Raw genomic sequence first — 56,754 nt, forward strand, 5'->3', positions numbered from 1 at the left:
GTCCGCGGTGAGGTCGCCCACGAGCGGCTTCGCCCGATCACCCCACGGTGCGTCGCCCCGCGACGCCAGTTTCTCGAACCTCGTCAGGGACTCTCTGCGGACCAGCACCCATACCTCGGAATCGGGTGCACGATCCAGAATTCGCGACACGGCACGGCGGCCAATAAACCCGGTACCGCCGGTAACGACATAGCGCATCCGGTCATGCTCGTCCGCAGCCCGGCAAACGTCAACGCATTGTGACGCGTCGGTCAGTCCAGGCCGGTCGGCGCGGACTCGTATGACCGGTCGCGATCGCCGGCGGAAGCGCGGACCCGCGCGATGGCGGCGGTCAAGGAACGGGCCTGTGAGGCGGGCAGTCCGGGAAGTCCGAAATCGACACGGGCGAGGGCCTCGGTGGCCCTGTCGGCCACCTTCCGACCCTCCTCGGTGACCGTCACCACCCTGGCCCGCCGGTCCCTGGGGTGAGAGACCCGCTTGACCAGTTGCTTGGCCTCCAACCGCTCGACACTCAGCGTGACCGTGGTCGGGTGCACCATCAGATGCCACGCCAGCCTGCTCAGCAGCCGTGTGCCGGTCTCGCTGAGCTGCAGCGCTTTAAGAATCTGGTAGTCGGTGACGCTGAGGTTGACCTCGCTGCGAAGACAACCGTCGATCGAAGTGGTCATCAGATGGTGCAGCCGCAGCACCGACGTCATCGCCAGGAAACCCGTGGGATCCTCCTCGCTCTGTTGCTCCCAGTAATAACGCATCCATTGCAGAGGATCGTGTTGTTGCGTTGCCGTCAGCGCCTGAATCACCATGTACCGATAGCCAAAAAAAGGCCGCTCAATCCTTGCGCGACCCGGACGGATATCGTCCGAGTCGACCCGAAGGGAGTGTCAATGCCGATCGACCCCAACGCGATAGGCGCGAAAACGGAGCCGCACATCTTCGAGTGGACCGATCGGGACACGATGCTGTACGCGCTCGGCGTCGGCGCCGGCCTCGATGATCTTGCGTTCACCACGGAGAACAGCCACGACATCCCGCAGCAGGTGCTGCCTACGTATGCCGTGATCGCATGCACCGGCTTCGCGGCGGCAGGCAAAATCGGCTCGTTCAACTTCGCGATGCTGCTGCACGGATCCCAGCAGATCCGGCTGTTCGAACCGCTGCCCGCCGCCGGGAAGCTGAGCGTTGTCGGCGAGGTCGCCGACATCCAGGACAAGGGTGAGGGCAAGAACGCCGTCGTCATGCTGAAGGCGACCGGCACCGACCCGGACACCGGGAAGGTCGTCGCGGAGACGATGTCGACCGCGGTCATCCGTGGCGAGGGCGGCTTCGGCGGACAACCGGGCCAGCGCCCCGTGGCACCCGAGATTCCCGACCGCGAACCCGATGCGAAGATCGCGCTGCCGACCCGCGAAGACCAGGCGCTGATCTACCGGCTGTCCGGCGACCGCAACCCGCTCCACAGCGACCCGTGGTTCGCACGCGAACTCGCTGGGTTCCCGAAGCCCATCCTGCACGGGCTGTGCACCTACGGGGTCGCCGGACGGGCGCTCGTCGGTGAGCTCGGCGGCGGTGACGCGACGAAGGTCACCGCGATCGCATCGCGCTTCACGTCACCGGTGTTTCCCGGGGAGACGCTGACGACCTCGATCTGGCGTACCGAGGGGGGCCGTGCGGTGTTCCGCACCGAGGCGGCGGGCCGGGACGGATCGGATGCGCGGTTGGTGCTCGAGGACGGCGTCGCCGAATACACCGACTGAGCAGGCGCCGGTGGTAGAGGATGTCCATCATGAAGCTGGTCGTGGGATACCTGGCCACACCCGGTGGGGCGGACGCGGTGGCTCTCGGCGTTCGGTTGGCCCGGACGCTGGGCGCCGAGTTGGAGTTGTGCATCGTTCTGCCTGCCGACCGCGGCGGCGTCGCCCGCCTTTCGGTCGGCGACTTCGACGCCCTACTCAGCGAGCAGGCGCAGAAGTGGCTCGACGAGGCTGCCGTGCCAAGCGACGTCGTCGCGCGCAGCCACGTGAGTTTCGCCGAGTCGTTCGCCGACGGCCTGATCAATGAGATCGCCCGGCTCGAGGCCGACGCCATCGTGGCGGGCGGCGCGGGAGGCGGGCTGGCGGGGCCGTTGTCGCTGGGATCGGTCGTCAACGAGCTCCTGCACTCGTCTCCGGTTCCTGTCGCGGTCGCGCCGCGAGGCACCCGCCACTCCGACGTCGAACGGGTTCGCGAGGTGACGTGCGCGATCGGCGAGCGTGAGGGTGCAGACCTGTTGCTGCGCACCGCGGTTCGTTTCAGCAAGGCGGCGGGCACACCGTTACGACTGGCCTCGCTCGTCGCCCTCGATCCGACGTTCGGTCAGCTGCGCGGTGACCCCGATGCCGTGCGCGAGCGGGCGCTGGCGCATGCGCAGCAGACGTTGGAAGCCGCCAAAGAAGCGCTGTCCGAGGCGATTCCGGTGACGTCGACGATCGTCGACGGGCCGACGGTCGAGGATGCGGTCAGCAAGCTCGACTGGCGCGACGGCGACCTGATCATGGTCGGGTCGAGCCGGCTCAGCGCGCCCAAGCGGCTGTTTCTCGGCTCGACGGCGGCCAAGATGCTGCGCGTCCTCGACGTGCCGATGATGGTCGTGCCGCGAGACCAACTCGAGGGCTGACTCGATATCGAACACCTGTTCGAGTACGCTGGTGGGATGGGTTGGCATACCGGGCCGCCGAGCTGGACCGAGATGGAGCGGGTGCTCCACAGTAAGCCGCGCCGCGCCGGCTGGCCCATCGACGATCAGATCGGCAACGGCGGCGACAGCCCCGCCTGGTCCCGCAAGCGGGGGAGCTACCAACCGCTGGACATGCAGCGGCCGTCCTCCGCGGTTCCGTATGCGGAGCTGCACGCGCATTCGGCGTACAGCTTCCTCGACGGTGCAAGCACGCCGGAGGAACTCGTCGAGGAGGCCGCCCGGCTCGATCTGCGCGCCGTCGCGCTGACCGATCACGACGGGCTCTACGGCGTGGTCCGCTTCGCAGAAGCCGCCAAGGAACTCGGCATCCGGACGGTGTTCGGTGCCGAACTGTCCCTCGGCGGCGGCGACCGCACCGAGGAGCCCAATCCCCGCGGACCGCATCTGCTGGTGCTCGCCCGCGGTCCCGAAGGGTATCGACGGCTGTCGCGCCAACTGGCGACCGCCCATCTGGCCGGCGGCGAGAAGGGCATCCTGCGCTATGACTACGACGCGCTCACCGAGGCAGCCGGCGGACACTGGCACATCCTCACCGGGTGCCGCAAAGGCCATGTCCGTCAAGCGCTTACCGACGGCGGTCCGGATGCCGCGGAGAAGGCACTTGCCGATCTGGTGGACCGGTTCGGACGCGACCGGGTCAGCATCGAACTCACCCATCACGGGCATCCGCTCGACGACGAGCGCAATGCCGCGCTCGCACAGCTGGCAGCGCGGTTCGTTGTCGGCGTCGTCGCCACCACCGCCGCCCACTTCGCCGAGCCGTCGCGCGGCAGGCTGGCGATGGCCATGGGGGCGATCCGGGCCCGCAACTCGATCGACGAGGCGGCGGGCCACCTCGCGCCGCTCGGTGGTTCGCATCTGCGGTCGGGGGAGGAGATGGCACGGCTATTCGCGCACTCGCCCGAGGTGGTGACCGCGGCGGCAGATCTCGGCGAGCAGTGCGCCTTCGAGTTGGCGCTGATCGCCCCGCAGCTGCCGCCGTTCGACGTACCCGAGGGGCACACCGAGAACAGCTGGCTTCGGCATCTGGTCATGACGGGCGCCAGGAACCGGTACGGGCCGCCGGAGCGGGCGCACCGGGCATACGCCCAGATCGAGCATGAGCTGAGAATCATTGAACAGCTGAGCTTTCCGGGCTACTTCCTGGTGGTGCACGACATCACCCGGTTCTGCAAAAACAACGGCATCCTGGCCCAGGGCAGGGGATCGGCAGCCAACTCGGCGGTCTGCTACGCACTCGGCGTCACCAACGTCGACCCGGTCGCCAACGAATTGCTGTTCGAACGGTTCCTGTCTCCGGCGAGGGACGGGCCGCCCGATATCGACATCGACATCGAGTCGGATCTGCGGGAGAAGGCCATCCAGTACGTCTACGACCGCTACGGTCGCGACTACGCCGCCCAGGTCGCCAACGTCATCACCTACCGCGGTCGCAGCGCGGTGCGCGATATGGCTCGTGCGCTCGGGTTCTCGCAAGGCCAGCAGGACGCGTGGAGCAAGCAGATCGGCCAGTGGGGCAATCTCACCGAAGCGACCCACGTCGAGGGTGTTCCCGAACCGGTGATCGACCTGGCCACCCAGATTTCCAACCTGCCGCGGCACATGGGAATCCACTCCGGCGGCATGGTGATCTGCGACCGGCCGATCGCCGACGTCTGCCCGGTGGAATGGGCGCGGATGGAGAACCGCAGCGTGCTGCAGTGGGACAAAGACGACTGCGCGGCAATCGGTTTGGTGAAGTTCGACATGCTCGGCCTCGGCATGCTGTCCGCCCTGCACTACTGCATCGACCTGGTGGCCGAGCACAAGGGCATCGACGTCGACCTGGCCAAGCTCGACCTCTCTGAGCCAGCGGTGTACGAGATGCTGCAGCGCGCCGATTCCGTCGGCGTGTTCCAGGTGGAGTCGCGTGCGCAGATGGCCACGCTGCCGCGACTGAAGCCGCGGGTGTTCTACGATCTGGTCGTCGAGGTGGCGTTGATCCGTCCCGGACCGATCCAAGGCAACTCGGTGCACCCCTACATCGGCAGGCGAAACGGCACCGAACCGGTGGTCTACGACCATCCCTCGATGGAGCCGGCGCTTCGGAAAACCCTCGGTGTTCCGCTTTTTCAGGAGCAGCTCATGCAGCTGGCCGTCGACTGCGCAGGCTTCACCGCCGCGGAGGCCGACCAGTTGCGCCGCGCGATGGGGTCCAAACGGTCAACAGAGCGGATGCGCAGGCTGCGCGGCCGGTTCTACGACGGGATGCGCAACCGGCACGGCATCACCGGCGACGTGGCCGACCGGATCTACGAGAAGCTGGAGGCGTTCGCGAACTTCGGTTTCCCGGAGAGCCATTCGCTGTCGTTCGCCTCGTTGGTCTTCTATTCGTCGTGGTTCAAGCTGCACCATCCCGCCGCGTTCTGCGCGGCGCTGCTGCGGGCGCAGCCGATGGGGTTCTACTCGCCGCAGACGCTGGTCGCCGATGCCCGTCGGCACGGGGTCAGCGTGCACGGACCGGATGTCAACGCCAGCCTCGCGCACGCGACGCTGGAGAACGTGGGCTCCGAGGTGCGGCTCGGCATCGGCAGCGTCCGCCATATCGGTGACGAACTCGCCGAGCAGATCGTCGACGAACGAAATGCCGACGGGCCGTTCGGTTCTCTGCTTGATCTCACCGGCCGGGTGCAGCTGTCGGTCCCGCAGACCGAAGCGCTTGCGACGGCTGGGGCGCTGGGTTGTTTCGGGATCACCCGGAGAGAAGGGCTGTGGGCTGCGGGCGCGGCCGCCACCCAGAGATCGGACCGGCTGCCAGGCGTCGGCGCGTCGTCGCACGTTCCGGCGCTGCCGGGGATGTCGGAGGTGGAACTGGCGGCCTCGGATGTGTGGGCGACCGGAGTGTCGCCCGACAGTTATCCCACCCAGTTCCTTCGGGCAGATCTCGACGCGCTTGGTGTCATCACCGCGGATCGGCTGCTTTCGGTTCCCGACGGCACCAGGGTGCTTGTCGCCGGGGCGGTGACCCATCGGCAGCGGCCCGCGACGGCGCAGGGCGTGACGTTCCTCAACATCGAGGACGAGACCGGCATGGTGAACGTGGTGTGTTCGCGCGGGGTGTGGGCACGTCATCGCAAGCTGGCGCAGACGGCGTCGGCGATGGTGGTCCGCGGACAGGTCCAAAACGCCACCGGCGCAGTGACGGTCGTCGCCGACCGACTCAGCAAGCTCGACATGCGGATCGCATCCCGCAGCCGCGATTTCCGGTAGAAGCTACGGTTCGTCGACCACGACGACGGGCGTGTCCTTGCGCAAGGTCTCACCCCTGAAGAACTCGGGTTGCCTGGCGCGCATCAGCAGCATGAAGACCACGCCGACCACGATCAGCCCGAGCCCGAGGATCAACACCAGGCCAACGCCGCCGATGCTCGCGCCGCTGCCGTAGTCGGGCGACGCACTGTCGCGGAGCGTGACGATGAAGACGCCGAGCAGGCCGAGACCGCCCAGCAACGGGAACAGCAGTTTGAACACGAAATTTGCTGCACTCGAGAACAATTCGCGGCGGAAAAACCAGATGCAGGCGAACGCGGTCAGGCCGTAGTAGAAGCAAATCATGATGCCGAGCGAGTAGATCGTGTCGGTGAGCACGCTCTCGCTGAGGAAGGTGAGTATCGAGTAGAACAGCGCCGCACCGACACCCGCGGCGACCGTCGCATACGACGGCGTCAGATGCCGGGGATGGATGGTCGCGAACTTCTTCGGGAAGGCCTTGTAGACCCCCATTGCCAACATGGTCCGCGACGTCGGCAGGAACGTCGTGATCAGGCTCGCGGCACTGGATGCGACCACGGCGAGGAACAGGAACGTGTCGAGCGGACTACCCAGCACAGGCTCCGCGAGCGCGCCGAAGACGTTGTCGGAGATCTCTTCGTTGGCCAAGCCGAGTCCTTCGGCCCCGACGCCTGCATACATCTGGGTTGCCACGGCCACGAGCAGATAGGTGCACAGGATCGACACCACGCACAGCAGCGCGGCGCGGCCGGGAGTCTTGTCCGCGTCGCGGGACTCCTCGTTGACGGTCAGCGCGGTATCCCAGCCCCAGAACGCGAATATCGATCCCGAGAGGCCTGCGATGAACGCCGACATCGTCAGGCCCGCTGGGCTGAACCAGTCGAGGCTGAACGCCATGCCGGTCTCCGAAGACCCCGATTTCGTCAGCGCGACCACGGCGAACAGCAGCAGAACGACCATCTGGAAGCCGACGAGCACGAACTGCACGCGTTCGGTCGTGGTGATCCCGCGGTAGGCGACCGCGGTCGCGATGGACAGGAAGACAACACAGGTGACCACGTTGATGCCGCGGTTCTCCCACAGTGTGGCGACGGACTCGCTGCCGATCAGATCACCGATGAACTGATAGAAGAACTGAACGGCCACGCCTGCGAGGTTCGACAGCACGATGACGGTGGCGAGCACGGCGGCCCAACCGCCGAGCCATCCGATGTAGGGCCCGAATGCCTTTGTGGTCCATGTGAACGACGTCCCGCAGTCCGGCGCCACCTTGTTGAACTCGCGGTAGGCGTAGGCGGCGAAGAACATCGGCAGGAATCCGGCGATGATCACCACTGGCATCTTCGACTCCGCCTCGGCCACCAGAATGCCGATCGTCGCCGTCAGCGCGTAGGCGGGAGCCACCGACGAAATACCGAGTACCGTGCCGCCGAGCAGGCCGACGGCGTTGTGCGAGAGCCCCTTGTCCTGAAGGTCCGCTTCGGGCTGATGATGCGGGTCGTGCGCTTCGATCGTCATGGTGACCTCGCAGGGCTCGTGCCGATGAGGATCCGATCGTATCGACGTTGGACACTTCCTGCGTGAATTCGACTGCCATGAAAGCGAATGTAGTCTCGCGGCATGACACTCAACCTGTCCGTCGATGACGTTCTGACGACCACGCGCTCGGTACGCAAGCGGCTCGATCTGGAGAAGCCGGTGCCCCGCGAGGTGCTGATGGAGTGCCTCGACCTGGCGCTGCAGGCGCCGACGGGCTCCAATTCCCAGGGCTGGCAGTGGGTGTTCGTCGACGAGCCGGACAAGAAGAAGGCGATCGCCGACATCTACCGGCACAACGCGACGGCTTATCTCGACCGGGAGCGGCCGACGCGCGGCGACCTGCGTGACGACCAGATCGGTGCCGTGATGAGTTCGGCAAAGTATCTCAACGAGCATTTCCACGAGGTGCCGGTGATGTTGATTCCGTGCCTGGAGGGCAGCCCCGACGACGCGGTAGCGGGCAGCGCCGGGTTTTGGGGCTCATTGCTGCCCGCGGTCTGGAGCTTCATGCTGGCGCTGCGCTCGCGCGGTCTCGGCTCCGCATGGACCACACTGCATCTGGTCGGAAAGGGCGAGAAGTTGGCGGCCGATGTGCTCGGCATCCCGTACGACAACTACCGGCAGGGCGGGCTCTTCCCGATCGCCTACACGAAGGGCACCGACTTCAAGCGGGCAAAGCGTCTGCCCGCAGAGCAGTTCACCCACTGGAATTCATGGTGATCAGTCCCCCGCCAGCGGGCGGTGCCCCCCGGCGCCGGTGAACCCGTGCTGGCGCCACGCCTCGTAGACGGCGACGGCTGCGGCGTTGGACAGGTTCAGTGACCGTCTGCCTTCCAGCATCGGAATCCGCACCCGCGACGTGATGTGCGGATCGGCCAGCGTCGCCTCGTCCAGGCCCGTGGGTTCGGGACCGAACATCAACACGTCGCCGGGTTCGTAGCCGACATCGGCGAACGACGCCGTCGCGTGCGCGGTGAACGCGTGCACGCGCGTCGGCGCCATGGCCTCCCACGCCGCCGCCAGATTCCGGTGCACGGTCACCGAGGCGAGATCGTGGTAGTCGAGCCCGGCCCTACGCAGCTTCGGTTCGGACAGCTCGAAGCCGAGAGGCTCGACCAGATGCAGTTCGCATCCCGTCCCGGCGACCATTCGGATCGCGTTACCGGTGTTGGGCGCGATCCGCGGCGAGAAAAACATGACGCGGAACATTTCTCGATGATTGCAGGGGGCCCGAATGCATTTGCTCTGGCGCTGCCTAAGAGCGAAGTGAGCAAGCCTCCGAACCTTGGCTGTTCAGTAAGAATTGTGGAACCTGCCGGGCGTGACTGGCATACTCGATCAATTGCCAGGCGATGAACGCCGGCCCGAACGTGGGCAAAATCAGCAGGAAGCGTCATGAACCTCGCTCAAATTGCAGAAGACGGACTAGTGGCAGGTAGTGCGGTGGTGCAGCAATGACCTCGTTCACGCAGCAAGAGCTGGTGGATGGACTGGTCGACGACGACGCCCGCAGCGCCGCATCGGTCAAACGGCCCTCCCGGTGGTCGCTGAAGAATTGGCCGGTCCGGTGGAAGGTGTTCGCGATCGTTCTGGTGCCGCTGATCCTGGCTGGGACCTTCGGCGGACTGCGCGTCTATTCGAACGCTATTGAGGCTCGTGATCTGCGGGGCGCCGCCGATCGCGCCGAAATGGTGCCCGCAATCGTTAGCTACATGGATGCGCTCAACGCTGCGATGCTCGCCGTGCCCGGTGGCGACACCGAGACGGCGATGAGCGCCTTCGAGTCCAGCCGCGCCGAGCTGCAGCGCCGCCTCGGCGACACGCCTGGTTTGTCACCGGACCTCCAGAAGGGCGTCAAGAGCCTGCTCGACGGCGGCCAGGCGCAGGTGAACAAGATCGCCGGCTCCAACAACGGCTCCCTCATCGACCGCGTCACCACCTACGTACCGATCCTGCTGACCGCAGAGGACGCCATCACCGGACTGGTCCGGGTCGAAGACCAACGCATCCTCGCCGAAGCACAGGGCATCGCCCGCGCTGTCGGGTCCCGCGGGCAGATGATGATGGAGCAGCTGGTCGTCAACGGCGGCGCCGAACTGCCCGATCCCGAGCTGCGCAGCCGGTTGGTCACATTGGCGGGTACCGAGCCGTCGACGCTGTTCGGCATGAGCCAGGTACTGGGCATCGGCTCGCCGGAGGCCAAGGAGTTGCAGCGCGAGTACGTCCAGCGCACATCACTGCTGTCCGATCCCAGCGCGCCGATCGTCGGCAACTCCGAGCTGCTCCGATCCCTGCAGACCACCGATCAGATCGCCGCGCAGTTGATCGATTCGACGGTGCCCGCGATGACCGGTGCCGTCGCCGATCAGGCGTCTGCCGTCCGCACCGAGGCCGTCCGCGACTCGGCCATCGTGGTCGGCGCCATCCTGCTCGCACTGCTGCTCGTCACGCTGGTGGCCCGCTCGCTGGTGCGACCGCTGCGCACGCTGCGCGACAGCGCGCTGCGGGTCGCCCACGACGACCTCTCCCGCGAGATCGACCGCGTGCGTTCCGGTAAGGAGCCCGCGCCGGTCGATCCGATCCCGGTGCACACCACCGAGGAGATCGGCCAGGTCGCCCATGCCGTCGACGAACTGCACGAGCAGGCCATCTTCCTGGCCGGGGAGCAGAGCCGACTGCAGCTGCAGGTCGGCGACATGTTCGAAACGCTGTCGCGGCGCAGCCGCAGCCTGGTCGACCAGCAGCTCAAGCTCATCGACCGGCTGGAGCGCAACGAGGAGGATCCCGAACGGCTGGAGAGCTTGTTCCGGCTCGACCACCTCGCCGCCAGGATGCGCCGAAACGGCGCCAACCTGTTGGTCCTCGCCGGCGCCAAGGTGCCGCGCGAACAAGCCGACGCCGTGCCCGTCGCCGCGCTCGTCAACGCCGCCGCATCCGAGGTCGAGGACTACGCCCGCGTTGTCACCGCGACCGTGCCCGACAGTGAGATCGTCGGATCGATTGCAGGCGACGTCGTGCACCTTCTCGCCGAACTCCTCGACAACGCGCTGCGCTACTCGCCGCCGATCTCGCAGGTGCGGGTGTCGGCGGTGCACACAGGAAACGGCGGGCTGGTCATCGAAGTCAGCGACATCGGGCTCGGGATGACCGAATCCGATCTGCGGGTCGCCAACACCCGTCTGCAGTCCGGCGGTGAGGTGACTCCGTATACGGCCCGCCACATGGGTCTGTTCGTGGTCGGCAGGCTGGCCCAACAGCACGGGCTCGTGGTTCGTCTGCGGAGCACCGTTGCGGGCGAACCGAATTCGGGTACCACCGCGGGCGTGTACGTGCCGTCCGAGCTGATCGTGCGGTCCGGAGTCAGCGAGCAGATCGACACCGGCGCATCCGAAGTACCTGCCGACGCGCAAGCGGGGGTTGTCGCCGCGTTGTCCTTCGACGACGCCGACGTCTACCAGGACTACCACGACGAGGCCGGCGTCGAGGAGCTCAACGGGCACTCTGAGGCGCCGGTGACCCTGCTGCCGCGGCGCAGCCCTGGAGCAAGTGGCATCTCCGGCGGCCAGGTCTCCGACGACCTACCGCTCGAGTCGGAGCCCGCGTTCGAGACGGAGCCCGATGTCGACGCGGAATACGAAGCGGAATCCGAAGTCGAGTACGACCTCGCACCCGAGCCCGACTATGCGCCTGAGCCGTGGGGGGAGCCGGCCGAAGAGCAGCCGCGGCAGGCACCGGTCGACACGTCGGCGTTCTTCGCGTCACGCGCGCAGGCATCGACGAACGGTGTGCACGATCGCGAGGCCGCGCCCGAGCCGGAGCGCGAGGACGCCTCGGCGTCGGCGGGCTCCGACGACGCGATCTACCAGAAGATGCTCTCGGAGTGGCTCGTCGACCCCACTGAGGCCCTGGCCAACAGCAGCGCCCTGAATTGGGAGTCCGTCTGGGATCACGGCTGGTCGGCCGCCGAGGCCGCCGACGATGTGCCGGTTTCCTCGCACACCGAGCAGGGGCTGCCCGTCCGCGATCCCGGCGCACGGCTGGTTCCCGGCGCGGTGGCGGCGCCACGCCATGGCGCCAACGGCGGCTACGCCAACGGCGGAGCGCATCGCAGCCACGACGACGATGACGAGGTAGAGTCGGCGGCCGAATTCAGTACCGGCGCGCACGCGATACCGGTACGCGACCCTGAGGCTGTTCGCGCGAGCATGAGCAGCCACTTCGGCGGTGTACACGCCGCCCGGTCGCACGCCAAGCAGACCAGAGGAACCGATAACGAATGACCTATCCGCCACGTTCGACGCAGCGCGATTCGCTCGACTGGCTGGTGTCGAAGTTCGCCCGCGAAGTGTCCGGTGTCACCCACGCGATTCTGGTTTCCGCGGACGGCCTTCTGATGGCGGCCAGCGAGCACATGCCGATCGAACGCGCCGACCAACTCGCCGCGGTGGCGTCGGGCCTTGCCAGTTTGTCCACCGGTGCGTCGCAGCTCTTCAACGGCGGCTACGTACTTCAGTCGGTCGTCGAAATGGAGAACGGATACCTGCTGTTGATGCGCGTCGGTGACGGCTCCAACCTTGCGACGCTGGCCACAACGGGCTGCGACATCGGTCAGATCGGCTATGAGATGGCGATGCTCGTGGAGCGCGTGGGCAGCGTCGTCCAGTCGTCGCGACGAACACACCAGCACTCGTGAGTCGCCGATGGACGAACCTGAGTCTTTCGCCTCTGACAGCCAGCCGAGCCTGGTACGGCCGTACACGCTGACGGCTGGGCGGACGGACTCGCGTGTCAGCCTTCCGCTGGAAGCCCCGATCGAGGCCCTCGTCGCTGACAAGGCGCCGCGGTGGCCGGGAAACGATGTGCGGGCGCAGATTTGCGGGATGTGCGGTAGCAGCCCGTCGGTCGCCGAGATCGCGGCCGGGCTATCGTTGCCCATCGGGGTGGCCCGCGTGCTGATCGGCGATCTCGTGGCCGCGGGGCATCTGCGGGTGCGCACCACCTTGACCGAAGGCTCCAGCGTCGACGAACGGCGTGACCTGATAGGAAGGACCCTCCGTGGCTTACGAGCACTCTGAGGGTCATCGCGCCGACTCCGGTAAGGCGTCGACCAAGATCGTCATCTCCGGCGGCTTCGGCGTCGGCAAGACCACCTTCGTCGGCGCGGTTTCGGAGATCATGCCGCTGCGCACCGAGGCGCTGGTGACCAATGCCTCTGCGGGGCTGGACGGGCTGGACGCGACGCCCGACAAGCGGACCACGACGGTGGCGATGGACTTCGGCCGCATCACCCTCGATGCAGACCTTGTGCTGTATCTGTTCGGCACCCCCGGCCAGCGGCGCTTCTGGTTCATGTGGGACGACCTCGTGCGCGGCGCGATCGGCGCGATCATCCTGGTGGACTGCCGCCGACTGCAGGACAGTTTCGCGGCGGTGGACTTCTTCGAGGCCCGTAACATGCCGTTCCTGATCGCCGTCAATGAATTCGACGACGCGCCAAGGCATCCGCCGCAGGAAGTGCGCAACGCGTTAGCGCTGTCCGACGGCATTCCGATCATCACGGTCGACGCGAGGGACCGCCACTCCTCGACGGCCGCGCTGATCGCTGTCACCGAGTACGCGCTCAACGTCCTTCCGTCGGTGCCCGGCTGAGCACGTGTCGGACACCGAAACCGTTTGGACGGAGCGGGAGTTCATCACCCACGATTTTCGCGATGACGACCTGACGCGGCTGCGGACCGAACGTGTCGTATTCACCGACTGCGACTTCAGCGGCGTCGACCTGGGGGAGTCCGAACATGTGGGGTCGGCGTTTCGCAACTGCACCTTCCGCAGGACAACTTTGTGGCACAGCGTGTTTCGGCATTGCAGCATGCTCGGGTCCGTTTTCACCGAGTGCCGGCTGCGGCCGGTGACGTTCGAGGAGGTCGACTTCACGCTTGCGGTCCTCGGCGACGCCGATCTGCGGGGCGTTGACCTGTCGGAGTGCAGGCTCAGCGAGACGAGCCTGGTGAAAGCGGACCTCCGCAAAGCGGTGCTTCGCCGCGCGGATCTGCGTGGCGCCCGCACACAGGACACCCGACTGGAGGAGGCCGACCTGCGCGGCGCGCGGGTCGATCCGACATTGTGGACCACCGCCGCTCTGCGTGGTGCGCGCATCGACATCGAACAGGGGCTCGCCTTCGCCGCCGCGCACGGGCTGGATGTGCACGGTGAGTGACGCGCGAACAACTGTCGAACGTTGGGTCGAGCGGTTCAACGCCGGTGATGCCGAGGGCATTTCGGCTCTCTACGCCGAGGATGCCGTCAACCATCAGATCGCGCTCGAACCGGTGGTCGGCAGGCGGGCGATCGAGGAGTTCCATCACGAGACGTTCGCCGGTGGTCCGCTCACCTGTCAGCCGATCAACCTTGTCGTCGACGGCGAGTGGGCGGCGCTGGAGTGGATCGACCCGGACGGCTTCCGCGGGTGCGGGTTCTTCCAGGTGCGCGACGGCCTGATCCACCACCAGCGCGGCTACTGGGACAGTGCGCAGTTGCGCGACGCCCATCCCGACATGCACGCCTAGCTGGGGGCACCACGACGGGTGCGTAGGCTCCGCACGCTATCCGGAATTGAGGCGGATCTTCCAGCGGACGAAGCTCAGGTAGCCGATGCAGATGCATCCGAGCATGGCCATGTTGAACCACCAGGTGCCAGCCTGGTGCTTCCAATGCGAGTCCTGTGGAGTCAGCGGGCCCGGCACCAGCCTGATCAGGTCGATGGTCGACGCGGTGCTGGCGAATCCCCACCGTGCAGGCGTGAACCATGACAGCTGGTCGAGCCCGATGCGGCCGGTCACCGGGATCATGCCGCCCTGGAAGACCAGCTGCGACATGATCGCGATCACCAGCAGCGGCATGATCTGCTCGCTCGACTTGGCCATCGCCGACAGCGCAAGGCCGACCATCGCCGCGGCCACACAGCAGGCCGCCATGTCCACGAACAACTCAATGCTTCGGTTGGGGATCACCGCGCCGCTGGTGACCGCTCCCGGGCCCCACTTCTTTCCCCAGATGTTGATGGCGGTGACGATGCTCGACTGCAGAATCGCGAACGCCGCGAAGACGATGACCTTCGCCAAAAGGTATGCGGTAGTGGACAATCCGACGGCCTGCTCGCGCAGGAAGATGGCGCGCTCGCCGATCAGGGCGCGGATCGTCAGTGCGGTGCCCATGAAGATCGCGCCGACGTTGAGCAACACCAGGATCTGGCCGGGCTCGTTCGGCGCCGCGCCGCCCTGGATCGCGGGAACCGGCACGCCGAAGCCGACGTCGCCGGGCACCGACAACGACAGCACGCCCATGATGAACGGCAGCAACGCCAGGAAGATGAAGTACCCGCGATCGGAGACGATCAGCCTCATCTGCCGACGAGAAATCGTCGAGAATTGCCGTCGCACACTGGTTTTCGTCGGCTTGCCCAGGTCGCCGGGGGTTTGCGCGGGTGGCTGCGGCGGCGTCGGCCCGGTCTGGGCGATGTACCGCTGCCAGGCGGCGTCGGGGTCGCGCGCGACACCGCTGAAGATGTCGGCCCAGTTCGTGGTGCCCATCGCCGCACCGATCTGGCTTGGCGGCCCGCAGAACGCCGTCTTGCCGCCGGGTGCCAGCAGCAGTACCTGGTCGCAGACGTCGAGGTAGGACAGCGAGTGCGTGACGACCAGCACCACGCGGCCTGCGTCGGCCAGCTGGCGCAGCATCGTCATTACCTGGCGGTCCAGCGCCGGGTCGAGACCGGACGTCGGCTCGTCGAGAATCAGCAGCGACGGACCTGTCAGCAGCTCCATCGCCACCGACGCGCGCTTGCGCTGTCCGCCGGACAGCTTGTCGACGCGGGTCTTGCGGTGCTGCGTCATCTCGAGTTCTTCGAGCACCTGCGCGACGACCCGTTCGCGGTCTTCCTTGTTGGTGTCGGGCGGCAGGCGCAACTCGGCCGCGAACATCAGTGCCTGCTCGACGGTCAGTTGGCCGTGCACGACGTCGTCCTGGGGCACCATGCCGATCCGAGAGCGCAGCGATGCGTACTCGGCGTGGATGTCGTGACCCTCGAAGGCCACGGTCCCCTCCGTCGGATGGGTGTAGCCGGCGACCAGCCGCGCGAAGGTCGACTTGCCCGCGCCCGACGGTCCGATGACAGCGGTCAGGGTGCCGGGCCTCGCGGTCAGCGAGATGTTGTTCAGCAGCGTCTTGTTGCCCTCGATGGTCCACGTGACGCCGTGCACGTCGAGGCCGCCGGTGCCGGTGGCCGCGCTGGTCTCGGTGCGGCGGACCAGCGTGCCGCCGCGGAATTGCAGGTCGACGTTGCCGATGGTGACGGTGTCGCCGTCGTGCAGGATCGCGCTGTCGACGCGCGAGCCGTTGACGAAGGTGCCGTTGATACTGCGGTTGTCGCGGATCTCCGCGCCGCCCTGGCCGTTCGGGATCAGGGTCGCGTGATGGCGTGATGCCAGCACGTCGTTGATCACGATGTCGTTGTCGGTGTTGCGGCCGATCTTGACCGAGCCCGCGGGCGCGTCGGCCGGACGGCCCGGTCGCAGGATCTTCAGCATGCTCGTCGCGAGGTTGCCCTCGCTCGAGCGTGGCGCCGCCGTCGGGCCCATCGCCGTCACCGACTCCAGCGCCGGTTGCGACAGTCCTGGTTGGGCCGCGGGTTGCCCCACGGCGGTCGGCACGCGGGCGGGGTGCGGCTGCGAGCCGGTGTAGCCGGACTGCGGGCCGCTCGGGTACCGCGGCGGCTGGGTGGACGGGTAACCCTGCTGAGGGCCTGACTGGTAGGCCTGCGGGCGCAATGTGGGCGGCTGCTGGCTCGGCCAGCTGCCGCTGGACCGGTTCGCGATCGGGATCGCCGACGTCGGCGGCCTGCCCGCGGCCTGCTGGCTGCCGACGTCGAAGGTCAGCTCGGGGCCGTCGGGGTTGCCGATGTTGACGTGCAGGCCGTCATGGATGTCGGCGGTCGGCACCCGGCGTCCGTTGACGAACATTCCGTTGAGGCTGCCGTTGTCGATGGCTATCCATCGGCCTTGATCGAACCGCAAGACGAGGTGTGCGCGGGAGATCAGGGGGTGTGCGATGCGGACGTCGGCGCGCAGATCGCGGCCGATGACGACATCATTTCCAGCGGCGAAGGTGCGTGCTGATCCGTCGTGCGCAACGGTCAGCGCGGGCGGGGCTGGTCGGCTCATCGCGACCAACTCTATAGGTAACCCTTCGATCTGCGGCGACTGTTAGGGACGTGGCCTCCTCAGCCCGGGGACCCGGTGACCACGCAGTGGGTGTGGGTGTAGATGGTTGCCATGCACTTGTTGCAGTGGGTGCAGGCCGACCGCACCGAACGGTTGTCGCCGTCGGCCTCGATGCGGTTGATCAGGTCCGGTTCGGCCAGCAGCGCCCGGCCCATCGCGACGAAGTCGAACCCCTCTGCCATCGCCAGGTCCATGGTCTCGCGGTTGGTGATGCCGCCGAGGAGGATGAGTGGCATCGTCAGCTCCGCCCGGAACTTCTTGGCGTCCCGCAGTAGGAACGCCTCGCGGTACGGGTACTCCCGCAGGAACTTCTTGCCGGTCATCCGGATGCCCCACCGCAGCGGCGGCTTGAAAGCGCCTGCGAACTCTTTGACCGGAGCATCTCCGCGGAACAGGTACATCGGGTTGACCAGCGAGCTGCCCGCGGTGAGTTCGAGGGCGTCCAGGCCGCCGTCCTCCTCCAGCCACTTCGCGGTCTGCAACGACTCGTCCACCGTGATTCCGCCACGGACACCGTCTGTCATGGTCAGCTTCGCGGTGACCGCGATCGGCGTGCCTTCCTTCTCCACCGCCCGGCGCACGGCCGTCACGATGCCGCGGGCGACCTTCGCGCGGTTGGCCAGCGAGCCGCCGAACTCGTCGTCGCGCCGGTTGATCAGCGGGCTCAGGAAGGAACTGGCGAAATAGTTGTGACCCAAATGGATTTCGACGGCGTCGAACCCTGCGTCGATGGCGAATGTGGCCGCCTTGGCGTGGGCGTCGATGATGTCGCGGATATCGTCGGCGCTCGCCTTCTTCGCGAAGCGCATCGAGAGCGGGTTGAAGAACCGCACAGGAGCGTAGGCCTTCGCCTTCGTGGTGCGGGCATTGGCCACCGGACCGGCATGACCGATCTGTGCGCTGATCGCGGCGCCTTCAGCGTGGATCGCTTCGGTCAGCTTGCGCAGGCCGGGGATGGCCTCGGGGCGCCACCAGAGCACGTTGCCTTCTGTGCGTCCGCCCTTCGACACGGCCAGGTAGGCGACGGTCGTCATGCCGACTCCGCCCGCGGCGGGCAGGCGGTGGTAGGTGATCAGGTCGTCGGTGACAAGCGCGTTCGGCGTCGCCCCCTCGAACGTCGCCGCTTTGATGATGCGGTTACGCAGGGTCACCGGGCCGAGCTTGGCCGGGGTGAACACATTGGCTGCAGTGTTCATAGGAGGTGAGCATGCCAGACTGGCTGCCGTGGGTGCGATCACATTGGACGGTAAGGCCACGCGGGACGAAATCTTCGTCGACTTGAAGGAGCGGGTGGCGGCCCTGACCGCCGCGGGGCGCACGCCAGGGCTTGGCACGGTGCTGGTCGGCGACGACCCCGGCTCGCGGGCCTATGTGCGCGGTAAGCACGCCGACTGCGCGAAGGTCGGCATCAACTCGATCCGCCGCGATCTGCCCGCCGACATCAGCCAGGCCAAGCTCGACGAGACCATCGACGAGCTGAACGCCAACCCCGAATGCACCGGTTACATCATCCAGCTGCCGCTGCCAAAGCACCTCAACGAGAACGCCGCGCTCGAGCGCCTCGACCCGGGCAAGGACGCCGACGGCCTGCACCCGATGAACCTCGGCAGGCTGGTGCTCAACGAGCCCGCACCGCTGCCCTGCACGCCCCGCGGCATCGTGCACCTGCTGCGGCGGTACGAAGTGGAGATCGCCGGCGCCCAGGTCGCGGTGATCGGCAGGGGAGTCACGGTCGGCAGGCCGCTCGGCCTGCTGCTGACTCGGCGGTCCGAGAATGCCACGGTGACGTTGTGCCACACCGCAACTCGACATCTGCCACAGTTGACGCGCGATGCCGACATCGTCATCGCCGCGGCGGGCGTGCCGCACATGGTGACCGCGGAGATGGTGAAGCCGGGCGCGGCGGTCGTCGATGTCGGTGTCAGCCGCGACGACGACGGCAAGCTGGTCGGTGACGTCGGACCCGACGTGTGGGACGTGGCGGGACACGTATCGCCGAATCCCGGCGGCGTCGGTCTGCTGACCCGCGCCTTCCTACTGGCCAACGTGGTCGAACTGGCCGAACCGTCGAGGTGACCGCTAAGGAGTTCGCCCGCAAGGTCGTTCGCGGGCAGTGGCCGATCTTGGTGGTGGGTCTGTTCTTTGTGGCCGCCTTCGGATTGGTGATCGCGGGGTACTGGCGGCGCGGAGCCCTGGTGCTGGGCATCGGCGTCGCGGTCGCGGCCGCACTGCGTATTGCGCTCACCGACGATCGGGCGGGGCTGCTCGTGGTGCGAACAAAGGGCATCGACTTCGTCACCACCGCCACGGTCAGCGCGGTCGTGCTCTACATCGCCGCGACGATCGATCCGCTGGGCACCAGCTAGAAAACCTTCGACGACGCCGACGCCGAGCGGCTCCGCGCGGCGCTGGCCCGCTGGTTCGGCGAGAAGTAGCTCAACTCATCTTCAGGGCGGCTGCGACGATCGGCTTGGCCCACTGCGGGGTTGCGGACAGGTCGGCGGGCCCCGCGATCTCACCGTCGACAAGGTGCAACACCAGCGTCGGCTCCGGACCGGTCCCGGCGGCGGGGTCGGCGTCCGCGGAGTTGTCGTAGACCCGTAACTCGGTCAGCGCGGGCAGCAGTTGGATGAGGTTCTGCCTGCTGTGCCGCCAGCGACGCCGGATGGCCGTCTCCGGAATGTCGTGACCGCCCCGGCTCACCCGATGAGCCACCCGCGCGATGTGTTCGTCTGCGCTGGCCAACCCGACGTAGAAGATGCGGACCTCGAAACCCTGTGAAGCCGCATCGTGAAGGAGTCGCGTCATGGTCGAGCCGCCCAACGTCGTCTCGAATGCGAAGTCGAGGCGTTCGCGAATCGCCTTTTCCAGCAGCCGCTTTCCCTGCCGCCAGGCCGCGGCGTTGGCCTTGGTCTTGTCGAGGCCGGGGTTCGCGGCTATCAGGGCCGCCGCGGCTTCGTCGGGGTTGAAGTAATTCGCACCGGCCGCGCGCAGCATGGCCCCGCCGATGCTGCTCTTGCCTGCGCCGTTGACGCCGGCGAGCACATAAATTCGCGGAGCCGCCTCGGCTTTGCGGGCCATCCGCTTTCAGTCAGCGGCGCGGCCGGCGGGCGGCCGACACCGCAGCGCGGCCCAACTCCTTGGGTGTGGCGTCGAAAGCGGCGGCCATCGCCGACTTCGAGGCCGTGGTCTGCATCCCGGCCAGGAGTTCGTCGAACTCGTCGGTCAGTTCGTCGAGCATCGGAGAGCCGGCCTTGGTCAGCGCTTCGAACTCGGCGTAGGACAGCAGCACGGCCTTGGGGGTGTTGTGCTTGGTGATCGCCACCGCGCCGCCGAGCGCAGCCTGCTCGAAGATCGCGCCGAACTCGTTCTTGAATCGCGTGGCAGCCACGGTGGGTACGTCGACCAACTCGCCGTCGCTATTGCGATAGCTCAGCGTTTTCAGGTTCCCGGTCATAGAACCAGAATAGCCGAAATAGACGATTCGGACATTATGGCCATATTGTGCCGACGCCAAATCGACGAAATGGCGCGTTCTTCTCGCACTTCTGCGCCCGTTTGTCGGTTTGGGCGTCAGGGGAGGGTGGCCCGGATGCTCACTGTGATGTAGGGCAGCGCGAGCCCGTTTGTGTTGGCGAGCGCGGGGTGCGTCGATAGTAGCTCGCGCACCCGTTCCAGTGTCTGGGTGCGGACGTCCGCAGGCGAGGTGATGCAGTAGCTGCGCGAGGCGACCAGGTCGATGAGGGCCTGCGGCGTCAGGTAACTCGTCCACTCCTGATGGTGGCGAGTCACGTCGGAGAACGGCTCGGCCAGCGTGACCTCGTGGCTGAACGGGTCGTCCTCGTGGCCGATGATCCGGCCCAGATCCTTGACCCAGCCCATCCGCTCGTCGCGGGTGTTCCAGATCAGCCCGAGACGGCCGCCGGGCCGCAGCACGCGCGCGACCTCTTTGACCGCGCGTTCCGGATCGAACCAGTGCCACGCCTGCGCGACCAGCACGGCGTCCACGCTGTCGTCGGGCAGCGGAATCTCCTCGGCGGTGCCGAGCAGCGCAGGCGTGGCGGGTAGCGAGTTGCTCAACAGCTCGAGCATTTCCGGGATGGGGTCGACGGCCACCACGTCGAGTCCCCGCTCGACGAGCCGGGTGGTCAGCTTTCCTGTGCCCGCGCCGAGGTCGAGTACGTCACGGGCGTTGCGCGGGAGCAGCCAGTCGATGGCCTCCGGCGGATAGGACGGCCTGCCGCGCTCGTAGGCTGCGGCCTCGGCACCGAACGACAGGGAACGCTGCTGCCTCGATCGGGTCACCTGGATGCCAGCTCCAATGTCTCTCGGATCAGGACGCCGACCGCATCCGACTCGACAAGGAACCCGTCGTGGCCGTAGCTCGAGTCGACAACCTTCAACTCCGCACAACCCGGGAGCAGCTCGGCTAATTCCTCCTGCAGACGAATCGGGTACAACCGGTCGGAAGTGATGCCTCCGACGACCACCGGCACGTGGCAGTTGCCGAGCGCCGCGCGGATGCCGCCACGGCCGCGGCCGACGTCATGGCTGGACAGCGACTCGGTCAGCGCCACGTAGGTGCCCGCATCAAACCTGCTCAGCAGCTTGTGACCCTGGTACTCGAGGTAGCTCTGCACTGCGTACCGGCCGCCGGTGGCGGGATCCTCGTCGCCCTGGCCGGCATTGCCGAAGCGCTCGTCCAGCTCGACCTCGCCGCGGTAGGTCAGGTGCGCGAACCGGCGGGCGATCTCCATGCCGACGTCCGGTGAGCGGCCGGTGCCGTAATAGTCGCCCCGGTTCCAGTTCGGGTCGGCTTTGATCGCCGCGACCTGGCTGCACTGGGTGCCGATCTGGTCGGCGGTCGCCCGCGCTCCGACCGCCAGCACCAGTGCCGCCCGAACCCTGTCGGGGTAGCCGATCATCCACTCGAGCGCCCGCGCACCGCCCATCGAGCCGCCGACGACCGCCGCCACCTCGGTGATGCCGAGCGCCGCGAGCGCGGCGACATCGGCCTGCACCTGATCACGAATCGAAACAAGCGGAAATCGTGAGCCCCATGGCTTTCCGTCGCGGGCGAGCGAGCTCGGACCGGTCGAGCCGCGGCAGCCGCCCAGCACGTTGGTGGCCACCGCGCACCACCGGTCCGTGTCGACCGGCGCGCCTGGTCCGGCCACGCCGTCCCACCAGCCGGCCGTGGGATGGCCAGGGCCTGCGGGGCCGGTGATGTGCGAGTCGCCGGTCAGCGCGTGCAACACCACCACCACGTTGTCCCGGTTGGGGGACAACTCGCCCCACCGCTGCACGGCGATGGACACGTCGTCGATGACGGCGCCGCTCTCGAGCGTCAGCGAACCGATGTCGACGATCGCGACCTCGCCCTCGGCGGGCAGCGCGTCAGTGGGCACATCAAAGATTGTCACGTCATGAACCTCTAGACCGTCTTCTAGAACGCCGAGACCGTTGCCGGGTCGGTGTCTGCGGCGGCATGGAACGGCTTTGCCGCGGCGAACCCCTGCTCGAGGTCGGCGATGATGTCGTCGATTCCTTCGATGCCGACCGCCAGGCGCACCAAGCCCGGGGTGACGCCGGTGGCCAGCTGCTCTTCGGGGGTCAGCTGCGAATGGGTGGTCGATGCGGGATGGATGACCAGCGAGCGCACGTCGCCGATGTTGGCGACGTGGCTGTGCAGCGTCAGCGCGTTGACGAACGCCTTGCCTGCGTCGATGCCGCCGGCCAACTCGAAGGCCAGCACCGCACCCGTGCCCTTGGGCGCCAGCTTCTTGCCCAGTTCGTACCACCGCGAGGTCGGCAGACCCGCGTAGTTCACCGACACCACGTCGGGATGCGCGTCGAGGAACTCCGCTACCCGCTGGGCGTTGGCCACGTGGCGCTCGACGCGCAGGCTCAGCGTTTCCAGGCCCTGCGCGATGAGGAAGGCGTTGAACGGCGCCGCCGCCGAGCCCATGTCGCGCAGCAGTTGCACCCGCGCCTTGAGGGCGAAGGCGGGCGGGCCCAGCTCCGCGAACACCACCCCGTGGTAGCTCGGGTCGGGTGTGGTGAAGCCGGGGAAGCGGCCGTTGGTCCAGTCGAATGTGCCGCCGTCGACGATCACGCCTGCTATCGCCGCGCCGTGGCCGCCCAGATATTTGGTGGCCGAGTGCACGACGATGTCTGCGCCGTGGGCTAGCGGCTGGATCAGGTACGGGGTCGCGACGGTGTTGTCGACGATGAGCGGCACCCCGGCCTCGTGTGCGACCGCCGCCACGTTGGGGATGTCGAGGATGTCGTTCTGCGGGTTGGAGATGGTCTCGCCGAAGAACGCCTTGGTGTTCGGCGCCACGGCCGCCCGCCACGAATCCAGATCGTCGGGGTCTTCGACGAAGCTCACCTCGATGCCCAGCTTCGGCAGCGTGTAGTGGAACAGGTTGTAGGTGCCACCGTAGAGCCGCGGGCTGGACACGATGTGGTCGCCGGCGTTGGCGAGATTGAGGATCGCGAACGTCTCGGCGGCCTGGCCCGAGGCGAGGAACAGCGCCGCGACCCCACCTTCGAGGGCGGCGATGCGCTGCTCGACGACGTCTTGGGTCGGGTTCATGATCCGGGTGTAGATGTTGCCGGGCTCCGCGAGGCCGAAGAGCGCCGCGGCGTGCTCGGTGTTGTTGAAGGTGTACGACGTGGTCTGGTAGATCGGGAGCGCCCGTGCGTTGGTGGCGACATCGGGCGTCTGGCCGGCGTGGACCTGCTTGGTCTCGAACGACCAGTTGGCCGTCGGATCTTCTGGCGTGCTCATAGGAAAATGGACCTCCGTCTGTTCTCTGGGGGTCCGTTATCAGCGGACCCGCGCTTGCCGTGTAGCTGTCTGCTGTGAAATGTCCCAGCAGCTACTCAACCTGGTCATCACCCGGGGCACCCCACCGCGGTTGGAGGGTTGCCGGCCAGCAAGCCGGGGCTTGACGCTGGCGCTCATGACCGACCAGAAGCGTATCGCATGCCAGGTCATGGCTGCCACCAGGTGATCACGACAAGTGAGATTCTGACCTGGGTCGGGGGCTCCGGGCATGGGGCAAAAGCCCCCATCTTCGACAAGACGTAGGCACGCGTAGTTTCGTAACCGACGCGATACTGGTAGCCGACACGACAGGCCGGGAGAGATCACATGAGCGACGACAAGCCAACGATCATCTACACCTTGACGGACGAGGCGCCGCTGTTGGCGACGTATACCTTCCTCCCGATCATCCGCACCTTCACCGAGCCGGCCGGAATCAACGTCGAAAGCACCGACATCTCAGTTGCCGCGCGCATCTTGGCGGAGTTCCCCGACCGCCTGACCGATGAGCAGAAGGTGCCCGACAACCTCGGCCGACTGGGTGAGCTCACCCAGGACCCGGCCACCAACATCATCAAGCTGCCGAACATCAGCGCCTCGGTGCCGCAGCTGCTGGCCGCCATCAAGGAGTTGAAGGGCAAGGGCTACGACCTGCCTGACTACCCCGGCGACCCGAAGAACGACGAGGAGAAGGAGATCAAGGAGCGCTACGCCAAGATCCTTGGCAGCGCAGTCAACCCCGTCCTGCGCGAAGGCAATTCAGACCGTCGCGCGCCCAAGGCGGTCAAGGAGTTCGCCAGGAAGCATCCGCACAGCATGGGCGAGTGGTCGCAGGCGTCGCGCACCCACGTCGCGACGATGAAGGGCGGCGACTTCTACGCCGGCGAGAAGTCGATGACCCTCGACAAGGCGCGCAAGGTCAAGATGGTCCTCAAGACGAAGGACGGCGAGACGATCGTCCTCAAGCCAGAGGTGGCGCTCGACGAGGGCGACATCATCGACAGCCACTTCATGAGCAAGAAAGCGCTGTGCGAGTTCTACGAGAAGCAGATCGAGGACGCCTACAAGACCGGCGTGATGTTCTCGCTGCACGTCAAGGCGACGATGATGAAGGTCAGCCACCCCATCGTGTTCGGCCACTGCGTGAAGGTCTTCTACAAGGACGCGTTCGCCAAGCACCAGAAGGTGCTCGATGAGCTCGGCGTCAACGTCAACAACGGCATGTCCGATCTGTACGACAAGATCGAGTCGCTGCCTGCCTCCCAGCGCGAGGAGATCGTTCAGGACATCCATGCCGTCCACGAGTACCGTCCCGAGCTGGCGATGGTCGACTCGGCCCGCGGCATCACGAACTTCCACTCGCCCAGCGATGTGATCGTCGACGCCTCGATGCCCGCGATGATCCGGCTCGGCGGCAAGATGTACGGCGCCGACGGCCGTACCAAGGACACCAAGGCGGTGAACCCCGAGTCGACGTTCTCGCGGATCTATCAGGAGATGATCAACTTCTGTAAGACCCACGGGCAGTTCGACCCGACCACGATGGGCACCGTGCCCAACGTCGGGCTGATGGCGCAGAAGGCCGAGGAGTACGGCTCGCACGACAAGACGTTCGAGATCCCCGCCGACGGCGTCGCCGACATCGTCGACATCGACAGCGGCGAAGTGCTGCTGAGCCAGAACGTCGAGACCGGCGACATCTGGCGCATGCCAATCGTCAAGGACCCGGCGATCCAGGACTGGGTCAAGCTGGCGGTCAATCGGGCGCGAGCGTCGGGTATGACCGCGTTGTTCTGGTTGGACACCGAACGACCGCACGAGGTCGAGCTGCGCAAGAAGGTGAAGGCCTACCTCGCGGACCACGACACCGAGGGCCTGCACATCCAGATCATGCCGCAGGTATGGGCGATGCGGTACACGCTGGAGCGGCTTGTCCGCGGGCAGGACACCATCGCCGTCACCGGCAATATTCTGCGCGACTACCTGACCGACCTGTTCCCGATCCTCGAGCTGGGCACGAGCGCCAAGATGCTGTCGATCGTGCCGCTGATGGCAGGCGGCGGCATGTACGAAACCGGCGCAGGCGGTTCGGCGCCCAAGCACGTTCACCAGTTGGTCGAGGAGAACCACCTGCGCTGGGATTCACTCGGCGAATTCCTCGCGCTCGGTGCGTGTTTCGAGGATCTGGGTAATAAGACCGGCAACAAGCGAGCCACGTTGTTGGGCACCACGATCGACTCGGCGATCGGCAAGCTGCTGGAGAACAACAAGGGCCCGTCGCGCAAGACGGGCGAGCTCGACAACCGCGGCAGCCAGTTCTATCTCGCGCTGTACTGGGCGCAGGAACTCGCCGAGCAGACAGAGGACAAGGAACTCGCCGACCATTTCACCGAGCTCGCCAAGGCGCTGGCCGACAACGAGGACGCGATCGTTTCGGAACTCGCTGAGGTACAGGGCGATTCGGTGGACATCGGCGGCTACTTCTACCCGGATCGGGAGAAGACCACCGCGGTGATGCGGCCGAGCAAGACCCTGAACGAGTCGCTGGAAAGCGTGACGAGTCAGCCCGTTACGAGCGAGCCCGTCTAGCCCGCCTTGGGCTGGGCGTACTCGTCGACGAATTCGGTGATGACGTCAGCGATGCGCTGCGGCGCCTCGTACATCGGCACGTGTCCGACGCCGTCGAGTGTCGTCACCTTGGTGTTCGACGGAAGCTGCTCGGTGAACAGGCGGGTGTAGCGGGGCGTCGGCAGCACCCGGTCCTTCTCGCAGATCACCAGATGCGTCGGCGTTCGCGTCTTCGCGAGCTCCAGGAGGCCGGGCAGCGTCAGCGATTTCACCAGCATCTGGTAGTACGCCGAGCAGTGTCCCGCGTCGTCGATGAGCTCGAGGACGTCCTCGTCGGAGAGGCTGTCGGCGCTCGCGGAGACCGCGGGGTAGGCGAGCTGGCGCGCGAACGGGAACTTGGCTGCGCGCTTGCCGAGCAGCCGGCACGCGGCTAACACCGGCGCCGCGGCGAGGAACTTGCCGACGATCTCGAATTTCGCGGGGGTGAAGTGGTTCCACCCGCCCGCTGGCGCTATCCCGGTGAGCGTGCGGGCGCGGCCCCGCCGCTCCAGCTCGAAGGACACCCAGCCGCCGAGCGAGTTGCCGACGAGGTGCGCGGTGCTCCAGCCGAGCGCGTCCATTCGGCGCTCGATGTCGTCGGCCAGCGTGGCGGTGTCCAGCAGGAAGTGGCCGCGCGCACCGCCGTTGTGGCCCACCATCGTCGGCGCGTAAACCTCGTAGTGGCCGGTGTCAGCTATCAGGGGTGCGACGCGTTTCCACACGTTCTGGGACAGAATGAACGGATGCAGCAACAGCATCGGTTCGCCGCTGCCGAGATGGATCGGATCGCGCTGCGTCATGGTGCCGACAGTAAAGGTGATACCGGCGGTATCGCAAGCTGGGCTGCTGACCGGCCGCCTCGCGCAACATGACTCACATCTGTCACCGGCGGGAACCACGGGGCTCTCCTAACCCGTCATCAATATGACGAACACGCCGGATGACGAGTCACCGTCATCAAATGATGACGGCTTGCGCGATGAATGTGCGCCACAATTCGGGGCAGCTGGTGAAACTGAGGCCAGTCAACCGTGGTGGGCGACTGACCCCACCCTCGCTGCCAAGCGCGACGAGGTGAGCAAGTGGCTCGATGCACTGGAAGCCGAGCCGGAGCCCATCTCGGACGACTGGTATTCAGCGATCAGCCGTGAGATAAACAGCGGCTCGTGCCGGCGCGAACTGAGTCAGGCACGGCTAGATCTCAATCGCGCGCGGGTGCGCTACACGGATGCGATACGGGCAGCGCGGGCCGCCGGTTACTCGTGGATTAGAGTCGCTGAGCCCACCGCGGATCGCGGCCGAGATGGCGCAGATGCGCTCGAAATCGTCGTCGCCGACCGACTCGAGCGCAGGCCCGAACGGCGCCGCGGCCATGGTGCGAAAGTCGCCGTCGGGCACCGCGACGACCAACGGCAGCACTGCCTGCACCACAGCGGCGGGCAGTTCGTATGCGACACCCAATGCTGCCGCGACATCCCAGCCGTGCACGACGTAGTCCACGAAGTGGAACCCCATCGCCATCGCCGCGGGAAACACGGCGCCGTCGCCGAACTCCGGAAGCGCGAAAGACGCATCGGCTGTTCCGGCGGCGGCGAAGGCCTCGAGCACGTCGCGTGCCGCCTCGGAATAGGCGCCGCCGGGGTCGGCCCGCACCGCCTCGGTCACCGTCGCCACCTGCCAGATCTCCTGGTCGGCGCCCGAACCCCTCGCGGCGGCGGCGAACCCGCGGTGCTGCACGGTCATGTGGGCCAACAGGTCGAGAAGATCCCACTCCTCGCACGGTGTCGGCCGGTCGAACTGCGCCGGTTCGACGGAGTTCACGATGTCAATCGACTTCAGTACGGCGATGCGATGGAGCGGATCGAGTCCGGCTGTAATAGTAGGCATTAGCTGATAGTAAGCAAGCGCATACGATAGTGCAATGCCTATCATGCGACCATGGCTGCGAAGTCGTCACGGCGTCCCGACCTGGCTGCCATGCTTGCGCCGCTGGTTCGCGCCATGATCGCCGCCGAGGAACCGGTGCTCGAGGCCCACGGCCTGACGATGTGGGGCTACGTCGTCCTCTCGGCTCTCGACAGGTCGTCGATACGGACTCAGGCCGCGCTCGCCGCGGCCATCGGCGCCGACAAGACACGGATCATCCGCATCCTCGACGACCTTCAGGACGACGGCTACATCGAGCGTCGACCCGACCCCGATGACCGCCGGGCACGACTACTGGCGATCACCGACGCAGGCCGCCGCGTCAAAGACGCAGTACAGAACGAGATCCAGCGTGGCGAAGAGCGGTGGCTCGGCGAACTCAGCACCGACGAGCGCCGGACGTTCCTGCGCGTGCTCGAGCGGTTGGCCCGGCGCGAATGGGGATGACCCGGGTGGAATGATCGACCCAATCATGAGCAAGCCAGCCGAGCGCGTCGTCTTCTCCGGCGTGCAACCCACCTCTGACTCCCTGCACCTCGGTAATGCGCTGGGAGCGGTTGCGCAGTGGGCGGGCCTTCAAGACGAGTTCGACGCGTACTTCTGTGTCGTCGACCTGCACTCCATCACGCTTCCCCAGGATCCGGCCTCCCTGAGGCGCCGCACGCTCGCCACGGCAGCGCAATACCTGGCTATGGGCGTCGATCCGTTCCGCGCCACCATCTTCGTGCAGAGCCACGTTCCCGCGCACACCGAATTGACCTGGGTGCTCGGCTGTTTCACCGGGTTCGGCCAGGCGTCCCGGATGACCCAGTTCAAGGACAAGTCGCAAAAGGAGGGCAGTGACGCGACCACCGTTGGCCTGTTCACCTATCCGGTGCTGATGGCAGCCGACGTGTTGCTCTACGACACGAACTTGGTTCCCGTCGGTGAGGACCAGCGCCAGCATCTCGAGCTTGCGCGCGACGTCGCGCAGCGCTTCAACTCCCGCTTCCCCGAGACGTTCGTTATCCCCGAACCGATGATCCCAAGGACCACCGCGAAGATCTACGACCTGCAGGACCCGACGGCGAAGATGAGCAAGAGCGCATCCAGCGATGCCGGGCTGATCAGCCTGCTCGACGATCCCGCCGCGACGGCCAAGAAGATCCGCTCGGCGGTCACCGACAGCGAGCGCGAAATCCGCTACGACCCCGACACCAAGGCGGGGGTCTCCAACCTGCTGACCATCCAGGCCGCCGTCACGGGCAGCGATATCGACAAGCTGGTCGAGGGCTACGCGGGCCGCGGTTACGGCGACCTGAAGAAGGACACTGCCGAGGCGGTGGTGGAGTTCGTCACCCCGATCAAGGCCAGAGTCGACGAGTTGCTCTCCGACACCACGGAACTCGAAGGCATCCTCGCCGCGGGCGCCACCCGCGCCAATGAAGTGTCTGCGAAGACGCTGAAGCGGGTATACGAGCGCATAGGTTTTCTACAACAACAACCGCATTAGCCCTCGGGAGGTCGGCATGACCGAACCGGCCAAACCGGGAATCCTGGATCGCTACCGGGCGCGGTACAGGTGGTTCGACCACGTCATGCGCGCGCAGGAGCGCTATCAGGACAGCAAGGGCGACTTCTACGCAGCGGGTATCACCTACTTCACGATATTCGCGCTCTTCCCGCTGTTGATGGTCGGTTTCGCGATCGCCGGTTTCGTGCTCGCCAGCCAGCCCGACCTCTTGGCCGACATCACCGACAGGATCAAGTCGGCGGTGTCGGGCGACCTGGGCCAGCAGTTGGTGGATCTGATGGATTCCGCGATCAAGTCGAGGACTTCCGTCGGGATCATCGGCCTGGCCACGGCCGCATGGGCGGGGCTCGGTTGGATGGCCAATCTGCGTGAGGCGCTGAGCCAGATGTGGGGCCTGCAGCGGCAAGAGGGTCCCGGCTTTCTGCGGACCAAACTCTCTGATCTGACTGCCATCTTCGGCCTGTTCGCCGCCATCATCGTCACCATCGCGTTGACTGCACTCGGCAGGAAGTCAGTCATGAGAAAAGTGCTCGAATGGCTTGGACTGCAGGATCTTCCGGGCATGAGTTTAGCCCTGCGCCTAGCGTCCCTACTGGTCGCACTCCTCATCTCGTGGCTGTTGTTCGCCTGGATCATCGCGCGGCTGCCGCGGGAGAAGATCAGCTTTCGACGCGCCGCGCGGGCCGGTCTGATGGCCGCCGTCGCGTTCGAGATCTTCAAACAGGTGGGCACTTTCTATCTGAAGGCAGTGGTGTCCGGCCCTGCGGGCGCAACGTTCGGCCCTGTGCTCGGCCTGATGGTGTTCGCCTATATCACTGCCCGGCTGATTCTGTTCGCCACCGCGTGGGCGGCCACCTCAACCGAGATCCTGGAGGCAGCGCCGATCGAGCCGCCTGCGGGTGCGGTGATCAACCCGCGGATCCAGGTGCGAGAGGGGCTGGGCCCAGCGGGCGTGCTCACCGCGACGGCTATGGGAGCCCTTGGCGCGCTGGGCTTTTCGCGACTTACTCGGCGCCGCTGACGCTAGGCTCAGCGCGCCGGTCGACGGTTCAGCGACCGCGCACCCATGATCAGGCAGAACACGATGACCGTGCCGACGAACGCGACGCCGACCCGGACCGGCAGCGCGTCGGCGGCGGGCAGCGCCGGTGCGGCCGTCAAGGGCGTGCCCGTCGCCGCCTCCTGAGGGGTCGTCACGAGCGAGGGGTCCGGCTCGATCAGCGTCCCCACCTTCCTGCCCGGTGCGGTGGCGAACCCGTAATCCAGAAGGTGGGCGGCCTGCTCCCACGGGGCTATCGGTTGCCTCGTGCCGCGCAGCAACACGGCGACGAGCCTGCGGCCGTCACGGTTGGCCGCACCGACGAACGTCTGCCCGGCATCGTCGGTGTAGCCGGTCTTGCCGCCCATCGCGCCCGGGTAGTTGTCCAGCAGCTTGTTGTCGTTCTCGACCGGATAGCCCGCGTCGCCCCGGCCGGGAAAGTCGAACGAACGGGTCGCGACGATGTCGGCGAAAGTCGGGTTCTGCCAGGCGTACCGGTAGAACAGGCCGATGTCGTAGGCCGACGTGCTCATACCGGGGCCGTCGAGGCCCGACGGAGTGGCCACCCGGGTGTCGCGGCCGCCGAGCTTGCTCGCCAGGTCGTTCAGCTTGGTCAGCGTCGCGTCCATGCCGCCCATCTGCATGGCAAGCGCGTGCGCGGCGTCATTGCCGGAGTGCATGAGCAAGCCGTGCAGGATGTCGCGGATCGAGTAGTGCCCGCCCTCGCCGATGCCGACCTTCGTTCCCTCTGCGGCCGCGTCGTCGGCTGTGCCCGCCACCACCTTGTGGATCGGCAGATCCCGCAGCGCCTGCATGGCCACGAGCACCTTGATGATGCTGGCGGGCCGGTGCCTGCCGTGCGGATCCTTGGCGGCGATGACGTCGCCGCTGTCGAGGTCGGCCACCAACCACGCCTCCGCGGACACGTTATTGGGCAGCGGCGGTGTACGCGGTGCGGTGACGACGCCGCAGCGGCCGAGCGCGTCACCGCCGACGGGGTCCGAGGGAACCGCCAGCGGCTGGGGCGGGTCGCCGGCCTTCGGCACCTCTGATGAATCGACGGCGGGCGGAGTGCTGACCTGATACGGGCACGCGGGTGCCTCGGGGTCGGCGTTCGCCAGCGCCGGAGTCGCCGCGAAGAAAAGCGCTGCTGCCAGGGCGGCTGCTCGCTGGACCGCGGTGGTGAAGGTCGCCATGGTGTCCGCAGATTAGGCGATCCGCGGTCCGATTTCGGGTAGGCACGCTGTGACGGGAGTGATGAGAGTTGCAAATGTGACTTCACCGAACTGCCGACCGCACAGCCTGGTACGGTTTTGCGCCGCAAAGGTGTACCAGGCTGAGCGCTCGCGTCAGGGCAGGTTTAGAGCATGCGGCTGGCTTCACCCAGCACGTTGCTCAAGATGTCGTAGATCGCGTCGAACTCCTTCTGCCCGCTGATCAGCGGGGGAGCCAGCTGCACGACGGGGTCGCCGCGGTCGTCGGCGCGGCAGTACAGTCCCGCCTCCCACAGCGCGGGCGTCAGGAAGCCGCGCAGCAGCCGCTCGGATTCCTCGTCGTTGAAGGTCTCCTTGGTGGTCTTGTCCTTCACCAGCTCGATGCCGTAGAAGAAGCCCTCACCGCGGACGTCGCCGACGATCGGCAGGTCGTACAGCTTCTCGAGCGTCGCGCGGAACGCCGGGGCGCTCTGCTTGACGTGGTCGTTGATGCCTTCGCGTTCGAAGATGTCGAGGTTGGCCAGCGCGACCGCCGACGACACCGGGTGGCCGCCGAACGTGTAGCCGTGCCCGAACACCGTCTTGCCGTCGTTGAACGGCTCGAACAGCCTGTCGCTGGCGATCATCGCGCCGATCGGGGAGTAGCCCGATGTGAGACCCTTCGCGCAGGTGATGATGTCGGGCACGTAGTCGAAGTCGTTGCAGGCGAACATCGAACCGATTCGGCCGTAAGCGCAGATCACCTCGTCGGACACCAGCAGCACGTCGTACTCGTCGCAGATCTCGCGGACCCGCTCGAAGTATCCGGGCGGCGGCGGGAAACATCCACCGGCGTTCTGCACCGGCTCGAGGAACACCGCGGCGACCGAGTCCGGGCCCTCGAACTCGATGGCCTCGGCAATCCGGTCCGCGCAGTAGCGGCCGAAGTCCTTGAGGTCGGTGTCGTACGGCTCGGGTGCCCGGTAGAAGTTGGTGTTCGGGACGCGGAAGCCGCCGGGTACCAGCGGCTCGAACGGCACCTTGAACGCTGGAATGCCGGTGATGGACAGCGCGCCCTGCGGAGTGCCGTGGTAAGCGATCGAGCGCGAAACCACCTTGTGCTTAGCGGGTTTCCCGGTCAGCTTGAAGTACTGCTTGGCCAGCTTCCATGCGCTTTCGACGGCCTCACCGCCACCGGTGGTGAAGAAGACCCGGTTCAGGTCGCCCGGCGCGTACCCGGCGATGCGCTCGGACAGTTCGATCGCGGGCGGTGTCGCGTAGGACCACAGTGGGAAAAAAGACAGCGTTTCTGCCTGCTTCGCGGCGGCCTCGGCGAGTTCCTTGCGGCCGTGGCCGACCTGCACGACGAACAGACCCGACAGCCCGTCGATGTAGCTCTTGCCCTTGTCGTCGAAGATGTGCACGCCCTCGCCGCGGGTGATGATCGGCGGGGTGATGCCCTCGCCGTGGCGCGCGAAGTGGCCCCACAGGTGGCGGTTGGCCTTTGCGCCCAGATCGCTCGTGACGGGTTCGTTGATCAGTGTCTGTGTCATCTTGTGCCCCAATTATATTGCTGCTTAACAAGTTTCAAGTAAACGAGCGTTTCGGTGGATATCACTCCCGGCAGTGCGCGTATCTGGGTGTTGAGAAGATCGAGCAGATCGTCGTCGTCCTCGCAGACCACTTCGATGATGGCGTCGAAGGAACCCGCGGTCAGCACCACATATTCGACCGCGTCTATCGCGGCCAACTTCTCGGCCACCAGCGTCGTGTCGCCGGTGCAGCGGATGCCGATCATCGCCTGCCTGGCGAAGCCGAGTTGCATCGGATCGGTGACGGCGACGATCTGCATGACGCCCGCGTCGACCATGCGCTGGACCCGCTGCCGGACCGCGGCCTCGGAGAGCCCCACCGCCTTGCCGATGCCCGCGTACGAGCGTCGGCCGTCCTGTTGCAGGTTCTCGATGATCGCTTTGGACAGCTCGTCGAGCTGGACGGCCGCCCCCGGACGTGACTGGACGCGCAGGGAGACGGGATGGGTGCCCTCAGCACCCGGATTGGCCATGCTTGAGATTGTGCACGGAATCCGTCGTTACAAGCAACCAAACCAATGAAATCACGCGCTGAGCTATGTCGCGACTGCGGGAATGCGTAGGGATTGCATAGCCGCCGGGTAGGGCCGTCGGCTAGCGTTGGGCCATGACTGTGACGGTATCGGCCAGCGTGGCCGGCAGCTGGATCAACGGCGCTGCGGTGGTCACCGGCGGCGCCCAACATCAGGTCGTCAACCCGGCGAACGGTGAAATCGTCACCGAACTCGCGTTGGCCACCCCGGCCGACGTCGACACCGCTGTTGCGGCGGCACGGACGGCGCAGCGCGACTGGGGTAGCGCGACCCCGGTCGACCGCGCGGCCGTGCTGGCCAAGCTGGCGGTGCTGATGTCCGACCACGCCGACGAACTGGTCGCCGAGGAAGTGAGCCAGACCGGCAAGCCCGCGCGGCTGGCCCGCGAGTTCGACGTCCCAGGCAGCATCGACAACGTCGACTTCTTCGCAGGGGCCGCGCGCCACCTCGAGGGCAAGGCGACCGCGGAGTACTCCGGGGACCACACTTCGAGCATCCGGCGTGAGGCCGTCGGGGTGGTCGCCACCATCACCCCATGGAACTACCCGTTACAGATGGCGGTGTGGAAGGTACTGCCTGCGCTGGCCGCCGGTTGCAGCGTCGTCATCAAACCCGCCGAGCTCACGCCGCTGACCACGCTGACCCTCGCGCGGCTGGCTACCGAGGCCGGCCTGCCCGACGGCGTCTTCAACGTCGTCACCGGTGCGGGCGGCGACGTCGGCACCGCGCTGGCGGGTCACCCCGACGTCGACGTCGTGACGTTCACCGGGTCGACGGCGGTGGGTCGCAAGGTGATGGCCGCCGCGGCGGTGCATGGTCATCGCACCCAACTCGAGCTTGGCGGCAAAGCGCCGTTCGTGGTGTTCGACGACGCGGACCTCGACGCCGCGATCCAAGGTGCGGTCGCGGGATCGCTGATCAACACCGGACAGGACTGCACCGCCGCAACCCGTGCGATCGTCGCCCGTGAGCTCTACGACGACTTCGTCGCGGGTGTCGGCGAGGTGATGAGCAAGATCGTCGTCGGCGACCCCAATGACGAGGACACCGACCTCGGACCGCTCATCTCGATGGCGCATCGGGCGAAGGTCGCAGGCATGGTGGAGCGGGCGCCCGGCCAGAACGGCCGGATCGTCACCGGTGGGAGCGCACCGGATCTGCCGGGGTCGTTCTACCGGCCGACGGTGGTCGCCGACGTCGCCGAGGACTCCGAGGTCTACCGCGACGAGATCTTCGGTCCGGTGTTGACGGTGCGGTCGTTCACCGACGACGACGACGCGCTACGGCAGGCCAACGACACCGCCTACGGTCTTGCGGCGTCGGCGTGGACTCGCGATGTCTATCGCGCTCAGCGTGCGTCGCGCGAGATCCACTCCGGCTGTGTATGGATCAACGACCACATCCCGATCATCAGCGAGATGCCGCACGGCGGCGTCGGCGCATCGGGCTTCGGCAAGGACATGAGTGACTACTCCTTCGAGGAGTACTTGACGATCAAGCATGTGATGAGCGACATCACCGCCGTCGCCGAGAAGGACTGGCACCGGATCATCTTCACGAAGCGGTAGCCGGGTCGCTCGCGCGCCATCCGCGGATCGCCAACAGCTAGCTGATACGGATCAGCTTCTTGTTGACGAACTCGTCGATGCCGTAGCGGCCGAGCTCGCGGCCGAAACCCGACCGCTTGACGCCGCCGAACGGCAGCTCAACCCCTTCTGCGCCAACGGCATTGACGAACACCATGCCCGCCTCGATGCGGTCGGCAACACGCTTGGCCTGCTCGTCATCGGTGGTGAATACATACGAGCCGAGCCCGAACGGGGTGTCGTTGGCCAGCTCGACGGCCTCTTCCTCGGAGCCGGCTTTGTACACGGTGGCCACCGGACCGAACAGCTCCTCCTTGTAGGACGGCGACTTCGGCGACACGTTGGTCAGCACACCCGGTGGAAAGAACGCGCCCTTGCGCTCACCCTCGGAGACCAGCGTTGCGCCGTCGTCGACGGCCCGCTTCACCTGATCGTCGAGCCGTTCGGCGGCGGCCACCGACGACAGCGGGGCAAGCCCGTCGGCCTTCGCCAGTACGGCCTTGGTGAACTTGTCCAGGAAGTCGTCGTAGATGCTGTCGGCGACGATGATCCGCTTGGCGGCGTTGCAGGCCTGCCCGGTGTTCTCGAGTCGGCCGTCGACGGCGGCTTCCACGGTGGCGTCCAGGTCATCGGAGCTGAGCACGATGAACGGGTCGGAGCCACCGAGTTCGAGGACGACCTTTTTCAGGTTCCGGCCCGCGATCTCGGCGACCGCGGCGCCTGCCCGCTCCGAACCGGTCAGCGAAACACCCTGCACGCGCGGGTCGGCGATGATGTCGGCCACCTGTTCGTTGGTTGCGTAGATGTTGACGTAGGCGCCTTCGGGATACCCGCCATCGGTGAAGATCTGCTGCATGGCCGCCGCCGACTCGGGGCACTGCGGCGCGTGCTTGAGCAGGATGGTGTTGCCGAGCGTCAGGTTAGGGCCCGCGAACCGGGCGACCTGGTAGTACGGATAGTTCCACGGCATGATGCCGAGCAGCACACCGACCGAGCTGCGCCGGATGATCGCAGAGCCGTCGCCCTCGAGCAGCGTGATGGGCTCGTCGGCGAGGAACTTCTCGGCGTTGTCGGCGTAGTACTCGTAGATCGCCCCGCTGAACTCGGCCTCACCCTCGGACTGGTCGATCGGCTTGCCCATCTCACGATTGATGATTTTGGCGAGCTCTTCTTTGCGCTCGTTGTGCAGCTTGCCGACCTTGCGGATCAGTTCGGCACGGTCGGCGACGGTGGAGCCGCGCGACCACTCGCTGTGCGCCTTGCTGGCCGCCGCGATCGCGGTTTCGATCTGCTGATCCGTCGCCGTCGGGTATTCCTTGACCACCTCGCCTGTCGAAGGGTCGGTTACGGCATAGATGGACGTGCTCATTTGCTGTTCTCTCCTTTATTTGCAGGCGTTCACGAACGTCTTCAGGTGCGGTCGCGGGGAACCACGATGACTGGCACATCGGTACGCGCCAGGGTACGAGCTGTGGTGGAACCCAGGAAGATTCGCCGTGGTGCAGCAAATCGCCGGCCGGCAGGGCCGTTGTCGCCGGCGGCGGCCGCCTCGGCTTCCTTGACTGCCATGTGCGGAACAATACGGTTCCGGTAGTAGCTGCGGGGGTTCAATGTGCAAATCGTTCACAGGCGGCGCTACGGCAACGAAATCCGTGAATGCCGCGACGCTTCTACAATCGGTTCATGACCGCCAGCACGCGAGTCGACGAGTTCGAGGAACTGCGGCCGCACCTGCTGGCCGTAGCGTATCGGCTCACCGGCACAGTCGCCGATGCCGAGGACGTCGTCCAGGACGCGTGGCTGCGCTGGGAGCGTTCGAAGCCCGGCGAGATCACCGACCTGCGGGCGTGGCTGACGACTGTGGTCAGCAGGCTGGGTCTGGACCGGTTGCGATCGGCGGCCCACCGTCGCGAGAGCTATGTGGGCGAATGGCTGCCCGAACCGGTGGTGACCGGTTTCGACGGCAACGATCCGCTCGCAGTGGTGGTGGCAGGCGAGGACGCGAGGTTCGCGGCCATGGTGGTGTTGGAGCGGTTGACGCCCGACCAGCGGGTGGCGTTCGTTCTGCACGACGGCTTCGCCGTGCCGTTTTCCGAGATCGCGCCGGTACTCGGTGTCAGCGCTGCCACCGCGCGGCAATTGGCGTCGCGCGCCCGCCGGGCCGTCGCGTCCGCACCGGAACCGGTCGCCGATGACACCCACAACGAACTGGTCGGGTCCCTGATGGCCGCGCTCGCCGCAGGCGATATGAAAGCCGTTGTGCGCCTGTTGCATCCCGACGTCACGTTCACCGGGGACTCCAACCGAATGGCGCCGACGGCGGCGCGTGTCATCCACGGGCCGGACAAGGTTGCGCGGTTCCTTTTCGGACTCGCCAACCGGTACGGGCCGAACTTCCTCGCCACCGCGCAGTTGGCCCTCGTCAACGGCCAGCTCGGTAGCTACACGCCCGGTACGCCCGCCGACGGCAGCTATCCCGCGATGTCACCGCGAGTGACGGCGATGACGGTGCGCGACGGAAAGATCTGCGCCATATGGGATGTCGCGAACCCCGACAAGCTCAGCGGCTCTCCGATGGGGCGTTCTCGTCGGCCCACGGAACCCGGCACGCGTCACCGGAACTGAAGCCCTGCTCGGTGATGCCAAGCGCCGAGTACATCCTGGCCCGCATGTTCTCCACACCGATCTGATAGGTCAGCTCGATCACGCCGTCGTCGCCGAAGCGGCGCGCAAGGTCGTCGACCTGTTCGTCGGTGATGGTGTGCGGGTCTGTGGTCATGGCGTTGGCGTAGGCGATGGCCGCCCGCTCGTCATCCGTATAGGCCGGCGAGGTTGCGTAGTTGTCAATGTCTTTGAGCCTGTCGACGTCGAGGCCCTCGAGTCGGATCAACATGGAGCCGAAGTCGACGCACCACGAGCACCCGACCGTGCGCGCGGTCCAGAACACTGCAAGCTCGCGCACGTTGGCAGGCAACTTCTTCGACCCGGACTGCAGCAGCATCTCGTGTACGCCGTTGGCTATCAGCAGCCGCGGGTGGTGGGCGGCGACGGTGAAGGGCTCCGGCACCTCGCCGAATCGGCGTTTGGCGAACTTGTACATCAGCTTGGTCAGCAGCGACGCACGCTGCGGCGGCAGGGGAGCGATACGCGTTTTCTGTGTCATATCCGTTAGACGACACAGCCCGCCGATGTGTGACAGCCCTGCGGCACACACACGAAACTGCGGGCAGGGCCTTTCGGCGATCTGCCCGCAGTTTCGGTTACGCGTGGTCAGCCGCTATCAGGGCGCGGGGACTCCGACGCATGTGCTGCCGACGCACGCCCCGGCGCCGCCGGGTCCTGCGCCAGCGCCCGCACCAGGCACACCTGCGGTCGCGCCGCCGGGTCCAGCGCCTGCGCCTGCGCCACCTGCCCCTGCCTCAGCGCCGCCGGGTCCCGCACCGGCGCCAGCACCCGGCGCGCCTGCGCCCGCCCCGGGCGCACCCGTGCCCGGCGCGCCCGTGCCCGGGGCGGGGGCCGGAGTCGTCATGGTCGTCGTCGCACTGCTCGTCGTGCTCGACGTGGTCGATGACGTGCTGCTCTCATCACCTTTGTCGTCACCTCCGCCGCAGGCGCTCAGCGTGAACGCGAGCGCAGCGGCAGCGATGCCTGTGGTGGCCGAGGAACGTCGGAAGATCATGCGGTCAGTCATGGTCCAATCTCGTTTTCTGTGAGTGGGACTTCCTGGCGAAGCTGCATGTACCCACTCGCTGCGGATGTCAACCGCCCCTTCTGCTCGGCGATCGTGCATGTTTGCTCCTCGGCGCGCGCAGGACAGCGGTATTTCGCGCACCCCGAAAACCCTCTACGACAGAGATATTGACTGAGACGCAATACTGCGTGAACCACGCTCGCGGATGGGACTAGCGGGCGAACATCAGCGCGCGTTTGACCTCTTGGATCGCCTGGGTCACCTGGATGCCGCGCGGGCACGACTCCGTGCAGTTGAACGTGGTGCGGCAACGCCATACGCCGTCGACCTCGTTGAGGATGTCGAGGCGTTCGGCGGCGGCTTCGTCGCGGCTGTCGAAGATGAACCGGTGTGCGTTGACGATAGCGGCAGGCCCGAAATAGCTGCCTTCGCTCCAGTAGATCGGGCAACTGGTGGTGCAGCACGCGCACAGGATGCATTTGGTGGTGTCGTCGTAGCGCGCGCGGTCGGTCGCGCTCTGGATCCGCTCCCGGGTCGGCGGGTTGCCGCTGGTGATCAGGTACGGCTTCACCGCCCGGTAGGCGTCGAAGAACGGCTCCATGTCCACCACGAGGTCCTTCTCCACGGGTAGGCCGCGGATCGGTTCGATGGTGATCGTCAGTGTCTTTTGTGCTTTGCCTGGCTTCTTCTTGGGCAGCAGGTCGCGCATCAACACCTTGCAGGCCAGCCGATTGACGCCGTTGATGCGCATTGCATCCGAGCCGCACACACCGTGGGCACACGACCGCCGGAAGGTCAGCGTGCCGTCGAGATACCACTTCACGTAGTGCAGCAGGTTCAGCAGTCGATCCGACGGCAGGCACGGCACCCGGAAGCTCTGCCAGCCACCCGAGTCGGCGTAAGCGTCGGGCGACTCGGGGTTGAAGCGGGCGATCTTCAGCGTCACCATGACGGCGCCCTCGGGAATCGGCGGCAGGTCAGGGTCCTTGGTTTCCACCTCGGGACTGATCGTCATCAGTACTTCCGTTCCATCGGCTCGTAGCGCGTCTGCACGACGGGCTTGTAGTCCAGTCGGATGTCGCTCAGCAGATCGGCGCCCTCTTTGTAGGCCATCGTGTGGCGCATGTAGTTGGTGTCGTCGCGGTTGGGATAGTCCTCACGGGCATGGCCGCCGCGCGACTCCTTGCGGTTGAGGGCACCCGCGACCGTCACCTCGGCCAGCTCGAGCAGCATCCCGAGCTCGATAGCCTCGAGAAGGTCGCTGTTGAATCGTTTGCCCTTGTCCTGCACGGAGATTCGGGCGTAGCGCTCTTTTAGGGCGTGAATGTCGGTGAGCGCCTGCTTGAGGGTCTCCTCGGTGCGGAACACCGCGGCGTTGTTGTCCATCGACTGCTGCAGCGCGCCGCGGATGTCGGCGACGCGCTCGTTGCCGTGCTCGGAGAGGATGTCGCCGATCCAGCCGATCACCATGCCCTCGGGGTGCTCGGGCATGTCGACATGGTCGTGGCCCAGTGCGTAATTCGCGGCAGAGATGCCCGCCCGACGGCCGAACACGTTGATGTCGAGCAGCGAGTTGGTGCCGAGCCGGTTCGCGCCGTGCACCGAGACGCACGCACATTCGCCCGCGGCGTACAGCCCGGCGACGACGTTGGTGTTGTCGCGCAACACCTGACCGTGCACCGTGGTCGGGATGCCGCCCATCACGTAGTGACAGGTCGGGTACACGGGAACAAGTTCCTTGACCGGATCGACGCCGAGATAGGTCCTGGCGAACTCGGTGATGTCGGGCAGCTTGGACTCGAGCACCTCCTCACCGAGATGACGCACATCGATGTAGACGTAGTCCTTGAGCGGTCCCGCGCCGCGGCCCTCCAGCACTTCGAGCACCATGGAGCGGGCCACGATGTCGCGGGGTGCCAGATCGACTATGGTCGGCGCGTAGCGCTCCATGAACCGCTCGCCCTCACCGTTGAGCAGCCTGCCGCCCTCGCCGCGGACGGCCTCGGAGATGAGGATGCCCAGCCCCGCGAGCCCGGTGGGATGGAACTGGTGAAACTCCATGTCCTCCAGCGGAAGTCCCTTGCGGAAGATGATGCCGAGGCCGTCGCCGGTGAGCGTGTGCGCGTTGGACGTCGTCTTGTACATCCGGCCCGATCCACCGGTCGCGAACACCACAGCCTTGGCGGCGAAGACGTGGATGTCGCCGGTGGCCAGTTCATAGGCGATGACGCCCGTCGCGACCGGGCCGCCAGGGGTGTCGGTCAAGCAGACGTCGAGCGCATAGAACTCGTTGAAGAACTCGACGCCGTGCTTGACGCAGTTCTGATACAGGGTCTGCAGGATCATGTGGCCGGTGCGGTCGGCGGCGTAGCAGGCCCGGCGCACCGGCGCCTTGCCGTGGTCGCGGGTGTGTCCGCCGAAGCGGCGCTGATCGATTCGGCCTTCGGGCGTCCGGTTGAACGGCATGCCCATCTTCTCGAGATCGAGCACCGCATCGATGGCTTCCTTGCACATGATCTCGACGGCGTCCTGGTCGGCGAGGTAGTCGCCGCCCTTGACCGTGTCGAAGGTGTGCCACTCCCAATTGTCCTCTTCGACGTTGGCCAGGGCCGCACACATACCGCCCTGCGCCGCACCGGTGTGGCTGCGCGTCGGGTACAGCTTGGTCAGCACCGCGGTGCGGGCGCGTGGCCCGGCTTCGACGGCGGCCCGCATCCCGGCGCCTCCCGCGCCGACGATGACGACGTCATAGATGTGCTCAACAATCATTGGAGTTCATGTTCCTTTTGAGCCTCACGAGATGTTCGCGTCGAAGGTGACCAGGACATAGGTGCCCAACACCAAGATGAATCCGGTCGCCAGCAGCAACAGCGAGTTCAGATAGAACTTGGTGACGTTTTTGCGCGCGTAGTCCCCGATGATCGTTCGCATGCCGTTGGCTCCGTGCAGCATGGCCAGCCACAGCAGGGCCATGTCCCAAATCTGCCAGAACGGCGACGCCCAGCGCTGCGCGACGTAGTTGAAGTCGATGCGGTACACGCCGTCGTCCCACATCAACATGATGAACAGATGCCCGAGCGCGAGAAAGACCAACGCGACGCCGGAGAACCGCATGAACAGCCAGGCGTACTTCTCGAAGTAGGGAATGCCTCTTGGGCGACGCGGCGCCCTCGGATGGTCCAGCGAGGCCGGACGGTCGTGCTCCTTCTCCCTCACCGGGGCGATGCGGCCCTCGCGGTGATGGGGCGTCCACGCGGTGCTCACAGGAACCGCTCGGCCATGTGCATGCCCAGCACTCCCAGCGCGGGGATCATCACTGCGAGCCAGACGGCGGCCACCGCCCACAGCATCATCCGCTGATAGCGGGGGCCGTGCCGCCAGAAGTCGATCAGGATGACGCGAATGCCGTTGAGCGCGTGGTAGAGGACGGCGGCGACCAGGCCGACCTCCATCAGCCCGACTATCGGCGTCTTATAGGTGTCGACGACCTGGTTGTAGGCCTCGGGGCTGACCCGAACCAAGGCGGTGTCGACCACATGGACGAACAGGAAGAAGAAGATCGTCGCGCCGGTGATCCTGTGCAGGACCCAGGACCACATACCGGGGTCGCCGCGATACAGGGTGCGTCTGCGCGCCCGCTTCTCTCGCGGGGCCGCTATGTCCGTGTTCGTACTCATCGGGCCTCCAACGCCGTCGGTGGTCGGGGCGACTCTAAACCCCTTTGTAGTGCCCAAAGCGCTAGCGTGTTAGCCGTTCGAGGGCGTTTGACCTCGAAGTTAGGGTTACCTACATCACGTGACGAGCCACGGGACGGAGGGTTCGAAATGCATTCAGGGCCCGGTTGGCGGTATTGACGTGACCGCCGATATCGACTGGAACATGTTGCGACGCAGGGCAACCGAGGTTTCAACGAAGGCATATGCGCCGTATTCGGGCTTTTCGGTCGGCGCTGCGGCGCTGGTCGATGATCGTCGAATAGTGGCCGGCTGCAATGTGGAGAATGTCTCATATGGCCTAGGTCTCTGTGCCGAGTGCTCGGTGGTCTGCAACCTGTTTTCGGGCGGCGGAGGCAGGCTGATCGCCCTGTCCTGCGTGGCCGCCGACGGCGAGCTGCTGATGCCGTGCGGACGGTGCAGGCAGTTGCTGCTCGAGCACGGCGGCCCGCAGATGCTGATCGACCACCCGTCGGGACCGCGACCGCTCGGCGAGCTTCTGCCCGACGCGTTCGGACCCGGCGACATGACCTGCGGGGAGCCGAAAAAGCCGTGAGCCAAGCCACATTCGACGTGCCGACCGTCATCAGGACCAAGCGCGACGGAGGCGTGCTCTCCGACGCGGCGATCGATTGGGTGATCGACGGCTACACCAACGGGCGGGTGGCCGACGAGCAGATGTCGGCGCTGTTGATGGCGATCTTCCTCCGCGGGATGACGGGCGGCGAGATCGCACGCTGGACCGCCGCGATGGTGACCTCGGGCGAGCGGATGGATTTCAGCGACCTACGTGCCTTCCACGCGCCGGACAAGCCGCTTGCCTTGGTGGACAAGCATTCCACGGGCGGTGTCGGTGACAAGATCACCATCCCGCTAGTACCCGTCGTCATGGCGTGCGGTGCGGCGGTGCCGCAGGCCGCGGGACGCGGCCTTGGACATACCGGTGGCACGCTCGACAAGCTGGAAGCCATCGCCGGGTTCACCGCAGAGATCTCGAAAAGCCAGATCAGACAACAGCTCAGCGAGCTGGGTGCGGCGATCTTCGCGGCAGGGGAGCTGGCCCCGGCTGACCGCAAGATCTATGCCTTGCGCGATGTCACCGGCACCACCGAATCGCTGCCGCTGATCGCCAGTTCGGTAATGAGCAAGAAGATCGCCGAGGGCGCACGGGCGCTGGTCCTCGACTCCAAAGTGGGCAAGGGCGCGTTCCTGAAGACCGAGGCCGAATCCCGCGAGCTGGCGCAGACCATGGTCGAACTGGGAGCGGCAGCGGGTCTGGTCACCCGCGCGCTGCTGACCGACATGAACCGGCCGCTGGGCCGCACGGCTGGTAACGCGGTCGAGGTCGAGGAGTCCCTCGAGGTGCTGGCAGGCGGGGGTCCGCCGGACGTCGTGGAGTTGACGCTGGCGTTGGCCGCCGAGATGCTCGACGCCGCACGAGTGGACGGCGTCGACCCCGCGAAGACGTTGCGTGACGGAACCGCCATGGACAAATTCCGCGGGCTCGTCGCGGCCCAAGGCGGCGACTTGGCTCAACCGTTGCCCATCGGCCCTCACTCCGAAACCATCACCGCCCCCCGCGATGGCACGATGGGAGATATCGACGCGATGGCTGTGGGACTGACGGTGTGGCGGCTCGGTGCGGGCCGCGCGGTACCCGGTGAAGGCGTGCAGTCCGGCGCAGGCCTGCGCATCCACCGACGGCCCGGTGAACCCGTCGCCGCCGGGGAGACGCTGTTCACGGTCTACACCGAGACCCCGGAGCGATTCGAGTCCGCGATGGCGGAGATGGACGGCGGGTGGAGCGTCGGTGACACGGCCCCCGACATCGGGCCGTTGATCATCGATCGGATCTCGTCATGACCTCACCGTTGACCCTCGACTTGATTCGGCAGGCGCCCAAGGCCTTGCTGCACGACCATCTAGACGGCGGTCTGCGGCCAGCCACCGTTCTCGACCTCGCCCAGCAGACCGACTACGACGACCTGCCCGTTGCCGACGTCGACGGTCTGGCCGCGTGGTTCCGAACCGCCGCGCACAGCGGCAGCCTGGAACGGTACCTCGAACCGTTCGCGCACACGGTAGGGGTGATGCAGACGACGGAGGCGCTCTACCGCGTCGCCTACGAGTGCGTCGAGGACCTGTCGGCCGACCACGTGGTGTACGCCGAGATCCGGTTCGCGCCCGAACTTCACATCGACCGCGGCCTGTCGCTGGACGCGGTCGTCGACGCGGTGCTGGCGGGCTTCGCCGACGGTGAGAAGGCGGCCAGCGGTGAGGGTCGCGGCATCACGGTGCGCTGCCTGGTGACCGCGATGCGCCACCAGGCGCGCTCGCTGGAGATCGCCGAGTTGGCGATCCGCTTCCGCGACAAAGGCGTTGTCGGTTTTGATATCGCGGGCGCGGAGGCCGGCTACCCGCCGACGAGACATCTGGACGCCTTCGAGTACATGCGAGGCAACAACGCCCGCTTCACGATTCACGCCGGAGAGGCGTTCGGGCTGCCGTCCATTCACGAGGCGATCGCGTTCTGCGGTGCAGACCGGCTGGGTCACGGCGTGCGCATCGTCGACGACATCACCATCGCAGCGGACGGAACCGTACACCTCGGTCGGTTGGCGGCGCTGCTACGGGACAAGAGAGTTCCCTTCGAGCTGTGCCCCAGTTCCAACGTGCAGACGGGCGCCGTGGGCAGCATCGCTGAGCACCCATTCGAACTGCTGGCGCGCAGCCGCTTTCGAGTGACCGTCAACACCGACAACCGGCTGATGAGCGACACCACGATGAGCCAGGAGATGTTGCGCCTCGTCGAGGCATTCGGTTACGGCTGGAGCGATCTCGCGCGCTTCACCATCAATGCGATGAAGTCGGCGTTCATCCCGTTCGACGAGCGACTGGCGATCATCGACGAAGTGATCAAGCCGCGGTTCGCCGTGCTGATCGGCTGAATCGTGAGGCAGGCATCTCCTGCGCGTGGGCCCCGCGAAGTTGCGCGAGCAGACGCAAAAGTGCCTGTTATGTCGGCGTGTCGGGCACTTTTGCGTCTGCTCGCCGAATTTCAGTAGAAGTACAGAATCCACCGTGACCGCCGGGTCTCTGCCGACCGGTGGCTACTCCTGGCGCAGCCGGGACTCGAGGAACGTCTCCAGCGACTCCCACTGCTCGACGGCCTCGGCGTAGGGCCCGCTGGGTTTGCGAACGGTGTCGGGGTCAAGGATGTGGGCGACGAGCCGACCGAGCGGCATGTCGGCATCCAATGTCTCGTCGACGATGTCGTCCTCGGCGTACTCGCCGACGTCGCGCAGCAGCTCGACGGCAAGCTCGAGCTGGTCGCGATCCACGGAGTCGGGTCCGTCGGCCAGGTCGTCGGCCAGGCCGCTGGTGACATAGACGTTCTCTTCGGTGACGTCGACGCGCAGCGAACCGTCGGTGGCCGCCGTCTTGATGTCCTCATAGGTCGCCAGGTCCGACAGGTCGTGGTCGTGTTCGTCCGCCAGGTACCGGGCCAGCGACCGCTCCGAACCGAACACGCTGACCCGTCCGTTGCGGCCGAGAAACACCGGTGCGTCGTCGAGGTAGCAGCGCAGCGTGAAGTAGGTGCCGCCGCGGGTGATCATCCGGATCGGGTCGATGCCCACCTTGAGCCAGAAGTCCTCGTCTTCGCCGAGCACCAACCCACCGGCCTGATCGGCAAGAGCCGTCTCGGACTCCGTGGCCTCGTCGGATGCGTTCTCGGCCGCCGTGTCCTCGGCCTCCGGTTCGACGGCTTCCTCGATCTCAATCGGCTCGGGCTTTGGCGCCTCGAGTTCGGCCGCCGCCTTCTCCGAGGCAGCCTTGTCGACATCCGGAATGGTGACGACGCCGTCGATCGCGTCGACGACGTTGTCCCAGCTCCGCCCGACCACGGCTCCGATCTCGCTCCAGCGCTTACGGCCGCTGCGGCCGCCGAAGTCGGCCATCCCGTTGCCGAGCGAGCCCAGCACCGGATTCCCGTTGAAGAACTTGGTGACACTCGGCAACTCGCAGACCGAGCCGACCGACGACACGATGACCAGCGTGCGGTGCAGGGTCGCCACGGATTCTTCTGTGGGCTTCTCGGCCAGCAGCTCCTGCACGCCGATCAGGTCGTACTGCCGCTCCTCTGGCGGATCGAAGCGGTGCGCGTTCGCCTCGGTCAGCTCCGGCCAGGCCGGGTGGTCGGCGAGGTCGTTGTCGGTATTGGTTCTGACGAAGGCGGCCAGATCGGCGACCGATTCGAAGCCGTAGAGGTCGTCATCCTTGCCCAGCAGGGCCTCCCACTCGTCGCCGGAATCCCGCCAGCGCGGAGCCCACAGTGTGTAGAGGTCGCCCTTGGTCAACCCGAGCCTGATCGGCACGATGTCAGCAGCCATGCGGCACAGCCTAACGACGCGGGTCCGAGCCGAGGACGTGGCCCGCCTCCGATAGCTGCGAAACCAGCAGGCCGGGCCCCGGGCAGTCCTAGAGCCGGCTCACTCCTCGTCGTCCTTGCCGCGGGGGTTCGGCGGCGGCCGGTTGGCCACGACCGGGAAGGATCCAGTGAATCCCTCGCGTTCCCGAGCGATCTCCAGCACCCGGCCGCGGACCGTATACCAACCGACGATGAGCGCCGGAATGATGACCACCAGCGTGGCGACGGTCCAGGTGCCGATCGGCGGGTCGAACGCCATCAGCACGACGACGCCGAACAGGAACGCCAACGTGAGATAGCCGGTGTACGGCGAGCCCCACAACCGGAATGACGGCCGCTCGAGGATGCCGCGTTTCGACCAGCGGTAGAGCTGGAGCTGACAGATGACGATGGTGCCCCAGGACGCGATGATGCCGAGAGCCGCTATGTTGAGCACGATCTCGAACGCCTCGCCGGGGAAGAGAAGGTTGAGGATGACGCCGAACAGCCCGACGGCCGCGGTCAGGAAGATTCCGCCATACGGCACGCCTCGGCTGGACATCACCGAAGTGAACTTCGGTGCGCTGCCGTTCATTGCCATCGACCGCAGGATCCGGCCGGTCGAGTACAACCCCGCGTTGAGGCTGGAGAATGCGGCGGTCAGCACGACGATGTTCATAACCGTGCCCGCGCCCTCGACGCCGATCTTGGAAAAGAACGTGACGAAGGGGCTCTCGTCCGCCTGATAGGCGGTGTAGGGGAGAAGAAGGGCGAGCAGGAACAATGAGCCGACGTAGAAGACCGCGATACGTGCGATCACCGAGTTAATCGCACGCGGCATGATCTTATGCGGATGAGCGGTCTCGCCAGCCGCAGTTCCGACGAGTTCGACTGCGGCATAGGCAAACACGACGCCGGACATGACAATCACCAACGGGAACAGACCAGCGGGGAACAGTCCGCCGTTATCGGCGACCACGCTGAAACCGGTTGGCTGACCTTGGATCTCGTAGCGGCCAGCCAGGAAGATAGTGCCCGCGACCAGAAATGTAATCAGCGCAACGACTTTGATGGCTGCAGCCCAGAACTCGAGCTCCCCGAACAGGGTTACCGAGATGAGGTTTATGCCCACCACTGCCGCCAACGCGATCAGGGCTATCAGCCACTGCGGAACACTCCCGAACGCCCTCCAGTAGTGAAAGTAGGTGGCGATCGCGGTGCAGTCGACGATGGACGTGAACGCCCAGTTCAGCCAGTACATCCAGCCGGCGACGAACGCCGCCTTCTCTCCGAGGAATTCGCGTGCATACGACACGAAGGACCCCGATGACGGCCGGTGCAGCACGAGCTCGCCCAGCGCACGCAGGATCAGGAAGACGAAGACGCCACAGAACGCGTAGCTCAAGAAGAGGCCTGGTCCGGCGTTGTGTAGTCGGCCCCCGGCGCCGAGGAACAGTCCGGTGCCGATGGCACCGCCGATCGCGATCATCTGCAGCTGCCGGGGTTTGAGGCCCTTGTGGTAGCCCTCGTCCTCCGCCAGCAGCGCGGAGTTGTCGTACGTCGACGGCTTGGGTTCAGTGGTCATCGCAGCAGTCCTCGCTCTAGTCAGTTTCCGGGAGACGCGGGATCAACGGGGTTACCACGGGCATCCCACTGCTCCGGAGGTCCTGGCGTATCGCTGACGTCACGAAACGTCATCACGAAGCCGCACACTGCGACGACGGCCGCAATCGCGTAGCCGATGATTGAATACCAGCCGACGTGAATGTACGCGGTGACCGCGACGATGAACATCGCCAGGAACACCAGACACATCCCGATCAATGGAATCTTCGCAAACAAATCAATGCGTGCCATGAGCCCCACCTCGATAGACCGAACGTGAACTTCTGGTGAATCGAGTAGACACCCTCGGGCATGCCCGGGCCACTCGAACGGACAGGACTCACAGGTAAGCGAGACCCGCGCTTTAGGATCGCCTGATGCAGGGCGCGGTGACGGTTCACATGCGGGCGCCCGCAAGGGACATCTGGACGCTCGTCGCAGATGTCACGAACACCGGCCGGTTCTCACCGGAGACCTTCGACGCCGAATGGCTCGACGGCGTGACACAACCGTCGGTCGGCGCCAGGTTCCGGGGTCACGTCAAGCGCAACGAGATCGGGCCGACCTACTGGACCACGTGCCGTGTCACCGCATGTGAGCCCGGCCGCGCCTTCGGATTTGCTGTGTTGGTTAAAAACATGGCGGTCAACAACTGGCACTACGAGTTCACGCCCAACGGCGCGGGCACCGATGTGACGGAGTCGTTCTCGATCCCGGTTCCCGCCGTCTTACGCGTGACGTCGTTTCTGGGTCTCCTGCGCAAGCGACGGAACATTCGGGACATGCGCACGACGCTCGAGCGCATCAAGGCGGTCGTCGAGGCTTGAAGCGCTACAGCGCTTTTGCCCTAGTCTCCGGAAGTGCACAGGCGCATGCCGCCGAGGTTGAACGCCAAACCCGCTCCCGTGTAACGAAATCGAGTCTCGAATACCTCGGGGATGAACGAAGCCATCGGCCCGTAGGAGACGCCGAGAATGGCGAAGGAACCCATGATGCCGAGCGCGAAGAGCAGCCGTCACCCGCTATCGAGAAGCGGCACGACCGCGAAGCACCACGGCAACGCCAGACAGAAGCCGACCAGGATGATCGCTCGTCGCCCGTAGGTGTCACTGAGGCGGGCCGAGACGGCGGTCGAACTGCTCGGGGCTGCCACCCGACTCGGCAGGCTCGCGGACAACGACGTCGTGCTCGATGACGGCGACCGAGTCCGAATCTGTGAACACGAATTCGTATCCGAGATGGATTGACCGCGGCGATGACCTGCAAGGCACCTTTTGGGGCGAACGAGCCCGCCTCAGCGACGCACCTAGGGCAGGCTGGAGCAATGACGGAAGCCACCGACCTCGTCGATGTGGTCACCGCTCTGGGCGAAGTACTGGGCCGGACGTCGTTCCCGCTGCCTACGCCGTCGGCCTGGTCGGCCGAACGTGAAGCTCGCGAGCTGACCGGGCAGCTGGCCGACTACCTCGTTCCGCGGCTGCGGAGCATCGACGCCCCGCTGCTGGCGGTGGTGGGCGGCTCAACTGGCGCGGGGAAGTCGACGCTGGTCAACTCGCTGGTCGGCGCTGACGTCAGCCCCGCCGGCGTGCTGCGGCCCACGACCCGCGGCCCTGCAATCGTGTGCCACCCGTCAGACCTGAGGTGGTTCACCGACGACCGGATTCTGCCGCAACTACCGCGATCGTCCGGGCCGGACGGCCTGCGCCTGGTGCCGCACGAAGGTATCGGGCCCGGTCTCGCGTTGCTCGACGCCCCCGACATCGACAGCGTCGTGAGTACCAACCGCGAGTTGGCGTCCACTCTGCTGGCCGCGGCCGACCTGTGGATCTTCCTGACGACCGCGGCCCGGTACGCCGATGCGGTGCCGTGGCAGTTGCTTCACACCGCCCGCGACCGGGGCACCGCGATCGCGATCGTGCTGAATCGATGCCCGCCGGAGGCGGTAAGAGATGTGGCCGCGCACTTGTCCGACATGCTGGCAGCGAACGGATTGGGCAGCGCACCGCTGTTCGTGATCGCCGAGCAGGGCCTGCGCGCCGGGCGGTTGCGGGACAAGGCGACAACACCCATTCGCTCATGGCTGGACGGTCTGACCGCTGACGCTGAGCAACGGGTGGCGGTGGTGCGTTACACGCTGGACGGAGCGCTGCGCAGCCTGTCGCCCCGGACGTATGGACTGGCCGAGGCGGCCGACGATCAATTCGCGGTGCGCTCGCAACTGGAGTCGTGCGTGTCGTCGGCGTACGGCGACGCACTCGCGCGCGTGGACGATGCGGTTCGCGACGGCACGCTGCTGCGCGGCGAGGTGCTGGCCCGGTGGCAGGACGTGGTCGGTACGGGCGAGTTTCTGCGCAAGCTGGAATCGCGGGTGGGGCGGGTTCGGGACCGCGTGGTGGCGGCGGTCACGGGGCGGTCCACACCGGTGGAGGAACTCGGGGAGGCGTTGGAGACAGGCATCGCGACCGTCGTCCGGGCGGCAGTAGAAGAGGCCGCCGAGGTGACATACGGGTGTTGGGCGCGACACCAGGCCGGCGCGCCGCTGCTGACCGGCGACCTGGCGCGGCCGGCCCCCGGGCTCGATGAGGCCGTCGAGCGGCTCGTCCGCGACTGGGAGGAATTCGTGCTCGAGCTGGTCCGCACCGAAGGCGCGTCGAAGCGCTCGGGGGCGCGGTTGGCTTCGTACGGTGTCAACGGCGCCGGGCTGGTCGTGATGCTCGCGGTCTTCAGCCAGACGGCCGGACTGACCGGCGCCGAGATCGCGGTCGCAGGGGGAACGACGGTCGCCAGTCAGAAAGTGCTGGAAGCGATCTTCGGCGAACAAGCGGTTCGCGGCCTGGCCCGGCAGGCCCGCGAGGAACTGCTGGCTCGAGTCGACGGCCTCCTGCGCCACGACGCCGCCCGCTACGGCGAAGTGCTGGGTTCCGCGTCGGCACTGGTGTCGGGTGACGAGCTGCGGGCGGCCGCCAATCGCGTCGCGGCGGTGCTGCAGTGACGCTCGTCGACCGGCTGGCGGCGCTGTCGTCGGTAGTGACACTGGGGTCCGGTCGGCTCTCCGATGATGTCCTTGCCGAGCTGCGCGATCTGGACCAGCGGGCGGGCAGCCGACTGCGCTTGTCGGGTGAGTACACCGTCGTCGCGCTGGCCGGAGCGACGGGCAGCGGAAAGTCCTCGCTGTTCAACGCCGCCGCCGGAGCGCAGCTGGCCGCAGTGGGCGTTCGACGGCCGACCACCTCCGATACCCAAGCGGTTGTCTTCGGCCGCGACGGCGCGACGGAACTACTGGACTGGCTGGAGATCAAGACCCGGCAACACGGTGACGCGTCAGCTGCACCGGAGCTTTCCGGGTTGGTGCTGCTCGACCTGCCTGACCACGACTCCACCGAATTGTCGCATCGGGCTGAAGTGGATCGGCTGGTCCGCCTCGTCGACGCCTTCATCTGGGTGTTGGACCCGCAGAAGTACGCCGACGCAGTCCTTCACGACGACTACTTGCGCCCGCTGGCCGCACACCGTGACGTGATGATCGTCGCCCTCAACCAGTCAGACCGGCTGGCCGATCCCGACCTGGCTGCGTGTCTACGAGACCTGACCCGGCTGCTTGGCGAAGACGGGCTGGGCGGCGTGCCTGTCCTCGCGACGTCAGCGGTGACACCGGACGGGGCGGCGCCGTTACGTGAATTCCTTGCGGCGACCGTGGCCGACCACAAGGCGCGAACGGCACGGGTGAGCGCAGATCTGGACTCGACGGCTGCACGCCTCGCACCGCTGGTTCCGCAGCAGAGATCCGTACCCGGGCTGCGAGACGGCGAGCGACGCCTGCAAACCGCCCTCGCCGAGGCTGCGGGCATTCCCGCAGTAGTCGGTGCCGTCGGCCGCGCTTACGAGCGACGCGGTCTCGCGGCGGTTGGCTGGCCGCCGCTGCGGTGGATACATCATCTGCGACCGGACCCTTTGCGCCGCTTAGGATTAGGGCAGTCAAGCACCGGGGACGAAGTACTCCGCCGGACCTCGTTGCCCTCGGCTTCTGCGGTCTCGCGCGCGGGCGTGGACAGCGCCGTGCGCTCACTCGCCGACACCGCGTCGGGCGGGTTACCGGCACCCTGGCCGCGGCTACTTCTCGAAGCCGCCAAGTCACGAGTGGGTGCCGTGCCTGATGCCTTGGACCGGGCGGTCGGTGGCGCGGACCTCGGCTCGAATCGGCCACCGCGATGGTGGCGTCTGGCGGGGGCGGTTCAGTGGGTGCTGCTGGTGGCTGCCCTTGCGGGCGGCGTGTGGCTCGGGCTGCTCGCTGTGCTCGCGTATCTGCAGATCGATCTCGATGCACCCCTTCTTGGGCCGTTCTCCTGGCCGACAGTGCTGCTGGTCGGAGGACTCGCGTCGGGCTTGGCGCTGCGAATTCTGATCAGACCATTCGTCGCGTTCGGCGCGTCCCGGCGCAGGCGACGCGCGAAAGCCGAACTGGGCCGGCGGGTCGAGGCGGTCGGAGAGGAGTTCGTCCTATCGCCGCTACGGGCGGAGCTGTCCGTGTACGACGAGCTGGCCGCCGCGGTCCACCGGCTCCATGGTCGCGGTTCATCAGGCCAGAGCTCACCTATAACACATACGGCGGCTGACCAGCGGTGACACGATACACGGGCCCGCCGTGTGCGTCGTGCGGCACTTGGTTGTCCCGCACAGCCAAGTTCTGCAGTGAATGCGGTACGCCAGTGGCAGACGGCGCACAGTCGGCGGAGTACAAGCAGGTAACGGTGCTGTTCGCCGACGTGGTGCATTCGATGGACATCGCCGCGGCGGTCGGGGCCGAGCGGCTGCGCGAGATCATGGCCGAATTGGTCGAACGTTCGACGGTTGTCGTGAAGCGCTACGGAGGGACGGTGAATCAGTTCACCGGCGACGGCATCATGGCGATATACGGTGCACCGGCGGCTCTGGAGGACCACGCTTTTCGTGCCTGCCTGGCGGCGTTGGCCATTCAAGAGGTGGCGAAGCCACTTGCGGCCGACGTCCGGGAACGCGACGGGAAGAACTTGCGGCTGCGCGTCGGACTCAACTCGGGGCGGGTGATCGCCGGTGAGATCGGTTCCGGCGCTTTGGGTTACACCACCATCGGCGAGCAGGTGGGGATGGCCCAGCGCATGGAGTCCGTCGCCCCTCCGGGTGGGGTGATGCTCAGTGAGTCAACCGCGCGGCTCGTCGAGCACGCCGCGATGCTTGCGCAGCCGGAGATGGTGCAGATCAAAGGCGGCGCGGAAGCTGTTCGCGCTCGTCGGCTCCTCGGCGTGGCCTTGCAGCATGAGATAAGCGGTGCCGCGGAGGCTGCACTGGTGGGACGCGACCTCGAGGTCACCACCATCGCAGGACTTTTGGATCGGTCGGGGACCGGTCGCGGATGCGTGGTGTGTGTCGCGGGACCGGCGGGGATCGGCAAGACCCGACTCGTTCGCGAGACGATGCGGCTGGCGACCAGCCGGGGTGTCGAGGCGTTCTCGACCTATTGCGAATCCCACGCCACGGACATCGCGTTTCATTCGGTGGCCCGCCTGCTCCGTGCCGCTACCGGGGTGAGCGGTCTGAACGATGAGGATGCGCGCGCACGCCTCCGCGCCCAAGCTGTCGACGCCGACGACGAGGACCTGGTGCTGCTGCACGATCTGCTGGGTATCTCCGACCCGGACGTGGCCTTGCCGAAACTCGACCCGGACGCGCGGCGGCGGCGATTGACCGCGTTGATCAACTCGCTGTCACTGGCGCGTACCGAGCCGGCGCTGTATGTCATCGAAGATGCACACTGGATCGACGAAGTCAGCGAATCGATGTTCGCCGAATTCCTCAGCGTGATTCCGCAGACGCCAGCGGTGGTGTTGATCACCTACCGGCCCGAATACCTGGGGGCGTTGGCCCAGGTGAAGGGTGCACAGACCATTTCGCTGGCACCACTGAGTGATTCGGAAACAGCCGTGCTGCTCGACGAGCTGCTCGGACCCGACCCATCTGTCCTTGGGCTCAGGGCAGTGGTTGCCGAGCGCGCCGCCGGTAATCCGTTTTTCGCCCAGGAGATGGTGCGCGAACTCGCCGAGCGCGGTGTGCTTCAAGGCGACCGCGGTCGTTACACCTGCCAAGCGGACGTGGCCGAAATCACTGTTCCGGCAACGCTGCAGGCGACGATCGCCGCCCGTATCGACCGCCTTGACCCCGACGCCAAGCAGACATTGAATGCCGCCGCCGTGATCGGTTCCCGCTTCACGCCCGGGCTACTGAACGCCCTCGGAAACGATCCCGCTGTGGGGAAGCTCCTGACGGCCGAGCTGGTCGACCAGATCCGATTCATGCCCAGCGCTGAGTTCGCCTTCCGCCATCCACTGATCCGGACGGTCGCCTACGAATCGCAGCTGAAGTCCGACCGCGCAGAATTGCATCGTCGGCTGGCTGGAGCGATCCAACAGCGTGACCCCGCTTCCCTGGACGAGAATGCTGCGCTGATCGCCGAACACCTGGAAGCCGCGCGTGATCTGGTGGCCGCATTCGACTGGCATATGAGAGCCGGCGCGTGGTCGTATATCCGCGACGTCGCCGCAGCGAGGTTGAGTTGGGAACGTGCGCGCCGGGTCGCGGATGCGTTGCCTCACGACCACTTCGCTCGCCTGTCCATGCGAATCGCCCCGCGGACGCTGCTATCCGGCAGCTCCTGGCGAGTGGGCAGCGGCGTCGACACCGGCTTCGACGAGCTGCGCGACCTCTGCGTCGAAGCCGGGGACCAGCGGTCGTTGGCCATCGGCATGACGGGTCTGGTGATGAAGGAATTCATGAACGGGCACACCGGCGACGGATCTCGGCTCGCCACCGAACACAGCGCGCTGCTCGAATCGATCCGCGACCCGGCGTTGGCGGTCGGGTTGTCGTTCGCGGCGCTTGCCGTAAAGCACGAGGCCGGCGCCATGACCGAAGTGTTGCGGCTGGCGGAGCGGGTCATCGAACTGGCCGGCGGCGACTCCACCATGGGCAGCGTGGTTTTCGGATCCCCGTTGTCGGGCGCGATCGTTTTCCGCGGGTGCGCGCGGTGGTGCCTCGGCCAACCTGGATGGAAGGAAGATCTTGCGCATTGTGTGGCGATGGCGCGCGCAACCGACGCAACGTCCCTGGCCGGCGTGACCCTCTACAAGTACGTTCTCGCGATTCCGTGCGGAGCATTGTTGCCCGATGCCAACGCCCTGCGGGAGACCGCCGACGCGTTGACCACCGCGGAGCGGTCGGGCGACGGATTCGCGCTGCTTTTCGCTCAAATGGCTCGAGGTATCACGCTGGTCCACGGGGATGGGTTGGACCGCGAGGCTGGGTTCGCCCTGCTTGCGGCGGCTCGAGAGGCCGCCCTGAGGGGGCGTTTCACATTGACGGCGGTCCCGCCCATTGACCTGCTTTCCGCAAAGGAGGAGGCCGGCTCCGGAGATCTCGATGGTGCAGTCGAAAGGACGCGGTCAGTGGCCGAGTACCTGTTCAGCTCGGGAAACGTCTGGAGCATCTTCGCCACCACCTGCCTGGTGGAGATGCTGTTGCGCCGCGGCGGGGATGCCGACATCGAGGACGCGCAGGCCGCGATCGACCGGTTGGCTGCCCAGCCATTCGGTCTCGCGCTCAACGAGATCACGCTGTTGCGGCTGCGGACGCTGCTGGCGCATGCGCATGGCGACGAGGCGACCT

Annotated in this window: 50 protein-coding genes, 3 pseudogenes and 1 riboswitch (2 of these 54 cut by a window edge); of the genes and pseudogenes, 25 read left to right on the forward strand and 28 right to left on the reverse strand. The window is 66.4% G+C overall.

Annotated elements, in window-relative coordinates:
• Both C6A82_RS06105 and C6A82_RS06110 read right to left on the reverse strand, forming a co-directional pair.
• Positions 1–198, reverse strand: the start of a protein-coding gene (locus tag C6A82_RS06105) for an SDR family oxidoreductase (RefSeq protein ID WP_105344133.1). The gene continues 1,818 nt to the left of window position 1, outside the view; the window shows 198 of its 2,016 coding nt (coding positions 1–198); the start codon lies at positions 196–198; its stop codon lies off the left edge, out of view.
• 53 nt (positions 199–251) lie between these two features.
• Positions 252–752, reverse strand: coding sequence for a MarR family winged helix-turn-helix transcriptional regulator (locus C6A82_RS06110; protein WP_233216870.1), 501 nt, complete (start codon positions 750–752; stop codon positions 252–254).
• A 132-nt stretch (positions 753–884) separates the two neighbouring features.
• On the opposite strand from C6A82_RS06110, the gene C6A82_RS06115 reads away from it, so the two are divergent.
• Genes C6A82_RS06115 through C6A82_RS06125 form a run of 3 tightly spaced genes read left to right on the forward strand, consistent with a single transcriptional unit; the run spans position 885 to position 5,983 of the window.
• Positions 885–1,754: a MaoC/PaaZ C-terminal domain-containing protein gene (locus C6A82_RS06115; RefSeq protein ID WP_105344137.1), complete on the forward strand. Its 870-nt coding sequence runs from the start codon at positions 885–887 to the stop codon at positions 1,752–1,754.
• 29 nt (positions 1,755–1,783) lie between these two features.
• A complete protein-coding gene (locus tag C6A82_RS06120; RefSeq protein ID WP_311101712.1) occupies positions 1,784–2,653 on the forward strand; it encodes a universal stress protein in 870 nt (289 codons plus the stop codon).
• Positions 2,654–2,689: 36 nt separating this feature from the next.
• Positions 2,690–5,983, forward strand: coding sequence for an error-prone DNA polymerase (locus C6A82_RS06125; RefSeq protein WP_311101713.1), 3,294 nt, complete (start codon positions 2,690–2,692; stop codon positions 5,981–5,983).
• 3 nt (positions 5,984–5,986) lie between these two features.
• Here C6A82_RS06125 and C6A82_RS06130 read toward each other — a convergent pair whose 3' ends face one another.
• Positions 5,987–7,522, reverse strand: coding sequence for an APC family permease (locus C6A82_RS06130; protein WP_105346747.1), 1,536 nt, complete (start codon positions 7,520–7,522; stop codon positions 5,987–5,989).
• Positions 7,523–7,624: 102 nt separating this feature from the next.
• Between C6A82_RS06130 and C6A82_RS06135 the strand changes: the two genes are divergently transcribed.
• Positions 7,625–8,263 (forward strand): nitroreductase family protein, encoded by a 639-nt coding sequence (locus C6A82_RS06135; RefSeq protein WP_105346748.1) that lies wholly within the window; start codon positions 7,625–7,627, stop codon positions 8,261–8,263.
• On the opposite strand, the gene C6A82_RS06140 is transcribed toward C6A82_RS06135, so the two are convergent.
• Complete coding sequence (locus C6A82_RS06140) at positions 8,264–8,752, reverse strand: tRNA (cytidine(34)-2'-O)-methyltransferase (RefSeq protein WP_105346750.1); 489 nt, start codon at positions 8,750–8,752, stop codon at positions 8,264–8,266.
• A gap of 245 nt (positions 8,753–8,997) precedes the next feature.
• Here C6A82_RS06140 and C6A82_RS06145 point away from each other — a divergent pair, with 245 nt between their 5' ends.
• From C6A82_RS06145 to C6A82_RS06170, 6 genes are read left to right on the forward strand one after another with little or no spacing between them, the layout of a single operon-like run.
• Positions 8,998–11,823: an ATP-binding protein gene (locus C6A82_RS06145; protein ID WP_105346751.1), complete on the forward strand. Its 2,826-nt coding sequence runs from the start codon at positions 8,998–9,000 to the stop codon at positions 11,821–11,823.
• Positions 11,820–12,236: a roadblock/LC7 domain-containing protein gene (locus tag C6A82_RS06150; protein WP_105346753.1), complete on the forward strand. Its 417-nt coding sequence runs from the start codon at positions 11,820–11,822 to the stop codon at positions 12,234–12,236. Before C6A82_RS06145 ends, C6A82_RS06150 begins: the two co-directional genes overlap by 4 nt.
• A 7-nt stretch (positions 12,237–12,243) precedes the next feature.
• Positions 12,244–12,618, forward strand: coding sequence for a DUF742 domain-containing protein (locus C6A82_RS06155; RefSeq protein ID WP_105346755.1), 375 nt, complete (start codon positions 12,244–12,246; stop codon positions 12,616–12,618).
• Entirely contained in the window at positions 12,599–13,192 is a 594-nt protein-coding gene (locus tag C6A82_RS06160; RefSeq protein ID WP_105346757.1) for an ATP/GTP-binding protein, read from the forward strand. Before C6A82_RS06155 ends, C6A82_RS06160 begins: the two co-directional genes overlap by 20 nt.
• A 4-nt stretch (positions 13,193–13,196) precedes the next feature.
• Positions 13,197–13,760 (forward strand): pentapeptide repeat-containing protein, encoded by a 564-nt coding sequence (locus tag C6A82_RS06165; protein WP_105346759.1) that lies wholly within the window; start codon positions 13,197–13,199, stop codon positions 13,758–13,760.
• Positions 13,753–14,109 carry a nuclear transport factor 2 family protein gene (locus C6A82_RS06170; RefSeq protein ID WP_199193851.1) on the forward strand — a complete coding sequence of 119 codons (357 nt, stop codon included), beginning with the start codon at positions 13,753–13,755 and terminating at the stop codon, positions 14,107–14,109. The genes C6A82_RS06165 and C6A82_RS06170 overlap by 8 nt, the downstream gene beginning before the upstream one ends.
• Before the next feature lie 36 nt (positions 14,110–14,145).
• Here C6A82_RS06170 and C6A82_RS06175 read toward each other — a convergent pair whose 3' ends face one another.
• Entirely contained in the window at positions 14,146–16,761 is a 2,616-nt protein-coding gene (locus tag C6A82_RS06175) for an FHA domain-containing protein (protein ID WP_105346761.1), read from the reverse strand.
• 59 nt (positions 16,762–16,820) lie between these two features.
• Positions 16,821–18,017 carry an NADH:flavin oxidoreductase gene (locus tag C6A82_RS06180; RefSeq protein ID WP_105346763.1) on the reverse strand — a complete coding sequence of 399 codons (1,197 nt, stop codon included), beginning with the start codon at positions 18,015–18,017 and terminating at the stop codon, positions 16,821–16,823.
• A gap of 28 nt (positions 18,018–18,045) precedes the next feature.
• Here C6A82_RS06180 and C6A82_RS06185 point away from each other — a divergent pair, with 28 nt between their 5' ends.
• Both C6A82_RS06185 and C6A82_RS06190 read left to right on the forward strand, forming a co-directional pair.
• Positions 18,046–18,897 (forward strand): bifunctional methylenetetrahydrofolate dehydrogenase/methenyltetrahydrofolate cyclohydrolase, encoded by an 852-nt coding sequence (locus tag C6A82_RS06185; RefSeq protein ID WP_199193852.1) that lies wholly within the window; start codon positions 18,046–18,048, stop codon positions 18,895–18,897.
• Positions 18,894–19,187 (forward strand): DUF3017 domain-containing protein, encoded by a 294-nt coding sequence (locus C6A82_RS06190; protein ID WP_105346765.1) that lies wholly within the window; start codon positions 18,894–18,896, stop codon positions 19,185–19,187. Before C6A82_RS06185 ends, C6A82_RS06190 begins: the two co-directional genes overlap by 4 nt.
• A 70-nt stretch (positions 19,188–19,257) precedes the next feature.
• On the opposite strand, the gene C6A82_RS06195 is transcribed toward C6A82_RS06190, so the two are convergent.
• From C6A82_RS06195 to C6A82_RS06215, 5 genes are all read right to left on the reverse strand, one after another.
• Positions 19,258–19,902, reverse strand: a complete 645-nt coding sequence (locus tag C6A82_RS06195) for a zeta toxin family protein (protein WP_105346767.1) — start codon at positions 19,900–19,902, stop codon at positions 19,258–19,260.
• 10 nt (positions 19,903–19,912) lie between these two features.
• The gene (locus C6A82_RS06200; RefSeq protein ID WP_105346785.1) at positions 19,913–20,266 is read right to left on the reverse strand and encodes a type II toxin-antitoxin system Phd/YefM family antitoxin; all 354 of its coding nucleotides are present in this window, start codon (positions 20,264–20,266) and stop codon (positions 19,913–19,915) included.
• 128 nt (positions 20,267–20,394) lie between these two features.
• Positions 20,395–21,126 carry a class I SAM-dependent methyltransferase gene (locus C6A82_RS06205; protein WP_105346768.1) on the reverse strand — a complete coding sequence of 244 codons (732 nt, stop codon included), beginning with the start codon at positions 21,124–21,126 and terminating at the stop codon, positions 20,395–20,397.
• Positions 21,123–22,244: a homoserine O-acetyltransferase gene (locus tag C6A82_RS06210; RefSeq protein WP_105346770.1), complete on the reverse strand. Its 1,122-nt coding sequence runs from the start codon at positions 22,242–22,244 to the stop codon at positions 21,123–21,125. Before C6A82_RS06210 ends, C6A82_RS06205 begins: the two co-directional genes overlap by 4 nt.
• A 23-nt stretch (positions 22,245–22,267) precedes the next feature.
• A complete protein-coding gene (locus C6A82_RS06215; RefSeq protein ID WP_105346772.1) occupies positions 22,268–23,614 on the reverse strand; it encodes a bifunctional o-acetylhomoserine/o-acetylserine sulfhydrylase in 1,347 nt (448 codons plus the stop codon).
• 45 nt (positions 23,615–23,659) lie between these two features.
• Positions 23,660–23,795: riboswitch (SAM riboswitch) on the reverse strand.
• A 185-nt stretch (positions 23,796–23,980) separates the two neighbouring features.
• Here C6A82_RS06215 and C6A82_RS06220 point away from each other — a divergent pair.
• Complete coding sequence (locus C6A82_RS06220; protein ID WP_105346774.1) at positions 23,981–26,242, forward strand: NADP-dependent isocitrate dehydrogenase; 2,262 nt, start codon at positions 23,981–23,983, stop codon at positions 26,240–26,242.
• Here the strand turns inward: C6A82_RS06220 and C6A82_RS06225 are convergent.
• A complete protein-coding gene (locus C6A82_RS06225; RefSeq protein WP_105346776.1) occupies positions 26,239–27,060 on the reverse strand; it encodes an alpha/beta fold hydrolase in 822 nt (273 codons plus the stop codon). The two genes, C6A82_RS06220 and C6A82_RS06225, sit on opposite strands and share 4 nt — an antisense overlap.
• Positions 27,061–27,527: 467 nt before the next feature.
• Positions 27,528–28,147 (reverse strand): annotated as a pseudogene (locus C6A82_RS06230) (TIGR03086 family metal-binding protein).
• 51 nt (positions 28,148–28,198) lie between these two features.
• On the opposite strand from C6A82_RS06230, the gene C6A82_RS06235 reads away from it, so the two are divergent.
• Genes C6A82_RS06235 through yhjD form a run of 3 tightly spaced genes read left to right on the forward strand, consistent with a single transcriptional unit; the run spans position 28,199 to position 30,720 of the window.
• Positions 28,199–28,633, forward strand: coding sequence for a MarR family winged helix-turn-helix transcriptional regulator (locus tag C6A82_RS06235; protein ID WP_105346778.1), 435 nt, complete (start codon positions 28,199–28,201; stop codon positions 28,631–28,633).
• Between the two features lie 25 nt (positions 28,634–28,658).
• Positions 28,659–29,678, forward strand: coding sequence for a tryptophan--tRNA ligase (gene trpS / locus C6A82_RS06240; protein WP_105346787.1), 1,020 nt, complete (start codon positions 28,659–28,661; stop codon positions 29,676–29,678).
• A gap of 16 nt (positions 29,679–29,694) precedes the next feature.
• On the forward strand, positions 29,695–30,720 hold the full coding sequence (yhjD, locus tag C6A82_RS06245) for an inner membrane protein YhjD (protein WP_105346780.1): 1,026 nt from the start codon (positions 29,695–29,697) through the stop codon (positions 30,718–30,720).
• An 8-nt stretch (positions 30,721–30,728) separates the two neighbouring features.
• Here the strand turns inward: yhjD and C6A82_RS06250 are convergent, their stop codons facing one another.
• The 3 genes from C6A82_RS06250 to C6A82_RS06260 all read right to left on the reverse strand — a co-directional run bounded on the left by C6A82_RS06250 (position 30,729) and on the right by C6A82_RS06260 (position 33,996).
• Positions 30,729–31,934, reverse strand: a complete 1,206-nt coding sequence (locus tag C6A82_RS06250; protein WP_311101714.1) for a D-alanyl-D-alanine carboxypeptidase family protein — start codon at positions 31,932–31,934, stop codon at positions 30,729–30,731.
• Between the two features lie 164 nt (positions 31,935–32,098).
• On the reverse strand, positions 32,099–33,484 hold the full coding sequence (locus C6A82_RS06255) for an aspartate aminotransferase family protein (RefSeq protein WP_105341490.1): 1,386 nt from the start codon (positions 33,482–33,484) through the stop codon (positions 32,099–32,101).
• Entirely contained in the window at positions 33,481–33,996 is a 516-nt protein-coding gene (locus tag C6A82_RS06260; protein WP_105341488.1) for an Lrp/AsnC family transcriptional regulator, read from the reverse strand. The genes C6A82_RS06255 and C6A82_RS06260 overlap by 4 nt, the downstream gene beginning before the upstream one ends.
• A gap of 134 nt (positions 33,997–34,130) precedes the next feature.
• Between C6A82_RS06260 and C6A82_RS06265 the strand changes: the two genes are divergently transcribed.
• Positions 34,131–35,624 carry a gamma-aminobutyraldehyde dehydrogenase gene (locus C6A82_RS06265; RefSeq protein WP_105341486.1) on the forward strand — a complete coding sequence of 498 codons (1,494 nt, stop codon included), beginning with the start codon at positions 34,131–34,133 and terminating at the stop codon, positions 35,622–35,624.
• Between the two features lie 37 nt (positions 35,625–35,661).
• Here C6A82_RS06265 and C6A82_RS06270 read toward each other — a convergent pair whose 3' ends face one another.
• Together C6A82_RS06270 and C6A82_RS06275 are read right to left on the reverse strand one after the other, a co-directional pair.
• On the reverse strand, positions 35,662–37,011 hold the full coding sequence (locus C6A82_RS06270; RefSeq protein WP_311101715.1) for an NAD-dependent succinate-semialdehyde dehydrogenase: 1,350 nt from the start codon (positions 37,009–37,011) through the stop codon (positions 35,662–35,664).
• 41 nt (positions 37,012–37,052) lie between these two features.
• Positions 37,053–37,154, reverse strand: a pseudogene (locus C6A82_RS06275) (universal stress protein); the annotation flags it as partial.
• Positions 37,155–37,325: 171 nt separating this feature from the next.
• Between C6A82_RS06275 and C6A82_RS06280 the strand changes: the two are divergent.
• Positions 37,326–38,267 carry a sigma-70 family RNA polymerase sigma factor gene (locus tag C6A82_RS06280; protein WP_105341906.1) on the forward strand — a complete coding sequence of 314 codons (942 nt, stop codon included), beginning with the start codon at positions 37,326–37,328 and terminating at the stop codon, positions 38,265–38,267.
• On the opposite strand, the pseudogene C6A82_RS06285 reads toward C6A82_RS06280, so the two are convergent.
• From C6A82_RS06285 to sdhC, 6 genes and pseudogenes are all read right to left on the reverse strand, one after another.
• Positions 38,203–38,838, reverse strand: a pseudogene (locus C6A82_RS06285) (carboxymuconolactone decarboxylase family protein); the annotation flags it as partial. The gene C6A82_RS06280 and the pseudogene C6A82_RS06285 sit on opposite strands and share 65 nt — an antisense overlap.
• 84 nt (positions 38,839–38,922) lie before the next feature.
• Complete coding sequence (locus C6A82_RS06290; RefSeq protein WP_158261583.1) at positions 38,923–39,333, reverse strand: hypothetical protein; 411 nt, start codon at positions 39,331–39,333, stop codon at positions 38,923–38,925.
• Between the two features lie 211 nt (positions 39,334–39,544).
• Positions 39,545–40,348, reverse strand: a complete 804-nt coding sequence (locus tag C6A82_RS06295) for a succinate dehydrogenase iron-sulfur subunit (RefSeq protein WP_105341895.1) — start codon at positions 40,346–40,348, stop codon at positions 39,545–39,547.
• Positions 40,348–42,102, reverse strand: coding sequence for a succinate dehydrogenase flavoprotein subunit (gene sdhA / locus C6A82_RS06300; protein ID WP_311101716.1), 1,755 nt, complete (start codon positions 42,100–42,102; stop codon positions 40,348–40,350). The genes C6A82_RS06295 and sdhA overlap by 1 nt, the downstream gene beginning before the upstream one ends.
• A gap of 24 nt (positions 42,103–42,126) precedes the next feature.
• A complete protein-coding gene (locus tag C6A82_RS06305; protein WP_105341969.1) occupies positions 42,127–42,597 on the reverse strand; it encodes a succinate dehydrogenase hydrophobic membrane anchor subunit in 471 nt (156 codons plus the stop codon).
• A complete protein-coding gene (gene sdhC / locus C6A82_RS06310) occupies positions 42,594–43,010 on the reverse strand; it encodes a succinate dehydrogenase, cytochrome b556 subunit (RefSeq protein ID WP_105341971.1) in 417 nt (138 codons plus the stop codon). Before sdhC ends, C6A82_RS06305 begins: the two co-directional genes overlap by 4 nt.
• Before the next feature lie 178 nt (positions 43,011–43,188).
• On the opposite strand from sdhC, the gene C6A82_RS06315 reads away from it, so the two are divergent.
• The 3 genes from C6A82_RS06315 to C6A82_RS06325 are packed head-to-tail and all read left to right on the forward strand — an operon-like array spanning position 43,189 to position 45,994.
• The gene (locus C6A82_RS06315; RefSeq protein ID WP_105341973.1) at positions 43,189–43,602 is read left to right on the forward strand and encodes a cytidine deaminase; all 414 of its coding nucleotides are present in this window, start codon (positions 43,189–43,191) and stop codon (positions 43,600–43,602) included.
• The gene (locus tag C6A82_RS06320) at positions 43,599–44,909 is read left to right on the forward strand and encodes a thymidine phosphorylase (protein WP_105341975.1); all 1,311 of its coding nucleotides are present in this window, start codon (positions 43,599–43,601) and stop codon (positions 44,907–44,909) included. The genes C6A82_RS06315 and C6A82_RS06320 overlap by 4 nt, the downstream gene beginning before the upstream one ends.
• Positions 44,906–45,994, forward strand: a complete 1,089-nt coding sequence (locus C6A82_RS06325; protein WP_105341977.1) for an adenosine deaminase — start codon at positions 44,906–44,908, stop codon at positions 45,992–45,994. The genes C6A82_RS06320 and C6A82_RS06325 overlap by 4 nt, the downstream gene beginning before the upstream one ends.
• A 162-nt stretch (positions 45,995–46,156) precedes the next feature.
• Here the strand turns inward: C6A82_RS06325 and C6A82_RS06330 are convergent, their stop codons facing one another.
• The 3 genes from C6A82_RS06330 to C6A82_RS06340 form a co-directional block, all read right to left on the reverse strand.
• Complete coding sequence (locus tag C6A82_RS06330; RefSeq protein WP_105341979.1) at positions 46,157–47,437, reverse strand: primosomal protein; 1,281 nt, start codon at positions 47,435–47,437, stop codon at positions 46,157–46,159.
• A gap of 99 nt (positions 47,438–47,536) precedes the next feature.
• Positions 47,537–49,039: an amino acid permease gene (locus C6A82_RS06335; protein WP_311101717.1), complete on the reverse strand. Its 1,503-nt coding sequence runs from the start codon at positions 49,037–49,039 to the stop codon at positions 47,537–47,539.
• A gap of 20 nt (positions 49,040–49,059) precedes the next feature.
• A complete protein-coding gene (locus C6A82_RS06340; RefSeq protein ID WP_105343836.1) occupies positions 49,060–49,311 on the reverse strand; it encodes a hypothetical protein in 252 nt (83 codons plus the stop codon).
• Positions 49,312–49,436: 125 nt separating this feature from the next.
• On the opposite strand from C6A82_RS06340, the gene C6A82_RS06345 reads away from it, so the two are divergent.
• On the forward strand, positions 49,437–49,886 hold the full coding sequence (locus C6A82_RS06345; protein ID WP_105343834.1) for an SRPBCC family protein: 450 nt from the start codon (positions 49,437–49,439) through the stop codon (positions 49,884–49,886).
• 20 nt (positions 49,887–49,906) lie between these two features.
• On the opposite strand, the gene C6A82_RS06350 is transcribed toward C6A82_RS06345, so the two are convergent.
• Entirely contained in the window at positions 49,907–50,050 is a 144-nt protein-coding gene (locus tag C6A82_RS06350) for an MHS family MFS transporter (RefSeq protein ID WP_142405913.1), read from the reverse strand.
• Between the two features lie 333 nt (positions 50,051–50,383).
• Here C6A82_RS06350 and C6A82_RS06355 point away from each other — a divergent pair, with 333 nt between their 5' ends.
• The 3 genes in view from C6A82_RS06355 to C6A82_RS06365 are tightly spaced (each overlapping or abutting the next) and all read left to right on the forward strand, a layout consistent with a single transcriptional unit that may run on beyond the window.
• Positions 50,384–52,051 carry a dynamin family protein gene (locus C6A82_RS06355; protein WP_233216853.1) on the forward strand — a complete coding sequence of 556 codons (1,668 nt, stop codon included), beginning with the start codon at positions 50,384–50,386 and terminating at the stop codon, positions 52,049–52,051.
• On the forward strand, positions 52,048–53,682 hold the full coding sequence (locus C6A82_RS06360; RefSeq protein ID WP_105343831.1) for a GTPase: 1,635 nt from the start codon (positions 52,048–52,050) through the stop codon (positions 53,680–53,682). The genes C6A82_RS06355 and C6A82_RS06360 overlap by 4 nt, the downstream gene beginning before the upstream one ends.
• Positions 53,679–56,754, forward strand: the 5' portion of a protein-coding gene (locus C6A82_RS06365; protein WP_105343829.1) for an adenylate/guanylate cyclase domain-containing protein. Its footprint extends 86 nt past the window's final position; the window shows 3,076 of its 3,162 coding nt (coding positions 1–3,076); the start codon lies at positions 53,679–53,681; its stop codon lies off the right edge, out of view. Before C6A82_RS06360 ends, C6A82_RS06365 begins: the two co-directional genes overlap by 4 nt.

Origin of the sequence: Mycobacterium sp. ITM-2016-00318 (assembly GCF_002968285.2) — a bacterium.
GTDB lineage: Bacteria > Actinomycetota > Actinomycetes > Mycobacteriales > Mycobacteriaceae > Mycobacterium.

Bases quoted from the DNA above. Each gene is read 5' to 3' on its own strand.
- C6A82_RS06340 (WP_105343836.1), bottom strand. From the start codon at position 49,311: ATGGCACGCATTGATTTGTTTGCGAAGATTCCATTGATCGGGATGTGT.
- yhjD (WP_105346780.1), top strand. From the start codon at position 29,695: ATGACCGAACCGGCCAAACCGGGAATCCTGGATCGCTACCGGGCGCGG.
- C6A82_RS06135 (WP_105346748.1), top strand. From the start codon at position 7,625: ATGACACTCAACCTGTCCGTCGATGACGTTCTGACGACCACGCGCTCG.
- C6A82_RS06265 (WP_105341486.1), top strand. From the start codon at position 34,131: ATGACTGTGACGGTATCGGCCAGCGTGGCCGGCAGCTGGATCAACGGC.
- C6A82_RS06195 (WP_105346767.1), bottom strand. From the start codon at position 19,902: ATGGCCCGCAAAGCCGAGGCGGCTCCGCGAATTTATGTGCTCGCCGGC.
- C6A82_RS06215 (WP_105346772.1), bottom strand. From the start codon at position 23,614: ATGAGCACGCCAGAAGATCCGACGGCCAACTGGTCGTTCGAGACCAAG.
- C6A82_RS06330 (WP_105341979.1), bottom strand. From the start codon at position 47,437: ATGGCTGCTGACATCGTGCCGATCAGGCTCGGGTTGACCAAGGGCGAC.
- C6A82_RS06115 (WP_105344137.1), top strand. From the start codon at position 885: ATGCCGATCGACCCCAACGCGATAGGCGCGAAAACGGAGCCGCACATC.
- C6A82_RS06355 (WP_233216853.1), top strand. From the start codon at position 50,384: ATGACGGAAGCCACCGACCTCGTCGATGTGGTCACCGCTCTGGGCGAA.
- C6A82_RS06335 (WP_311101717.1), bottom strand. From the start codon at position 49,039: ATGACCACTGAACCCAAGCCGTCGACGTACGACAACTCCGCGCTGCTG.
- C6A82_RS06290 (WP_158261583.1), bottom strand. From the start codon at position 39,333: ATGACTGACCGCATGATCTTCCGACGTTCCTCGGCCACCACAGGCATC.
- C6A82_RS06180 (WP_105346763.1), bottom strand. From the start codon at position 18,017: ATGAACACTGCAGCCAATGTGTTCACCCCGGCCAAGCTCGGCCCGGTG.
- C6A82_RS06110 (WP_233216870.1), bottom strand. From the start codon at position 752: ATGCGTTATTACTGGGAGCAACAGAGCGAGGAGGATCCCACGGGTTTC.
- C6A82_RS06295 (WP_105341895.1), bottom strand. From the start codon at position 40,348: ATGACGATCAGTCCCGAGGTGGAAACCAAGGACCCTGACCTGCCGCCG.
- trpS (WP_105346787.1), top strand. From the start codon at position 28,659: ATGAGCAAGCCAGCCGAGCGCGTCGTCTTCTCCGGCGTGCAACCCACC.
- C6A82_RS06350 (WP_142405913.1), bottom strand. From the start codon at position 50,050: ATGGGTTCCTTCGCCATTCTCGGCGTCTCCTACGGGCCGATGGCTTCG.
- C6A82_RS06150 (WP_105346753.1), top strand. From the start codon at position 11,820: ATGACCTATCCGCCACGTTCGACGCAGCGCGATTCGCTCGACTGGCTG.
- C6A82_RS06125 (WP_311101713.1), top strand. From the start codon at position 2,690: ATGGGTTGGCATACCGGGCCGCCGAGCTGGACCGAGATGGAGCGGGTG.
- C6A82_RS06270 (WP_311101715.1), bottom strand. From the start codon at position 37,011: ATGAGCACGTCCATCTATGCCGTAACCGACCCTTCGACAGGCGAGGTG.
- C6A82_RS06175 (WP_105346761.1), bottom strand. From the start codon at position 16,761: ATGAGCCGACCAGCCCCGCCCGCGCTGACCGTTGCGCACGACGGATCA.
- C6A82_RS06235 (WP_105346778.1), top strand. From the start codon at position 28,199: ATGGCTGCGAAGTCGTCACGGCGTCCCGACCTGGCTGCCATGCTTGCG.
- C6A82_RS06345 (WP_105343834.1), top strand. From the start codon at position 49,437: ATGCAGGGCGCGGTGACGGTTCACATGCGGGCGCCCGCAAGGGACATC.
- C6A82_RS06140 (WP_105346750.1), bottom strand. From the start codon at position 8,752: ATGTTCCGCGTCATGTTTTTCTCGCCGCGGATCGCGCCCAACACCGGT.
- C6A82_RS06325 (WP_105341977.1), top strand. From the start codon at position 44,906: ATGACCTCACCGTTGACCCTCGACTTGATTCGGCAGGCGCCCAAGGCC.
- C6A82_RS06280 (WP_105341906.1), top strand. From the start codon at position 37,326: ATGACCGCCAGCACGCGAGTCGACGAGTTCGAGGAACTGCGGCCGCAC.
- C6A82_RS06155 (WP_105346755.1), top strand. From the start codon at position 12,244: ATGGACGAACCTGAGTCTTTCGCCTCTGACAGCCAGCCGAGCCTGGTA.
- sdhC (WP_105341971.1), bottom strand. From the start codon at position 43,010: ATGAGTACGAACACGGACATAGCGGCCCCGCGAGAGAAGCGGGCGCGC.
- C6A82_RS06250 (WP_311101714.1), bottom strand. From the start codon at position 31,934: ATGGCGACCTTCACCACCGCGGTCCAGCGAGCAGCCGCCCTGGCAGCA.
- C6A82_RS06255 (WP_105341490.1), bottom strand. From the start codon at position 33,484: ATGACACAGACACTGATCAACGAACCCGTCACGAGCGATCTGGGCGCA.
- sdhA (WP_311101716.1), bottom strand. From the start codon at position 42,102: ATGATTGTTGAGCACATCTATGACGTCGTCATCGTCGGCGCGGGAGGC.
- C6A82_RS06130 (WP_105346747.1), bottom strand. From the start codon at position 7,522: ATGACGATCGAAGCGCACGACCCGCATCATCAGCCCGAAGCGGACCTT.
- C6A82_RS06220 (WP_105346774.1), top strand. From the start codon at position 23,981: ATGAGCGACGACAAGCCAACGATCATCTACACCTTGACGGACGAGGCG.
- C6A82_RS06225 (WP_105346776.1), bottom strand. From the start codon at position 27,060: ATGACGCAGCGCGATCCGATCCATCTCGGCAGCGGCGAACCGATGCTG.
- C6A82_RS06120 (WP_311101712.1), top strand. From the start codon at position 1,784: ATGAAGCTGGTCGTGGGATACCTGGCCACACCCGGTGGGGCGGACGCG.
- C6A82_RS06145 (WP_105346751.1), top strand. From the start codon at position 8,998: ATGACCTCGTTCACGCAGCAAGAGCTGGTGGATGGACTGGTCGACGAC.
- C6A82_RS06260 (WP_105341488.1), bottom strand. From the start codon at position 33,996: ATGGCCAATCCGGGTGCTGAGGGCACCCATCCCGTCTCCCTGCGCGTC.